This window comes from Anoxybacillus andreesenii (genome assembly GCF_030813005.1).
GTDB classification, from domain to species: Bacteria; Bacillota; Bacilli; order Bacillales; family Cytobacillaceae; genus Robertmurraya; species Robertmurraya andreesenii.
Map to the genome: position 1 here is coordinate 115343 of NZ_JAUSTU010000008.1, position 57671 is coordinate 173013.

The 57671-nt window shown below is 39.3% G+C and carries 60 protein-coding genes, 1 tRNA gene, 1 pseudogene and 1 riboswitch (2 of these 63 running past the window's edge); of the genes and pseudogenes, 13 read left to right on the forward strand and 49 right to left on the reverse strand.

Annotated elements, in window-relative coordinates; translation table 11 throughout:
* The 4 genes from J2S07_RS10160 to J2S07_RS10175 all read right to left on the reverse strand — a co-directional run.
* Positions 1-998: the 5' portion of an ABC transporter ATP-binding protein gene (locus tag J2S07_RS10160; protein ID WP_307150280.1), read on the reverse strand. Its footprint begins 739 nt before the window's first position; the window shows 998 of its 1737 coding nt (coding positions 1-998); it begins with the start codon at positions 996-998; its stop codon lies off the left edge, out of view.
* Entirely contained in the window at positions 995-2737 is a 1743-nt protein-coding gene (locus J2S07_RS10165; protein WP_307150281.1) for an ABC transporter ATP-binding protein, read from the reverse strand. Before J2S07_RS10165 ends, J2S07_RS10160 begins: the two co-directional genes overlap by 4 nt.
* A gap of 441 nt (positions 2738-3178) precedes the next feature.
* Complete coding sequence (locus tag J2S07_RS10170) at positions 3179-4300, reverse strand: DUF4179 domain-containing protein (protein WP_307150282.1); 1122 nt, start codon at positions 4298-4300, stop codon at positions 3179-3181.
* The gene (locus tag J2S07_RS10175; protein WP_307150283.1) at positions 4297-4815 is read right to left on the reverse strand and encodes a sigma-70 family RNA polymerase sigma factor; all 519 of its coding nucleotides are present in this window, start codon (positions 4813-4815) and stop codon (positions 4297-4299) included. Before J2S07_RS10175 ends, J2S07_RS10170 begins: the two co-directional genes overlap by 4 nt.
* Before the next feature lie 274 nt (positions 4816-5089).
* Here J2S07_RS10175 and pabB point away from each other — a divergent pair, with 274 nt between their 5' ends.
* Positions 5090-6841 (forward strand): aminodeoxychorismate synthase component I, encoded by a 1752-nt coding sequence (pabB, locus tag J2S07_RS10180; RefSeq protein WP_307150284.1) that lies wholly within the window; start codon positions 5090-5092, stop codon positions 6839-6841.
* Positions 6842-6927: 86 nt separating this feature from the next.
* Here the strand turns inward: pabB and J2S07_RS10185 are convergent, their stop codons facing one another.
* Genes J2S07_RS10185 through J2S07_RS10195 form a run of 3 tightly spaced genes read right to left on the reverse strand, consistent with a single transcriptional unit; the run spans position 6928 to position 7766 of the window.
* Positions 6928-7173, reverse strand: coding sequence for a hypothetical protein (locus tag J2S07_RS10185; RefSeq protein ID WP_307150285.1), 246 nt, complete (start codon positions 7171-7173; stop codon positions 6928-6930).
* A gap of 17 nt (positions 7174-7190) precedes the next feature.
* The gene (locus J2S07_RS10190; protein WP_307150286.1) at positions 7191-7418 is read right to left on the reverse strand and encodes a hypothetical protein; all 228 of its coding nucleotides are present in this window, start codon (positions 7416-7418) and stop codon (positions 7191-7193) included.
* A 21-nt stretch (positions 7419-7439) separates the two neighbouring features.
* Positions 7440-7766 (reverse strand): ArsR/SmtB family transcription factor, encoded by a 327-nt coding sequence (locus J2S07_RS10195; RefSeq protein ID WP_307150287.1) that lies wholly within the window; start codon positions 7764-7766, stop codon positions 7440-7442.
* 191 nt (positions 7767-7957) lie between these two features.
* Between J2S07_RS10195 and J2S07_RS10200 the strand changes: the two genes are divergently transcribed.
* On the forward strand, positions 7958-8287 hold the full coding sequence (locus tag J2S07_RS10200) for a PadR family transcriptional regulator (protein ID WP_307150288.1): 330 nt from the start codon (positions 7958-7960) through the stop codon (positions 8285-8287).
* A 1-nt stretch (position 8288) separates the two neighbouring features.
* Positions 8289-9263, forward strand: coding sequence for a permease prefix domain 1-containing protein (locus J2S07_RS10205; RefSeq protein WP_307150289.1), 975 nt, complete (start codon positions 8289-8291; stop codon positions 9261-9263).
* A gap of 250 nt (positions 9264-9513) precedes the next feature.
* Here the strand turns inward: J2S07_RS10205 and J2S07_RS10210 are convergent, their stop codons facing one another.
* The 6 genes from J2S07_RS10210 to J2S07_RS10235 form a co-directional block, all read right to left on the reverse strand.
* A complete protein-coding gene (locus J2S07_RS10210) occupies positions 9514-10275 on the reverse strand; it encodes a lipase-like domain-containing protein (RefSeq protein ID WP_307150290.1) in 762 nt (253 codons plus the stop codon).
* A 187-nt stretch (positions 10276-10462) separates the two neighbouring features.
* On the reverse strand, positions 10463-11065 hold the full coding sequence (locus tag J2S07_RS10215) for a nucleotidyltransferase family protein (protein WP_307150291.1): 603 nt from the start codon (positions 11063-11065) through the stop codon (positions 10463-10465).
* Positions 11062-12057 (reverse strand): XdhC family protein, encoded by a 996-nt coding sequence (locus J2S07_RS10220; RefSeq protein WP_307150292.1) that lies wholly within the window; start codon positions 12055-12057, stop codon positions 11062-11064. Before J2S07_RS10220 ends, J2S07_RS10215 begins: the two co-directional genes overlap by 4 nt.
* Before the next feature lie 18 nt (positions 12058-12075).
* Positions 12076-12552, reverse strand: a complete 477-nt coding sequence (locus tag J2S07_RS10225) for a (2Fe-2S)-binding protein (protein WP_307150293.1) — start codon at positions 12550-12552, stop codon at positions 12076-12078.
* 4 nt (positions 12553-12556) lie between these two features.
* Positions 12557-13093: an FAD binding domain-containing protein gene (locus tag J2S07_RS10230; protein ID WP_307150349.1), complete on the reverse strand. Its 537-nt coding sequence runs from the start codon at positions 13091-13093 to the stop codon at positions 12557-12559.
* Entirely contained in the window at positions 12985-15120 is a 2136-nt protein-coding gene (locus J2S07_RS10235) for a xanthine dehydrogenase family protein molybdopterin-binding subunit (protein ID WP_307150294.1), read from the reverse strand. The genes J2S07_RS10230 and J2S07_RS10235 overlap by 109 nt, the downstream gene beginning before the upstream one ends.
* Before the next feature lie 186 nt (positions 15121-15306).
* On the opposite strand from J2S07_RS10235, the gene J2S07_RS10240 reads away from it, so the two are divergent.
* Positions 15307-16734: a hypothetical protein gene (locus tag J2S07_RS10240; RefSeq protein ID WP_307150295.1), complete on the forward strand. Its 1428-nt coding sequence runs from the start codon at positions 15307-15309 to the stop codon at positions 16732-16734.
* Between the two features lie 102 nt (positions 16735-16836).
* On the opposite strand, the gene J2S07_RS10245 is transcribed toward J2S07_RS10240, so the two are convergent.
* The gene (locus J2S07_RS10245) at positions 16837-17298 is read right to left on the reverse strand and encodes a hypothetical protein (RefSeq protein ID WP_307150296.1); all 462 of its coding nucleotides are present in this window, start codon (positions 17296-17298) and stop codon (positions 16837-16839) included.
* Between the two features lie 250 nt (positions 17299-17548).
* Between J2S07_RS10245 and J2S07_RS10250 the strand changes: the two genes are divergently transcribed.
* On the forward strand, positions 17549-17764 hold the full coding sequence (locus J2S07_RS10250; RefSeq protein ID WP_307150297.1) for a hypothetical protein: 216 nt from the start codon (positions 17549-17551) through the stop codon (positions 17762-17764).
* Between the two features lie 357 nt (positions 17765-18121).
* Here the strand turns inward: J2S07_RS10250 and J2S07_RS10255 are convergent.
* Positions 18122-18195, reverse strand: a tRNA-Pro gene (locus J2S07_RS10255).
* Positions 18196-18509: 314 nt separating this feature from the next.
* Here J2S07_RS10255 and J2S07_RS10260 point away from each other — a divergent pair.
* Positions 18510-19184, forward strand: a complete 675-nt coding sequence (locus tag J2S07_RS10260; RefSeq protein WP_307150298.1) for a response regulator transcription factor — start codon at positions 18510-18512, stop codon at positions 19182-19184.
* Positions 19181-20185 carry a sensor histidine kinase gene (locus tag J2S07_RS10265; protein ID WP_307150299.1) on the forward strand — a complete coding sequence of 335 codons (1005 nt, stop codon included), beginning with the start codon at positions 19181-19183 and terminating at the stop codon, positions 20183-20185. Before J2S07_RS10260 ends, J2S07_RS10265 begins: the two co-directional genes overlap by 4 nt.
* A 20-nt stretch (positions 20186-20205) precedes the next feature.
* Here J2S07_RS10265 and J2S07_RS10270 read toward each other — a convergent pair whose 3' ends face one another.
* From J2S07_RS10270 to speG, 4 genes are all read right to left on the reverse strand, one after another.
* Positions 20206-22128: an ABC transporter permease gene (locus J2S07_RS10270; protein ID WP_307150300.1), complete on the reverse strand. Its 1923-nt coding sequence runs from the start codon at positions 22126-22128 to the stop codon at positions 20206-20208.
* Complete coding sequence (locus J2S07_RS10275; protein ID WP_307150302.1) at positions 22115-22891, reverse strand: ABC transporter ATP-binding protein; 777 nt, start codon at positions 22889-22891, stop codon at positions 22115-22117. Before J2S07_RS10275 ends, J2S07_RS10270 begins: the two co-directional genes overlap by 14 nt.
* Positions 22892-23051: 160 nt before the next feature.
* Positions 23052-23663 carry an NAD(P)H:quinone oxidoreductase gene (wrbA, locus tag J2S07_RS10280; protein ID WP_307150303.1) on the reverse strand — a complete coding sequence of 204 codons (612 nt, stop codon included), beginning with the start codon at positions 23661-23663 and terminating at the stop codon, positions 23052-23054.
* A gap of 98 nt (positions 23664-23761) precedes the next feature.
* Positions 23762-24286, reverse strand: a complete 525-nt coding sequence (gene speG, locus J2S07_RS10285) for a spermidine N1-acetyltransferase (RefSeq protein WP_307150304.1) — start codon at positions 24284-24286, stop codon at positions 23762-23764.
* A 259-nt stretch (positions 24287-24545) separates the two neighbouring features.
* Between speG and J2S07_RS10290 the strand changes: the two genes are divergently transcribed.
* Positions 24546-25511 carry a DMT family transporter gene (locus J2S07_RS10290; RefSeq protein WP_307150305.1) on the forward strand — a complete coding sequence of 322 codons (966 nt, stop codon included), beginning with the start codon at positions 24546-24548 and terminating at the stop codon, positions 25509-25511.
* A gap of 129 nt (positions 25512-25640) precedes the next feature.
* On the opposite strand, the gene J2S07_RS10295 is transcribed toward J2S07_RS10290, so the two are convergent.
* The 10 genes from J2S07_RS10295 to J2S07_RS10340 all read right to left on the reverse strand — a co-directional run bounded on the left by J2S07_RS10295 (position 25641) and on the right by J2S07_RS10340 (position 34007).
* The gene (locus tag J2S07_RS10295) at positions 25641-26300 is read right to left on the reverse strand and encodes a VTT domain-containing protein (RefSeq protein ID WP_307150306.1); all 660 of its coding nucleotides are present in this window, start codon (positions 26298-26300) and stop codon (positions 25641-25643) included.
* 126 nt (positions 26301-26426) lie between these two features.
* The gene (locus tag J2S07_RS10300; RefSeq protein WP_307150307.1) at positions 26427-26888 is read right to left on the reverse strand and encodes a CBO0543 family protein; all 462 of its coding nucleotides are present in this window, start codon (positions 26886-26888) and stop codon (positions 26427-26429) included.
* On the reverse strand, positions 26885-27382 hold the full coding sequence (locus tag J2S07_RS10305; RefSeq protein ID WP_307150308.1) for a CBO0543 family protein: 498 nt from the start codon (positions 27380-27382) through the stop codon (positions 26885-26887). The genes J2S07_RS10300 and J2S07_RS10305 overlap by 4 nt, the downstream gene beginning before the upstream one ends.
* A gap of 166 nt (positions 27383-27548) precedes the next feature.
* On the reverse strand, positions 27549-29018 hold the full coding sequence (locus J2S07_RS10310; protein WP_307150309.1) for an Msr family ABC-F type ribosomal protection protein: 1470 nt from the start codon (positions 29016-29018) through the stop codon (positions 27549-27551).
* Positions 29018-29911 carry a putative RNA methyltransferase gene (locus J2S07_RS10315; RefSeq protein WP_307150310.1) on the reverse strand — a complete coding sequence of 298 codons (894 nt, stop codon included), beginning with the start codon at positions 29909-29911 and terminating at the stop codon, positions 29018-29020. Before J2S07_RS10315 ends, J2S07_RS10310 begins: the two co-directional genes overlap by 1 nt.
* 564 nt (positions 29912-30475) lie before the next feature.
* Entirely contained in the window at positions 30476-31042 is a 567-nt protein-coding gene (locus tag J2S07_RS10320; RefSeq protein WP_307150311.1) for a DUF4256 domain-containing protein, read from the reverse strand.
* A gap of 54 nt (positions 31043-31096) precedes the next feature.
* Positions 31097-31555: a hypothetical protein gene (locus J2S07_RS10325; protein WP_307150312.1), complete on the reverse strand. Its 459-nt coding sequence runs from the start codon at positions 31553-31555 to the stop codon at positions 31097-31099.
* 5 nt (positions 31556-31560) lie between these two features.
* A complete protein-coding gene (locus J2S07_RS10330; RefSeq protein ID WP_307150313.1) occupies positions 31561-32349 on the reverse strand; it encodes a hypothetical protein in 789 nt (262 codons plus the stop codon).
* Between the two features lie 95 nt (positions 32350-32444).
* Positions 32445-33050, reverse strand: a complete 606-nt coding sequence (locus J2S07_RS10335; protein ID WP_307150314.1) for an alpha/beta hydrolase — start codon at positions 33048-33050, stop codon at positions 32445-32447.
* A gap of 18 nt (positions 33051-33068) precedes the next feature.
* The gene (locus J2S07_RS10340; RefSeq protein ID WP_307150315.1) at positions 33069-34007 is read right to left on the reverse strand and encodes a ring-cleaving dioxygenase; all 939 of its coding nucleotides are present in this window, start codon (positions 34005-34007) and stop codon (positions 33069-33071) included.
* 379 nt (positions 34008-34386) lie between these two features.
* Here J2S07_RS10340 and J2S07_RS10345 point away from each other — a divergent pair, with 379 nt between their 5' ends.
* Positions 34387-35361 (forward strand): NAD(P)H-dependent flavin oxidoreductase, encoded by a 975-nt coding sequence (locus J2S07_RS10345; protein ID WP_307150316.1) that lies wholly within the window; start codon positions 34387-34389, stop codon positions 35359-35361.
* A gap of 68 nt (positions 35362-35429) precedes the next feature.
* Here J2S07_RS10345 and J2S07_RS10350 read toward each other — a convergent pair whose 3' ends face one another.
* From J2S07_RS10350 to J2S07_RS10385, 8 genes are all read right to left on the reverse strand, one after another.
* Positions 35430-35690 (reverse strand): HPr family phosphocarrier protein, encoded by a 261-nt coding sequence (locus J2S07_RS10350; RefSeq protein WP_307150317.1) that lies wholly within the window; start codon positions 35688-35690, stop codon positions 35430-35432.
* 22 nt (positions 35691-35712) lie between these two features.
* Positions 35713-36102 carry a dihydroxyacetone kinase phosphoryl donor subunit DhaM gene (gene dhaM / locus J2S07_RS10355; RefSeq protein WP_307150319.1) on the reverse strand — a complete coding sequence of 130 codons (390 nt, stop codon included), beginning with the start codon at positions 36100-36102 and terminating at the stop codon, positions 35713-35715.
* The gene (gene dhaL / locus J2S07_RS10360) at positions 36099-36728 is read right to left on the reverse strand and encodes a dihydroxyacetone kinase subunit DhaL (RefSeq protein WP_307150320.1); all 630 of its coding nucleotides are present in this window, start codon (positions 36726-36728) and stop codon (positions 36099-36101) included. Before dhaL ends, dhaM begins: the two co-directional genes overlap by 4 nt.
* Positions 36729-36748: 20 nt before the next feature.
* Positions 36749-37744, reverse strand: coding sequence for a dihydroxyacetone kinase subunit DhaK (dhaK, locus tag J2S07_RS10365; RefSeq protein WP_307150321.1), 996 nt, complete (start codon positions 37742-37744; stop codon positions 36749-36751).
* Positions 37745-37866: 122 nt separating this feature from the next.
* On the reverse strand, positions 37867-39357 hold the full coding sequence (glpK, locus tag J2S07_RS10370) for a glycerol kinase GlpK (protein WP_307150322.1): 1491 nt from the start codon (positions 39355-39357) through the stop codon (positions 37867-37869).
* Between the two features lie 26 nt (positions 39358-39383).
* Positions 39384-40208 (reverse strand): MIP/aquaporin family protein, encoded by an 825-nt coding sequence (locus J2S07_RS10375; protein WP_307150324.1) that lies wholly within the window; start codon positions 40206-40208, stop codon positions 39384-39386.
* Between the two features lie 192 nt (positions 40209-40400).
* Positions 40401-42440 carry a sigma 54-interacting transcriptional regulator gene (locus J2S07_RS10380; RefSeq protein ID WP_307150325.1) on the reverse strand — a complete coding sequence of 680 codons (2040 nt, stop codon included), beginning with the start codon at positions 42438-42440 and terminating at the stop codon, positions 40401-40403.
* Positions 42441-42883: 443 nt separating this feature from the next.
* On the reverse strand, positions 42884-44185 hold the full coding sequence (locus tag J2S07_RS10385; protein ID WP_370872815.1) for an MFS transporter: 1302 nt from the start codon (positions 44183-44185) through the stop codon (positions 42884-42886).
* Positions 44186-44578: 393 nt separating this feature from the next.
* Between J2S07_RS10385 and J2S07_RS10390 the strand changes: the two genes are divergently transcribed.
* Together J2S07_RS10390 and J2S07_RS10395 are read left to right on the forward strand one after the other, a co-directional pair.
* Positions 44579-45091, forward strand: coding sequence for a GNAT family N-acetyltransferase (locus tag J2S07_RS10390; RefSeq protein ID WP_307150326.1), 513 nt, complete (start codon positions 44579-44581; stop codon positions 45089-45091).
* Between the two features lie 272 nt (positions 45092-45363).
* Positions 45364-45981, forward strand: coding sequence for a hypothetical protein (locus tag J2S07_RS10395; protein WP_307150327.1), 618 nt, complete (start codon positions 45364-45366; stop codon positions 45979-45981).
* Between the two features lie 64 nt (positions 45982-46045).
* Here the strand turns inward: J2S07_RS10395 and kimA are convergent, their stop codons facing one another.
* Positions 46046-47872 (reverse strand): potassium transporter KimA, encoded by a 1827-nt coding sequence (gene kimA / locus J2S07_RS10400; RefSeq protein ID WP_307150328.1) that lies wholly within the window; start codon positions 47870-47872, stop codon positions 46046-46048.
* Positions 47873-48021: 149 nt separating this feature from the next.
* Positions 48022-48167, reverse strand: a riboswitch (cyclic di-AMP (ydaO/yuaA leader).
* A 135-nt stretch (positions 48168-48302) separates the two neighbouring features.
* Here kimA and J2S07_RS10405 point away from each other — a divergent pair.
* Entirely contained in the window at positions 48303-48422 is a 120-nt protein-coding gene (locus J2S07_RS10405) for a bacitracin ABC transporter ATP-binding protein (protein WP_307150329.1), read from the forward strand.
* A 122-nt stretch (positions 48423-48544) separates the two neighbouring features.
* Here the strand turns inward: J2S07_RS10405 and J2S07_RS10410 are convergent, their stop codons facing one another.
* The 11 genes and pseudogenes from J2S07_RS10410 to J2S07_RS10460 all read right to left on the reverse strand — a co-directional run bounded on the left by J2S07_RS10410 (position 48545) and on the right by J2S07_RS10460 (position 55659).
* Positions 48545-48769 (reverse strand): hypothetical protein, encoded by a 225-nt coding sequence (locus tag J2S07_RS10410; protein ID WP_307150330.1) that lies wholly within the window; start codon positions 48767-48769, stop codon positions 48545-48547.
* 110 nt (positions 48770-48879) lie between these two features.
* Positions 48880-48972, reverse strand: a pseudogene (locus tag J2S07_RS10415) (VOC family protein); the annotation flags it as partial.
* A gap of 162 nt (positions 48973-49134) precedes the next feature.
* Positions 49135-49545, reverse strand: coding sequence for a GNAT family N-acetyltransferase (locus J2S07_RS10420; protein WP_307150331.1), 411 nt, complete (start codon positions 49543-49545; stop codon positions 49135-49137).
* A 150-nt stretch (positions 49546-49695) separates the two neighbouring features.
* Positions 49696-50382, reverse strand: a complete 687-nt coding sequence (locus J2S07_RS10425) for an LrgB family protein (RefSeq protein WP_307150332.1) — start codon at positions 50380-50382, stop codon at positions 49696-49698.
* Entirely contained in the window at positions 50357-50761 is a 405-nt protein-coding gene (locus tag J2S07_RS10430) for a CidA/LrgA family protein (RefSeq protein ID WP_307150333.1), read from the reverse strand. The genes J2S07_RS10425 and J2S07_RS10430 overlap by 26 nt, the downstream gene beginning before the upstream one ends.
* Before the next feature lie 188 nt (positions 50762-50949).
* The gene (locus J2S07_RS10435) at positions 50950-52119 is read right to left on the reverse strand and encodes an MFS transporter (protein ID WP_307150334.1); all 1170 of its coding nucleotides are present in this window, start codon (positions 52117-52119) and stop codon (positions 50950-50952) included.
* A 185-nt stretch (positions 52120-52304) separates the two neighbouring features.
* Entirely contained in the window at positions 52305-53756 is a 1452-nt protein-coding gene (locus tag J2S07_RS10440) for a glycoside hydrolase family 1 protein (protein ID WP_307150335.1), read from the reverse strand.
* Positions 53757-53761: 5 nt separating this feature from the next.
* Entirely contained in the window at positions 53762-54493 is a 732-nt protein-coding gene (locus J2S07_RS10445) for a PTS transporter subunit EIIC (RefSeq protein WP_307150351.1), read from the reverse strand.
* Complete coding sequence (locus tag J2S07_RS10450) at positions 54494-55006, reverse strand: hypothetical protein (protein ID WP_307150336.1); 513 nt, start codon at positions 55004-55006, stop codon at positions 54494-54496.
* 12 nt (positions 55007-55018) lie between these two features.
* Entirely contained in the window at positions 55019-55339 is a 321-nt protein-coding gene (locus J2S07_RS10455; RefSeq protein ID WP_307150337.1) for a PTS sugar transporter subunit IIA, read from the reverse strand.
* A complete protein-coding gene (locus J2S07_RS10460) occupies positions 55339-55659 on the reverse strand; it encodes a PTS sugar transporter subunit IIB (RefSeq protein WP_307150338.1) in 321 nt (106 codons plus the stop codon). Before J2S07_RS10460 ends, J2S07_RS10455 begins: the two co-directional genes overlap by 1 nt.
* A gap of 241 nt (positions 55660-55900) precedes the next feature.
* Between J2S07_RS10460 and J2S07_RS10465 the strand changes: the two genes are divergently transcribed.
* Positions 55901-57671, forward strand: partial view of a BglG family transcription antiterminator gene (locus tag J2S07_RS10465; RefSeq protein WP_307150339.1) — the 5' portion only. The gene runs 140 nt beyond the window's last position; the window shows 1771 of its 1911 coding nt (coding positions 1-1771); the start codon lies at positions 55901-55903; its stop codon lies off the right edge, out of view.

The window sequence follows — 57671 nt, forward strand, 5'->3', positions numbered from 1 at the left end:
TATCTAGGCATCGTTTCCTCTGAAACAGGTTCCCCTTTTGTATCTAACACTTCAAAAATCCGATCCCCTGCTATCAGCGAACGTTCAAGTTGTGAAAACTGATTGACGACGTTCGTGATCGGATTAAACAATCTTGTCAAATAATCAACAAAGGCATATAACGTTCCGGCACTCACAATCTCAGCTGCATTGATTTGGCGCGTTCCAAAATAAATGATGAAAATGGAGAACATGATAAGCCTCAATGTGTTAACAAGGTTAAAAGATGTCGCTGAGTCTAAGAACAGCAGCTTTCTTTCATAGGCATAATGCTCTTCATTCATCTCATCAAATTCCTTTGTCATTTGCTCTTCACGACGAAAGGCTTGAATGATGCTCATTCCTTGAATCGATTCATTGATCATAGCATTAATATCGGCTATTTTCGTCCGAATGACTTGATTATACCCGGCAGCGTATTTTCGATATAATATCATCCATAAATAAATGATTGGTATCATAATAAGGGCAAGCATCGCCATCTTCCAATTCAAAATAAAGAGTGCCACATACACACCCGCAATGGAAATAAAGCTTGTTGCGAAGTTGGCTAACACCGTCACATACAAATTTCGAACCGCTTCCGTATCATTTGTTACCCGCGCGACGATTTTTCCTGCTGGAAGATTGTCAAAATACTGAATCGGCAAGGTCTGAATATGACCGAATACATCCTGACGCAGCTTTTGAACAACACGGTTGGCCCCAATTTGCAAAAAGATGTACATAAAATACCGTAATATGGCGGTCGCAACAGCTAATATAAAATAGAGACCGAGCAGCCAAGCGATTGGCTCTACTTCAATTTTTCCAATGGTCATATGTTCATCAATAATATATTTGGCGATAAACGGACCGGCTAGCTCACTAAAAACCGCTAAGGATAAGAAAAATAATCCTAAGAATATCGGTTTCTTAAAATACATCGCATATTTCATCAATCTTTGACTCGTACTCATGCTCCGCCTCCTTCCAGCTGTTGACGGTCAAATTGCTCTTTGTACCAGCCATTTTGCCTTAGAAGCTCTTCATGTGTTCCCTGTTCAACGATTTCCCCTTCATCCAGGACAATAATTTGATCCGCATGCTGAACACTGGAGAGACGATGGGTTGTAATAATCGTCGTCTTTCCTCTCCGCTCATTCTGGATGTTTTGAATAATCTTCGTCTCTGTTTTCGCATCAACGGCTGAAAGTGAGTCATCGAGAATGAGAATTTCTGGTTCCTTGATCAAAGCACGAGCAATCGACACCCGCTGCTTTTGTCCACCAGACAAAGACACTCCCTTTTCACCAACAAGGGTTTCGAGTCCCATCGGAAGGTTCTCTAAATCCTTTTCAAAATAGGCAAGACGAATCGCCTCCTGAAGTTCCTCTTCTGTGGCATCCTCTTTTCCAAAAAGAATATTCTCACGAATCGTCCGGGAAAAAAGCACATGATCTTGTGGTACATACCCGATCCAGTCTAATATTTGCTCCTTCGTCTGAGCAGCAATATCGATTCCATTAATGTTCAATTGTCCTTGTTCAAGTGGGTACTCACGCAGTAATTGTCTAAGGAAGGTGGTTTTCCCTGCCCCTGTTTTCCCGACAATTCCAAGCGTTTCCCCTTTACTTAGCCTTAAGGAGATATTTTGCAGATTTTTTATCTGGCTAGTAGGATATTGGAAGGCTAAATCATCAAATCCAATAATCCCTGGGGTCTTAACCTCAATAGGCTTTGTTGTGTTTTGAACGTCAGCCTTATAATTAAGGGTTTCCTGCACACGATCAAGTGATGCATTCCCTTGCTGCATGACGTTTATTAATTCACCAATGGCAAAAATCGGCCAAACAGCTAACCCTAAATAAACGTTAAAGGTAACAAGCTGACCAACCGTCAACTCCCCATTTGATACGAGAAATGCTCCGTATCCAAGGGCAACGACATAGCTGATCCCTGTTCCAATTTTTGTAATAGGGTTAAATAGGGCATTGATCTTAGCTGTTTGCATATTTTTTTCGTATACATCTTCAGCCATTTCCGCAAACTTCACTTCATCCTTTTTCTCCTGAACATAGGCACGAATAACGCGGACACCTGCTACCGACTCTAGTACATTATCATTCAATTCACCGAAAGCATCCTGTGCTTTCATGTATCGCTCATGGACGATTTTTCCCAAGTATTGAATGAGAATCGCCATTATTGGTACGGGAAGCATCGAGAAAAGTGTTAATTTCCACGAAATCATAAAGCCCATCGCAAAAATAATCGCACCCATATATAAGGTAGAATCGATGAGAGTCATAATTCCGAACCCAGCTGTGATCGAAACAGCATTCAAGTCATTTGTCGCACGCGCCATCAAGTCACCCGTACGATTTTTTTCGTAAAAGGTCGGTGTCATTTTTAAGAATTGCAGCATAAGCTTTCGACGCATAATCTTCTGGAGATTAATAGCCCCTTCAAAGAGGCGATATTGCCAAACAAAATTTAGCAGGTAACCAATGACAATAATGGCGATAAAAATCAACACATAATTTGTCAATACTGCTTTTGTCATTTCACCCGCCGTAATTACATCGATAACGGACCCTAGCAAATAGGGCGGAATCACTTCCAAAACACTTGCCATAATTAGCAAAACGATGGCTAATGTATATTGAATCCAATATTGTTTAAAAAACCAGCTTAATTTTCCTAATACATCAAACATGTATCAAACCCCCTTCGTGCTGTTTTGGTTAGGTACTGGCTACCCACTGTGTAGCAAATCCTTTTTGAAAATTAACGTTCTCTTTTTCCTTTTCATCATAATCCTCTACTCCTTTCTTTTTCACACCAACAATTCAAAAAAAACAACAAAAAAGATGTATACCCTAAAAAGAGCATACATCTCTGCAAAGGTATAGAAGGTCATCCATACCTCTAAATGTTAGAATTCTGCCATTAAACAAATAAAGGTATGGACCATGTTATGAAGTTGACGGTTTTGAATTTTGAATCATGACGTCTCATCGCCCATTCCTCCTTTGTTAAAAATTGTTTAGTGTTTCTAAAGATTACCACCGATTTCGGATAATTGTCAACTATCAAACAGATATTTTTTTCCAGTTACAACCCCATACCTATTTGGATATGGGGTTGTAACTAGAACTTACTTGGTTAAAGAAATTTTAATATCCTCACCTATCTCGAGGATGCAATCACTACGGTCTGGAACTGGTTCAAAAACCATAATAAATTCATCCTCCCCTGATGGTACATCTCCTTTGCTAAAGATAGGATTAATTGTCTTGCCTGCGGACTTCAGGAACACACCTGGTTTTCCAGGAACTACCGTATAGCCGGTTCCTTTCTCAAATTTCCTTGCGTTAAGGAAATGATGCTCTAGCTGACTCATCACTTCATATTTCTCTCCATTTTCATCTGTTAAGAGCTTTGTGTCGTCACCCACAACTACCACTCTTGTTTCTGTATCTGAAAAATCGACTTCCTTAATGAAGTAATTCATTTCTTTAAACACAAATTCCTTTTTCACTTCACTCGTTTCCCTGTCCGAGATAGCTGATTCTTCTAGGATGAAGGTTAATGGCCAAGTGGATTCCAAAACCCCTGTTTCCTGATCATGATAATAGGTTAAATTTTGAAGCTCTAACACAATTTCCTGACCTTTATGCTCCTTAATCGAGTCGAAGGATAAGGCTTCCGCTACTAGATTCTCTTCGGCGTCATAGTGTCTACTTCCCCAGCCTACATGTTTAAGATTCGTTTTTTGTCCATCTTCCCCAATCAGATACACAGTGCTTTTTCCTTCAAAATTATCGAAGTAGTAATGTTCAAGATTCGTTTTTTCACTTTGAAAGGTCAATAAAAGTTTTGTTTCCTTATCATCAGTCCATACGTTCTGGAAACGAACAGTAATATCATTCTTTTCATCATAGTAGGTTTGATTTAATGGTTGTCCTCTTCCCTCTTCCAAGGCCATTTTTAGACCCGTATCATCGATGTGCTTACTGGCAAATATTTTATCATACATCTCCTGAATGGCGGCTCGAACAGGTGTCAGAGTTAGGGATGAAAGTGCTAGGAAACATACCGCCGCTGGAATAAGAAGTCTTTTGTATTTACGCCCTTTCTTTTTCTTATTCCTATTTACGTCCCCCTGCTTTTCATAGGAATTCTGCTCTAACTTTGCAGCTTTGACTCCAAGCTTTACCCGTTCATGCAAATGATCTGGAATTCTTATTTTTTCAAGCTCCTCTTTTAAATTACTCACGAAAAATCAACCCCCTTTAACTGTTTACGTAGCTTGCCTAGTGCACGATATAAGACCGATTTTGCTGAACCTAAGGGAATGTCAAATGATTCAGCTATTTCTTTGAAGGAATACCCTTCATAGTACTTTAGTAGAACCATGCTTTTTTCCTCTTCATTTAATTCATTTAATAATTCCTGTAAAGTGATTGAGAGTGGAACATCTTCCTCGTTAATGGGGATCATTTCATTGAATTCTGGCTTTAGCTGAATGACCTTTTTATTTTTTCTTATTAGGTCGATTGAGCAAGTAATGGTAATTTTTATTAGCCATGTTTTGAAATACTGTGGACTTTTCAATGTATGGATGTTTTTGAATGATCGATACGCAACCTCCTGTACGACATCCAAAGCATCATTTTCGTTCTTGACATAAACAAAAGACATTCGATAAATATCTTTTTCATATTGCTGGAAAAGCTGTAGAAAAGCTATATCATCACCTTCCTGCGCCTTCTTTACTAACGTGACGTCCATCCTGCACCTCTCCGTTCTTTCTCTTACATTCTAAGCTCATTTCCAAGCAGCCTACATTTATTAGACAAACGACATCCCCTTTTGGCTTAAAAAAATTTAACAGGAATAGGAGGACATCGTCAATTCGTATTAATAAAGGGGGACAAGTATTAACACCATGGGTCCATCAACCGATGCTACGCTTTCTCCCCAAAATCCTGTTATACTCACAACTAGAGAGATCTTCTTCTGTTTATTCAGCCGACCAGTTGAAAAAAGTTAAGGGGAAATGGATATGATTCAAGAGAGACAAACAATGCTTCATTTTGAGTTTATTAATAAGGACGGCGACATGAACCCACTCTCATTTGTCGCACCAGAAGAAATTATCATAGCAAGAACAGTTGAAGAAGTTGTTCCTTGCCTGCAAAGGATCCAAAAGGCAGTGGAATCCGGGCTATACGCAGCTGGTTATCTCACCTATGAAGCAGCTCCCGCGTTTGATCAGACCTTCACCGTGAATCCAAATAACAAGATGCCATTATTGTGGTTTGGATTATTTCGCCATCCTAGCGAGTTGTCCAAGGATGAACAGACCAATTTCTTTACCGTTTCTAAATGGGATGCTGATGTCAGTCAGGATGAATACTACCGGAACATAGACAATATCAAACAATACATAAAAAACGGGGATACTTATCAAGTGAACTATACGATCCGCCTCCACTCTTTGTTAAAAGGGGATGACTTTAGTTTTTACAAGCAGCTTGCCAAGGGACAATCAGCGAATTACTGCGCCTACATTTCTACTGATGAATACAGTATCCTATCAGCATCACCCGAACTGTTCTTTCATTTAAAGGATCAGCTAATTACTACAAAGCCAATGAAGGGGACGATCCAAAGAGGAAAAACTCATGTCGAGGATTTAGCCAATTTCCAGTGGCTATCCGATTCAGTGAAAAATCGTTCCGAAAATCTAATGATTGTCGACCTTATTCGAAACGATCTGGGTCAAATTGCTGAAACAGGCACTGTAAAAGTGCCGCATCTTTTTTCCATCGAGAAATATCCTACCGTCTTTCAAATGACATCCACTGTTACTGCACAGCTTTCACCTAAGACTTCCATTGCTGACATCTTTGTAGCCCTTTTTCCATGCGGTTCGATAACGGGTGCTCCGAAAATTAGCACTATGAGAATCATCAATGAATTAGAGGATAGCCCTCGAGAGGTTTATTGCGGAGCCATCGGTTATATTACACCGGAGATGGAAGCGATATTTAATGTACCGATTCGAACAGTGGTTGTCGATAAATCTTCGGGGCAAGCGGTCTATGGTGTTGGCGGTGGCATAACATGGGATTCAACCGCTGAAGAAGAGTACAAAGAAGTTTTGACGAAGGCTATGCTATTGGAACGACTAGAGCCAAATTTTCAGCTGTTGGAGAGTCTATATTTAAAAAACGGACAATATTTTTTATTGAACGAGCATATCGAACGTTTGAAACATTCTGCTGAGTATTTTGGTTTTTCAATTGACATCGCTAATATGGGGTTAAAGTTGCAAGACTATGCAGCAAAGCATCGTAATAATGAGGAAAAAGTGAGAGTGCTCCTTACCGAAGAAGGTCATATATCTATTGAAGGGCAGCCGCTCGTTCCTACACCTGCTGTGGTTGATGCTGTCCTTGCAGATGCCCCTATTTCGAAGGAAAATATTTTTCTTTACCATAAAACGACTAATCGAAGGATTTACTCTGATAGGAAGGATAGGTTTCCGAATGTTTATGATGTGCTTTTATGGAATGAGGAAGGGGAACTGACGGAATTTACAACAGGAAATGTAGTGGTGGAAATCGAGGGAGAATACCTCACCCCTTTTGTAGAAAGTGGACTGCTCGCAGGGACCTTTCGCAAGCATCTGCTCGAGCAAAAGCAAATCCGTGAGGAAAAATTAAAGCTGGAAGATTTAAAGGCTTGTTCGGCTATTTGGCTTATTAATAGTGTGAGACAGTGGGTTCGAGTGAACCTGTTGATGGAGTAGGACGAGGCTATAACCTCGTCCTTTTTGTGTTTCGCAAATATATCACGATTTACGCAAATAAGATTAATGATTGCCTTTCTGAACCCCTAATCAATCTCATTTAATGTCTTTTCTATTCTTGTTAAGCGTTCGTTTAAGCTTTCAATCAATTTTAGCTGCTGCTCCTGAAGCAAGGAAGACTCCTTATCAAGGTTTAGACGCTCATCAGCTCGTTTTTCTGCCCGTCTTATGTATTTAACTCCAAAATATATAATAAGTACAATCAACACTAACGGCAATAACATAACCGCCAGGCCGAATAATTGAAAAATCATATCACCAAAGTTGAGCACAAGATTCCCTCCGAAAATTAATTGACTTCATTCAAGGTTTGTTCCACTTTTGCAAGGCGTTCGTCCACCGAGGTCAAAAGCGAAATTTGTTTTTGCTGCATGGAAAAACTTTTCCGATCTAACTCCAATCTCTCATCTGCCCTTTTGTTCATCCTGCTAATAACCCGAAGTCCATACAGAACGAGGCAAAGAATGAGAATAAATGGAGATAAACTTAGCAAAAACATGAAAGACGCTGCACCCATTTCCACTCATCTCCTTCCTTTCTAGCTTTTCTTCTCCGGCATGGTCAATGTCTTATTAGCCCCCATAATCAAATCCGCAGTTAGAGGAACATGAAAAGGAATCACCTCATAATACTTCATTGCCTTACCGCTTTCTGAAACCTCGTGCTGCCCGACGATCAAATTTGCCTGCTCCAGCTTTTGGAGATGAAGATAGAGAAGCGGGCGGCTAATGCCAAGTTCCCGCGCAAGCTGGCTGACATATTGCCTTTCCTCCTTCAAAATAGCAACGATCCTCAGGCGATAAGGATTCGATAAAGCCTCCAGAATTTTAAGTAACTCATCACCAGAAAAAATTTCCTCTTTCATATGTAATAAATTTATTACACATGAAAGATTATGTCAATATGTTTTTGTTTAATCCTCCCTCACGCTTAGGTAATTGAATCATTTTCCACTTATTACTTTACCTGTCGTAGTAATTATGATACGATAAAATTACTACGACAGGTAAGGTACGACAGATGTAGTAAAGTAGCCAATCGGAAAGGAGCTTAACTTTGATTAGCAGTGATATTATTCGTGGATATAACGACACCATCATTCTCTACCTGCTACTAGATCAAGAATCCTACGGATATGAAATTTCGAAAAAAATTAAAGATTTATCCGATGAAAAATACATTATTAAAGAAACCACTTTGTATTCTGCTTTTAATCGACTGCTGAAAAATGGTTTTATTGAGGCTTTTTTTAAAGATGAAACCTTCGGTAAAAGACGGACCTACTACAGAATCACTGAAGCAGGTCGCCATTACTACCAAGAAAAATGTAAAGAGTGGGAATTGACAAAGGAAGTTATTAATCGATTTATTAAGGAGGAGCAGTAACGTGAAAACCATTATGGATTACTTAAATAACATGTTCGCGTCTTTGCCGAAAACAAAGCAATTACAGGCGCTCAAGGATGAGCTATTAGCGAACATGGAGGATAAATATAACGAACTGAAACAAGAAGGAAAATCAGAAAATGAAGCCATTGGAATTGTCATTTCGGAATTTGGAAATATCGATGAGCTTCTAAAGGAGCTTGAAATCCCATTTGTGGAAGAAGAGAAATCCGCCTATCCAGAGATGACGGAGGATGAGGTGCATGCTTTTTTGGCGGATCATCATCGGGCAAGTAAATTGATTGGACTAGGGGTATTTCTATGTATTCTAGCTCCGGCGATGCTGCTTCTTATGACACAATTAGCAGCTGACGGGTTATTATTTGGCATCGCTGAAGAATTAGGCACTATATTGGGGCTCATTCCTTTATTAGTACTAATCGCAATAGCTGTTGGCTTATTCATTAATAGTGACATGATCATGAAAAAATATAAAAAAATTGAAGAAACAGGAAAGTTTCATCTCACATCCAATGTCAAAAGGTCTCTAGAAGCCAAACATCTTGCGTTTCAGCCTACTTTTATGAAATCGATCATTTTGGGAGTCGCACTTTGCATCCTATCACCAATCTCCCTTTTCATCACAATAGCTATCAATGAAGATGGTGCTGTATACGGGGTGGTTCTATTACTGCTCATCATTTCAATCGCTGTTAACCTATTTATCTATTACGGTCGAATCAAAGAAGGATATAAGAAGCTGCTAAAAATGGAGGAATACTCGGATCGCTCTAGAAAGGAAAACAAAGTAGTTGGTGCAGTAGCCGCCATTGTCTTCCCACTCGCTGTTTGTATTTTCCTTATCAGCGGATTAATGTTTCACCAATGGCATATCAATTGGATTGTGTTTCCCATAACAGCCCTATTATTCGGCATGTTCAGTGGCGCCTATTCCATCCTTAAAGAAAAAAATTGATCGGGGATTCTGTTCTCCTCGATCAATTTTTTTCTATTTCTACCATTTCCCTACAAGATCTAACACAATTTCGGCCATCCTGTTTTGCTTTTCCATCCTGACCAAATCTAGATCCTTCACAGTAGGAAGCTGGGAAATCGAATTAATATCCGCCATCTTTTCCTCAGACCAGTTATTAATAAAGGTTTGCTGAGGGCTAATCATGTTTAAAGGACGAGAAGTATCCCGTCCTAATCGTCCATTCCTCCGATCATTTACTATCCTTCGGTAACCCAAGCAGCTGATCGGCAATCTTATGATAGTACCCATAGATATTGCTATACCCTGGCGTATTCGCACCAAGAATACCAATGTAATCGATGTGATCCCACCCCTCCATCGTTGGAAGGGTATTCCACACACCCTTTTCTACCTCGCCATTATAAGGCTGGTTAGCTTGTCCCATTGGGTATTTTGCAGATACGACATTAACTAGCCCATCATTGGGAAACCAGGTTTTATCTATAACAGGCTCTTTACTCTTTCTAGTGTAGGAGCCCATTAGTTTACTAGAACCCATCATCAATGGATTCATCGTGATCATCGGATAATAGTAGCCAGTCAAAATTCCTCGATATGTGGCATTGCCCACATGGGAAAAATAATATACATTCGGGCTTGTCTTAACCCAGCTATTTAGTTCCTGCGCTCCGTACGTGGTTAAATCATGAGCACTTATATCATTACTTGTCCACACCGGGCTGCTCATAACTCTATTCATATAATTATTAAAGGTTTCCCTAGGGTGACCATTGTTATTAAGATTCCCTTCAATATCACGAAGTCCGCCCCAATATTTATAGCCTAGCATCTCGTTTTTCCCCCACCCAGTTAGTCCATGTACAAGGACAATTGGGTAATCATTTCCACTCGATTGCGAAGGAGAATTAGATTCAGCCATTGCGGAAACAGGTACTGCTAACAAACATAGTACAAGCAAGAAACTAACAACCACCCTACTAACTCGATTCAACCTCAAGACCCCCTTTATAGGAATAATTTGAATATTTTGAATTTATATCATAAACAATACCCAAATATTGTTAACTTGTCAATCGCTTACCTCTAGTAAAATAGCAGTGTTTTTACAAAAGAAATAACCCCTTCCTAATGGGGCTAGCTCTTCAATAATAGAATCATTCAAAACAAGAAAGGAACTCTTAAAAAACTTCTTTAATCCTCTCGTATGCTTCCCTCGTATCCACATCCCAAAAGCATTTTGCCGCTTCTGTCTCCAATAGGCTACCTCTTTCTTTGTGTACTCCCCTTATGAGTCCCCTTGCCCCTACATCTCCTTGTAATTTCATAAATTCTGGAAAAAAAGCACTTGAAAATAAAATAGGAGGACGAATTCTATCATTCAAGCAATATCCGAAAAAATACTTAGAACCATCCTTTCGAAAGGCACTCACAAGATCGTTGAGCATCTGTACTGTTACAAAGGGTTGATCGGCTAATAGAATGATTGCTCCATCTGCCTTCATCCTTATTGCTTCACTTATGCCAGCTTTGATGGAATAGGACAGGCCTTTTGCGCTTTCTTGCGAAACAATATTCGACCAGTTGCCTGATGACAGATGAGGGTGCAGCCAACATAAGGAATCACCCTTTTTTGTGATAACCAGGACATGATCGATCAAAGATTCAAGAGCTGCCTTTAAGGCCACTGAGCCTAAATAAGAATTACCAAGCTTCAACATCAATTTATCGGTGCCCATTCTTCTGCTTTGTCCCGCAGCAAGATAAATCCCTACGATTTTCAAGAATGATGTCCCCTTTTAATCGAGATGAGTTCTGCTAGGATGCTGACCGCAATCTCCGTCGCTCCACGAGCGCCAATCGCTAACCCAATAGGAGCCGAGACCCAAGATGGAATTTGCCTTTGCCCCAACAAACGCTGTATTCTTTCCGTGGAACCCAATATCCCTAAGTAGGTCAGCTTCTGGTCCAGGAGGAAAGCTACGATCTCCTGATCCCGAAAAAGATTGTGAGTCATGACAATCACATAATCCTCTTGTCGGAAATGGATCCTTTGAAAAATATCATGGGGAAAGCCTAAAAGACACTGCTCCGCCTTCGGAAAATGCCTTTCGTTACAAAGGGATTCGCGCCAATCACAGACCATGACGGAAAAACCAATCTGGGCCGCCAATTCAACCAGCGGCCTCGCATCCTCTCCCGCTCCAAAGACAAACAATCGTTTTCTTGGTGTAAAAACATGGGAGTAAACGAAATCTGATAAATCAGTTCCCGATTGAGTACCCTTTTTTTGATATGCCAAAAGCCCACGGTCGTTATCGCCAAAATACTTACCAGCGTTCGCAAAATACCCCGAGGATTCTACTTGAAAATCCCCGTTTAATTTCTTTAGATGAAGGACCTCTCTGCCCATCGATAACTGCTCATGGACCTGCTGTAAATGTCCCTTTAAGCGTTTATTCACGGGCTCCAACAAAATATAAAGAGTTCCTCCACAGCCCATCTCTAATTCCCATGTTTCCTCATCCGTTATCTTTAAATCATACATAACCGTATGGCTCATTCCATTTTTCAATACCTCTTGGGCCCGATGGCTCAAATCCTCCTCAAGACAGCCAGGGCTAATAAGGCCCATTTTGCTGCCATCCTCAAAAAATAACATTGAGGTCCCTTCCTTTAAATAAGCCGTTCCCTCGACATGAATGATCGTGGCTAGCACACACGGCTTGATGTTCTTCATGGCCAACTCGATGATACCGAAATCATCCTGTACCATTCTCACGACCTCCCGCTTCTATGGCCCTTTAGGCAAGTGAATCACGGATTTCACTGCCTTTTCAATTTCCATATATCCTGTACAGCGACAAATATTCGATTCGAGCCAGGCCGTTATTTCTTCATCGGAAGGGTTCTTCTTCGTTTCTATCAAAGAATGAGCATTCATAATAAAACCAGATGTACAATAGCCACATTGAAAAGCAAACTGATCGACAAACGCCCCTTGGATTGGAGCATTTAATCCCTCTATTGTTAGAATTTCTTTTCCGATTGCTTCGACCGCCAACATAAGACAGGATTTCTGAGCTGCCCCATCTATATTGACCGTACACGCCCCACAATCACCATTGAGACAGCCCGGCTTTGCTCCCGTTAACCCTAATTGATACCGCAATACATCTAAAAGAACGTCGGCATTTCGAAAAGTCACAGCTCTTTTCTCCCCATTTATCAAGAGGGTGGTACTTACTCTGACTGAATCCGAACTCTTCATCTCCCTATCCTCCCAACTCATGCAACACATCATGAAGGGTATTCTTTAACACAAATAAGCGATATTGGGAAGATCCCTCCGTATCATTCAAAATTAGTACGTCTAAGCTATGAAGTGCAAGCTCGATTCTTTGTTCATCGGAAAGATCCCTTCTATTCAGTGCACCTTCAATTTGCTTCGCTCTAAAAGGAAAATCGGTAAGACCGCTGATTGCCACCCTTATTTCCTGACCAACCTTAAGAGCGGCAACGGTAATGAGTGGGTAACCGGTGTCCCATTGCCTTCTACGCTTGATGCTGACAAATGGTTGTTCAAGATAAGCCCGGTTTGTCACCATTTGCACAAGCAGCTCACCCGACTCCAGCAAAAGCTGTTCCTGAAAGATTTCGTTAATCGGAACAGAGCGAAGCCCCCTATGACCGGCCACTAATACTAAACTATCCGTAAGTAAAAATGGCAGGACAGCTTCACGGTAGAAAATCGTACCACATATATTTCCACCAACGGTAATCTTATTTCTTGCCGTTCTGCAAAGGCCAATCCCATGCTCATTGCCCCCATCACCTGACCAAGTGCCGCTTTATGATTCAAGACTACTCCAATATCCACTACGGTTGCAGCTCTCACCAACTTATAGGTAAAATCCCTTTTATCATATTCTACTTCAACACCATGAGCCGCCACGGTCCACTCTGGTCCAGGCTGACCAGCACCCGTTTCAGGATCTAGATAGGTCATTCTTCTAAGAATATAGTTTCCATAGCCCACAATTTGGCCACCAATTGAATTTCCATTTGGAAATTTATAGCCATACACAACATCCTTCAGCATTAATCCAACCTCTGGTTCATCCTTTAAGAACACTCTTCCAAAGGCGACCTCCAGATCCTCGGTTGAGGTTCTTAATACACAGGCGGCGACATCTTTAATCTGTCGAATGACATCCTCCGCTGCTTCTAGCACCGCTCGCCCCGCCATAAAGACGCCCCTGCTTGCGACTGTTTTCCAGTGCTCTGGTGTTGTTTGGGTATGGACATCCATTTTTACATGAATTTGATCGACGTCCATTTTCATTCTTTCCGCTAGAATTTGAGCGAGTATCGTCTTCGTACCCGTTCCGATTTCCACGACCCCCGACATTAAGTTCATGCTTCCATCTGAGTTAAAAGTAATAATCACACCTGAGCTTGCATCCGTATCAATCGTAGAGGTTTTCCAGCTGCAGGCGATCCCTTTTACTCGTATCCTTCTGTCATCTACCTCTGTTATTTCTCCCTGATCCCAATCCAACAAATCCTTCAAGCGATCGATGCAGGGCGGTAGATACCCAACCGTATTTTTGTTTAATACTACCTGTGTAGGTGTTGTGTCCCCTGGTAGGATTGAATTCCTTTTCCTGAATTCAAGTGGATCCATTCCAATCTTCTTTGCCAGCATATCCATCGTTCGTTCAAAGGCAAAGAGCACCTCAGAATGGCCAAATCCCCTAAATGGGGTGCCATAAGGATGATTCGTGTATACACATAGTGAATCACACCAAACATTGTCAATATTGTAAGGGCCTATACAATCCACTCCACCCGCGCGGCTAACATCGATTGCCTTATCGGAATAAGCACCCCCATCAAACCAATACACCATTTCTGCGGCAGTAATCATACCTTCCATTGTACAACCAATCTTGACCAATGCTTCTAATCCCACATGGCATGGAGCGGTTGTCAAATCCTCTTCTCTCGTATAAACAATTTTTACCCGTCTCCCGCCAACTGCCCGAGAGGCTAGATAGGCGAGAACTTCCCATTGAATTGGGGCCTTTCCTCCATATGCTCCTCCGACCAAAGGGGTCTCGACAATGATTTTTCCAATGTCTATCCCAAAATAGATGCCCATTAATCTTTTGACCATAAAGGGAGCCTGTGAGGAAGTCGTGATATGCACATAACCATCTGGCTTGATTTCCGCTGTAGCAGCTCTCGTTTCCATAGCCGAGTGACTAGAAGGAGAGAATCCATAGGTTGCTTCTACTGAAACCTCCGACTGGCTCCAGCCGTTTTCTATATTTCCTTTACGAATTTTGGTGACATTCGATATATTTGAATGGGCGATAGGATAGGCAGTTCCTAATTTTTCATAGGACATTAGGTTTGGATGGAGTATAGGAGCATCTTCTTTTAGGGCTTGCGTTGGAGAATTGATGACTGGAAGTAGTTCATACTTGACCTCAATTAGATCTGCGGCTTTCTTGGCAATTTCATATCGATCTGCCACAACAAGAGCAACCGGCTCCCCATAGTAACGAACTTTATCGACCGCAAGCGGAGGTCGATCCCTAATTTCCTCTCCTGTAAGAGGGAAATCATGGCTGCCTACAATGATTGCCCGCACCCCAGGTATTTCTCTAGCCAGTGAATCATCAATGGAAAGGATCCTTGCATGACCATACGGACTTGTTACAATTCTTGCATGGAGAGAGGGGCCAGAAAGCTCATCAGCTGTATACTTTGCCCTCCCTGTTACCTTGTCAAAGGCTTCTTTTCGAATCACACTTTTCCCAATAATATTCAAACGATCACCTCCATCTTCCCTCCTTATCAATATATAGATTGAATTAGCAAAGTCATTCCAATGAAATGAAAAAAGGATCTCTATTTAAAGAAATCCCTTCTATTACTTATAGTGTCTCACCAAAGCCCATACGAAAGCATATCTTATGTTACAAAGTTTTTATTTTGCTTGAAGGGAGTTCTTTACATGGAGCTTACTGCAGCACATTGGATGTATTTGGCTGGTACTGTCATCATTATTCTCACGATGCTTTTTCGCCAAAATGTAGTTGTTCCTTCGATTATCGTCTCATTCTTGGTCGGCTGGATATATACAGATTCCTTTACAGCTGGATTGCAAACGATCTTTAATGCAAGTTTGACTGCCGCTGGAGAATTATTTAATATCTTTCTCATCATCGCCATCATGACGGCCTTACTTCATTCACTCAAATCACTAGGGTCCGATCAACAAATGATCACACCTTTTCAAAAGGTCATGAAAAATGGACATATTTCCTTCTGGGTCATTATTTTTGTTACCTATGCCATCTCTTTGTTCTTCTGGCCAACCCCTGCTGTCCCATTAGTTGGTGCATTGCTAGTTCCTGTAGCAGTAAGAAATGGGCTGCCACCGATTGGTGCCGCAATTGCCATTTCTCTAGCTGGTCAAGGAATGGCTCTCTCCTCAGACTATGTCATTCAAATCGCCCCCACTTTAACCGCAACAGCCGCTGGGGCAGATGTTAGTTTGGTAGCTGACCGCGCTTTTGTCCTCTCCATTATCACAGGAATTGTCGCAATTGTAATAGCGTATATTTCTCTGAGAAAACATATTCTACAGCCTTCTAATCAGCATTTGATTACCTGGGAGCAGTCAGGGGAAAACAGCCAGGTTGATGAAGATTTAGATGAAAAGCTCACACAAAAAAGCAAATTCAGCTTACTCTTTGCTGTTCTTGTTCCTCTGACATTCCTGATCATCATCGGGTATATGGCCCTTGCAAAATTCTCTGATGTCCTCCCATCCATTGAAGGTGGTACAGGAGCAGCGCTGATTGGTGGAGCCTCTTGTATTCTCCTCATCATCGCCAGCATGTTCAAGAATTTGCGGACCTCTCTCAACAATGTTAGTGATCATATCGTCAAAGGGTTCCTCTTCGCCTTCAAAGCGATGGGACCCGTCATTCCTATAGCAGGTTTCTTCTTCATGGGTAGCAGCGAATTAGCAGCGAAAATACTAGGGACAAATGCAGATGAAATGCCCTCTTTCCTATTTGACTTAGTCGTTGCAGGCCAACAATATATACCGGAAAGCTCACTTCTGGCTAGCTTCGGCATCCTTTTAATTGGGATGATTACGGGGTTAGACGGATCAGGATTCTCCGGGTTACCATTAGTGGGTTCACTATCAGGAGCATTGGGTGACAGTGTCGGAGTGGATGTGGAGACATTAGGGGCCATTGGTCAGATGGGGGCCATATGGGTTGGAGGCGGAACGCTCGTTGCCTGGTCCTCATTGGTTGCTGTGGCAGGATTTGCGAAAGTTTCGGTAATGGAGCTCGTAAGAAAGAGCTTCCTGCCTGTTATCATTGGGTTGATTGCATCAACCATTATTGCAATCTGGATTTTCTAAAATACCAAAACCATATTCCTTTCGAAAATAGCCAATAAAAATAAGTGCCTAGTCTCATTTTGATGATTGACCAGGCACTTTTTCCCCAATTCATTAATTTCCTTAGGCTATTCTTGACCTTTCCGTAAGAAGTTTTTGTAGCACTAGACCAATGAATACGCCTGGTATCACACATAAAATTGGGAGCCAAACTGGACCCAATAACACACCAAACAAACGAACCTGGGAAGAATAAATACATCCAACCGTGACAAAATAAGCGGACATGACAAATGGAAGAAAGGAACAACGCTCTTTTCCCCCTCCTGCGTCCTTCCACGCATCCCACATAGCATAAAAATACAGGCAAGGATAAAACATTAACCACTGATAGTTGGCTTGTTCAATAGCATGTTCCGTTTCTCCAAGAAAGCTTAACCGAATAATTTCATTGAAATTTCCCTGAACGTTGATGACAAACTCCAATATTAAGAGAACGATTCCTTTGACGAGTCTCCCATTCAAAAATTGCCCAAATCCAGGCAGCGCAATACTCCATAACAAGGTTTCCTTCGGACTTGCCACATTTTTCTAGCCCCTCTCTAAGTTATTCCTAGATGGCATCGCTCTTATTGCCCCATTACCATCATCATAGGTTTAATATTTCCTACCACAGTAGGATATATAATTTTGGAATTCGAAATATCATGAGGTCTGATCCTGCCTTGATCAGTAGGGAATAACTCCTATCTTCCCCACATTCCATCCAGAAAGGACTATCCTTCAAAATAAGGGAACATAATAAACATAAAAACAAATTGGAGGAAACTTTCTAATGAACTTTCAGCAGCTTGAACAGTTAGGAGACAAATTAAGGGAGATTGGGCACAGAAGAAGACAATTAGTTGAAAAAATTTATCAAGAGGTGAAAGAAGGGGATGAACAATCATCCAAAGAGCTTTACAGAGAATTAAGCAGTGTCTCTGACCAAGCCATCAACATTATTGAACATCAGAAGCTGCTATTCGATCAGGAACTAAGCCAAATGTAAAAAAAGGGAGCTGTCAGAAAAGTCCCAAACACGCTTTTCCTAATACAGTTACCCCATTTTTTAGATAGCCTTTTATATTTGATATTACAAAAATACTGTGTAATAGAGATCGAGTATTTATGGGTAAGGAAATTCAAATAGCTACCCAATAAGGGCTATTGGGTACTGCCCGAGCGTAAAAAAGGTACAAGGTATACCCTATCTGGAGCTTAGATTATGGCATTGCCCACAACATCCTGAAAGTAGTAGGTTTCCTCCAGCTACTTTCAGAGGATCTCAAAAAAGCAAGTGGAGAAAACGAATGTTTTCCTCCACTTGCTTTTTGAGGGGTTTTTTCAGGCAGTCCCCTATAATAAGTCGGGAAGACAGGATTCGAACCTGCGACCCCTAGCACCCCATGCTAGTGCTCTACCAAGCTGAGCTACTTCCCGATGGTCTTACCCTTATTATATAGGAAATTTTGTTCCGGACAAGGGATTGTCAACCTAAACAGAAACATTACTAGAATTGAACATTTCTACCCCGTTACACAATCTGTTGAGAATAAAAATATTGTAGAGGAATATGATTGTGGGCGCGATCCACGACGCCCACATTGTCGACCTATACACAGAAGAAATAGATGGCTGTAACAGACACCACCCTTACTAAAATATTTTATTAACCTGTCTTTTTTTCTACCCTTCGGGGTATTTTTTTGGTCTAAATTTCCCCTTTTCTGTATACTAAAACGTAGGTGATGAACATGTACAAGGTGTTAATAATTGAAGATGATCATAAATTGAGAACCTTAATGGGGCAATACTTAACAAAATGGAATTTTCAACCCGTTTTGGTTGAAGACTTCGAGCATATCGATCACATAGCGGAAAAGGAAAGTCCACATATCATTCTTCTGGATATCAACCTCCCCGTTCAGGATGGTTTTTATTGGTGCAGTAAGCTCCGCCAGCTTTCAGATGTACCGATTATCTTCATTTCATCGCGTTCGCAAAGTATGGACATTGTCATTGCGATGAATATGGGGGGAGATGACTATATCCAAAAGCCGTTTTCACTAGAAGTGTTGGTGGCAAAAATGAATGCCGTCTTAAGAAGATCCAGCTCTATTCAAAATTTAGACAAGGAGCTACTTACGGCTGGGGAGCTTACCCTGAACCTGCAGAATTCCTTTGTCGAATGCCAGAGTAAAAAAGCATCTCTTACCAAAAATGAGTTTCAAATCCTTTATCTCTTGATGAAAAAGTCCGGTCAAATTATTTCTAGGGATGAAATCATGCGGTCATTATGGGAGGATGAACAATTTATCGATGACAATACCCTTACTGTAAACGTCAATCGACTGCGAAAAAAGCTGGAGGAAATCGGGGCTGGAGACGCCATTACAACGAAGAAAAGACAAGGATATTTATTGCAATGAAATGGAAAAACTACCTTCGCGATAGTCGCCTGCTTTTGCTCACTTTTTTCTTGGCACTATCCATTACAACCATCATTATATGGCTCGATCCAAACGTCCATATTCATATAAGCAACCTGTTGTATTTATTGCTCATACTGGCCATCCTTTTTTCATCTTATCTTGTCTTTGATTACCGGAGAAAAAAAGGATTCCTTCGTGAAATAAAAGAAAAGGTGGAAACTGGAACTATTTTAGAGCCTTCCCAAGTTCACTCATTCGAAGAGAAATCCTATATCGTACTATTAAACATTCACAAAAGACAATACGAGCAAAGGCTTGAACAAATACAGAATGAGCAAAAAGAATGGCATGAATACATAACCTCCTGGGTTCATGAGATAAAAACGCCAATCTCCGTAAGCAAAATGATGATTGAAACGGACCAGAAAATTGGCAGTCTGGAAGAAGAAATAGAGAAAATTGAGCATTTAGTTGAACAAGCCCTTTATTTCAATCGAACGAGTGATTTTAGTAAAGATTATTTTATTCAAGAAATGGATGTCGAACAGATCATCAAGGAGGTCATTAAGAAGAACCGGAGATTGTTTTTTTCAAAAAAAATAAGACTGCAATTATCCTTTTCCTCTTTAGAGGTCTTGTCGGATAAAAAGGGACTTATTTTTATCCTCGATCAGTTCTTGTCGAACTCCTTAAAATACACACCAGTTGGTGGGGAAATAGTCATTCACATCGATCAAAATGAAAAAAGAATAACCATTCGTGATAACGGAATCGGTATTCCTGCGGAAGATGTGCCAAGGGTATTTCAGAAGGGCTTTACAGGTAAAAACGGCAGACAGGTGGCCTCATCAACGGGAATGGGATTATACTTAGCCAATAAAATAGCCGACAAATTAGGGCACCAGCTTTCCCTTCAATCGCAGGAAGGAAGCTATACCGAAGCTTCCATCTGTTTCTCAAAAACCGTTCAAATGTTACGGGAAGAATTCACCCGATAAAAAAAGGACGTGGCACCACGTCACGTCCTTTCCACGATGGAATAATATTTTCTTAGTGTAATAAAATAGTAAATCAAATAAATAGCCAAATACAGGATGATGATACTTATAAATGGAAGTAGCATATTCATTTCTGTAAACCTAGCAAGTGCCACAATTAAGAATGAGCTATTAGGAATGGCAATCACCATAGGCAGTAAAAAGACAGGCAATAATTGTTTGGCAATGGTAGCTTGAATTTGCTTTCGGTTCATGCCAATTTTTCGAAGGACATCATATCGCCCTTGATCCATAGTCGCTTCGGTCAGTTGCTTGTAATGCAGCATACTACCGGTGGCGAGTAAAAAGACAATCCCTAAAAAACCACCTATAAAAATAAGAAGGCCATACGTTTCGACACCTTTTTGATATTCCTGAAAAAAGGAAGAGAATATCATGGAGCTTCTATCTACGTTACTATCTTGAAAAACTATTTCTTCAATCTCCTTCATCACAGATTCCATTGATTTTTCATTTTTCACTTTATAGACTTGCATTTCTTTCGCGATGGTTTGCTCTTTCAGCTGCGCATAGTCTTCATTATTGATGACCATTGGAAAACTATAATAGCCTTGATTTAGTACTGGTTTATCTACATATTTGCTAATCGTGAACCTATGATCCTCAATCGTCACCATTTTTCCAGTATAAGGGTCATTATGCTGATTCAAATTTCCATCACTAAAGACGATGGCTTGATTTTTTTCAACACCTACATGGTCATTACCCAGCTTTTCAGCTAATTGCTGATAATCCTTCTCTGATAATAGGATCACTGGGAATTGATCGGGCCATCTTCCTGTTTCCGAGAGGTCCCCTTCAACCTGCAAATACTCAATGCGATCCGAAAAAATAATTTCATGTTGTTTGCTATCGTGAATGAACCTTGCAATTTTTTCATCGATCTCTTTATTTTCCGATGTATACATAAGACTTAACGGATAATTGTCCTCCGCCACGGCCGTGATGTTTTGCTGGACAGCCCAAATGGCTCCCAAAACAAAAAGTGTCACCGTGCTTAATAAGGCAATCATCGACAGAATAAGCATGTTCCCCTTCATTCGAAAGCGCAAATGGGAAACACTAATTAAATTCGTGCCCTTCAAATAAAGCCCTTTGACTTTCATGATCCTTTCCAAAAATACAGCGAATACCGAACGAATAAAAAGAAAAGTCCCAATTAGAATCATGAGCAAGGAAAATAAGACGGCTTTGAAGCCAAATTCCTTGTATATAGCAGAATCACTTGGTTGAAGCAAAATAGAATATCCAACGAGAAGAGCTATTAATGCTGTAATTGCAGCTATCTTCGAAACCTTTAGCTGTTTTTCTCCCTGCTTTTCAGCTTTAAGCAGATCCAATAATGAATAACGGTAAATCATCCGATAATTATGGATGGAGGTCACGATAATAATTACGATGAAAACGACCAATGTTTGAACGATCGCAATGGCAGATACTTCAAAATTTGCAATAACGGAGAAACCCATCAGCTTAATGAGCAGCATCGTAAATAGCTTAGAAAGAAAGATGCCAATTCCCATGCCTATCCCGAGCGCAACGATTCCCATGATAAAATTCTCATAGAATAAAAGCTGAGCGACTTGCTTTTTCCGCATTCCAAATAAAGAATATAGGGCAACCTCTTTTTTCCGTTTTCTTATAAAGAAATCATTGGAATACCATATAAAAATTGCTGAAAACAGCAGCAATACTACAGATGCTGCTAGAAATGCTGGCTCCACCTTTCCAAGGGCCGTTGCAGACTCGTTAATTTGCTTATTATACTGAAGTGAAACAAATGTGAAGTAAATGACCATGCTGAAAACCATTGGATAAAAATATAATAGATAATGCTTCGTATTTAATTTAATATTCTTTTTTGCAAGGCTAAATAACGTCATGATGCCCACCTCCCCCGAGGGTTGCGAGGATATCAATGATTTGCCCGAAGAATTGCTTGCGGCTGTTGTCACCCTTCCTTATTTCAGTAAAAATGGATCCATCCTTAATAAATAGGACACGGCTGCTAAAGCTTGCTGCATAGGCATCATGGGTGACCATTAAGATCGTAGCTCTCTCTTGTTTGTTTAACTCAGCAAGAATACCAAGCAGCATGTAGGCAGATTTGGAATCCAGTGCCCCTGTAGGCTCATCGGCAAATATTAAGCTTGGATTTGTAATAATCGCTCGTGCCGTTGCCGTTCTTTGCTTCTGCCCTCCCGAAATGTTAGAAGGATAGGATGGTAAAATATTTTCAATCCCAAGGGATTTCGCTACTCTCTCTACCCTTTTCTCGATTTCATAAGGCGGCACATTCGCTAAGGAAAGTGGAAGAATGATATTTTCCTTCACAGTTAATGTGTCAATTAAGTTGTAATCTTGAAAAATAAACCCTAGTTGGTCTCTACGAAAATCCGCTAAATCTTCTTCCTTTAATGTAAGAATGTTTTGTCCATCTATGGTAATCTTACCTGATGTAGGTGCATCAATCGTTGATAACACATTTAATAGAGTCGATTTCCCTGCTCCTGATGGCCCCATGATGCCTACGAATTCTCCCTTAAACACCTCTAGCTCAATGCCATCCAATGCTGTATAAAGATTACCCTTCGCTCCAAACACCTTTTTGATATTAGCAGCTTCTAAAACAACCTGATTTTCCATTTCATCCATCCTTCGTTTATCTTATAAGCCTACTATAAAAGAAACGAAAGGCGGCAACCATAACCTTTCCTTACAATTTTTTCTTCCATTCTTACAGTTTTGTAACCTTTATTAACAATAAAAGCCAATCGAATGTTTTTTCGATTGGCTCTGTCTGAATTTATGCGTTGCCTTTCTTCACCCATTCTGCGACTGTAACGGTACGTTTCGCTTGATGTTTGACCGCACTCTCAACATTTTCAATCATCTTCCCGTCCTGTCCAACGGTTACACTCGTCCCATAGGGATTTCCCCCGGCTCCAAAAATGACAGGATCTGTATAACCAGGTGTCGCAATGATGGCACCCCAATGCATCATCGAAGTATATAAAGACAATAATGTCGCTTCTTGGCCACCATGTGGATTTTGTGCAGAAGTCATCGCACTTACAACCTTGTTCACGGTCTTACCTGTGGCCCATAGCCCTCCTTGAATATCAAGGAACTGTTTCATCTGGGATGGCATATTTCCGAAACGGGTCGGGACACTGAAGATAATCGCATCTGCCCATTCTAGATCATCGGAGGCGGCAACAGGTACGTCTTTCGTTGCCTCAACCGTTGCTTTCCATGCTTCATTTCCTTGGATCACCGACTCTGGTGCTAATTCCTGCACCTTTAACACTCTAACCTCAGCACCTGCCTCTTTGGCCCCTTCTTCCGCCCATTTGGCTAATTGAAAATTGGTCCCACCCATACTATAGAAAATGACTGCTAGTTTAACATTTGACAACTTATCCAACTCCTTTGATTTCCCAAGACTGTATTAAAAACACTTAATTTACCCCTCATATCGTTCCCTGATATTTATCTTCTATACAATTTTTTTCTTCACTCATTTGAAGAATTACCTATGTATTGATGCTGAAAAAGGCACATTCTGATTGCATTATGGTATTCACCATCTACAAAAAACTCGTCAATCAATTCTCCTTCAAATTGGAACCCAAGCTTTTTATAAATATGAATGGCCTTTTCATTATTTTTATCAACAATTAAATACAGTTTATATAGGTTTAATACGGAAAATGCATAATTCATGGCAAGCTTGGTCGCAGCCTTGGCATAGCCGTGGCCTTGATGCTTTGGATCAATGATAATTTGGAATTCGGCCCTCCGGTGGATATAGTCAATTTCAACGAGCTCAACAAGCCCAACCATTTCACCGGCGCTTTCCACAATAAATCGTCGTTCTCCCTGATCATGAATATGCTTGTCATACAGATCCTGCAGTTCAACAAAAGCCTCGTAAGGCTCTTCAAACCAGTAGGACATAATGTTGGCATTGATGTTTAGTTTATGGACAAATCCTAAATCAACTCTTTCTAATGGTCTTAACTTCACTCCATCACTCATGATCTCCATCCTCCGAGTTCATCAACTAGCGTTATCCATATTATAACGAACTTCCAGCTTCTCCTCAAAAATATATGAAATAGGACTAATACTATATTCAATAATCGTTCGTTCATCCCTTATTTTCCCGAATACTTATTTCTAGGTTTTTGTGAAAAAGTGATTCATAATAATCATATCCGTCTAGTAGCTGAACCATTAATTTATACCGGATACATGTGGCAAAAAATATGACATCATTATAGGGAGTTAGATTTTTTTGAAAAGTATTTTTGAAAATAAATGGGGCGTAATGGGGCTTGCGACTCTTTGTACATTGCTTTGGGGAAGTGCCTTTCCTGTATTAAAAATAGGTTTTTCGGAGCTTCAGATTGCAGCGGGAGATACAAGTGCTCAAATTGTTTTTGCGGGAATTCGATTTTTGCTGGCTGGTCTTATCATTCTTGGATTTCTTCTCATGAAGAATCCCCAGCAAGTAAAAGTAAAGAAAGAACAAATCCCGATCTTAGTCGTATTCGGGATTAGCCAAACAGCTGTCCAGTATTACTTCTTCTATGTCGGGTTATCAAAAGTCAGTGGCATGCAAGGATCTATCCTTAATTCGAGCGGTATCTTTCTAGCGATTATTCTAGCTCACTTTTTCTATCAAAATGACAAGCTCAATTGGCAAAAATCGATTGGAATCTTAGTTGGGTTTGCTGGAATTATTGTGGCGAACTGGGGGCAAGAGCTTCAATTTCAATTCCATATAACGGGAGAAGGATTTATGATTTTGGCAGGAGTGACAACGGCCATTACGACGATCATGACAAAACAGCTTGCGATCGGTATCCATCCAATTACTCTAACTGGATGGCAGTTAACGATTGGTGCGATTGTATTGCTAATCATCGGAGTCCCACAGCTCAGCCAAGGCGCAATCGTTTTTACACCCTTCGGTTGGGGACTTATCCTTTACGCTGCCTTGTTATCGGCAGTAGCGTTCACCTTATGGACAGCGATTTTGAAATATAACAAGGCTGGAGAAATCAGCATCTATAATTTCCTCACTCCGCTCTTTGGTGCAACCCTATCTGCCTTCTTCATTCCAGGCGAGAAATTTAACCTATTCATTCTAGCTGCACTGGCATTAGTGACTTTTGGAATCATTATTGTGAATTATAGAGGGAAGAGGGAGGCCGTTTTTACCAAAGAGACAGCTGTTCATCATGGGGTTGGGAAATAACTTAGGTACCTCCCCTCGCAAGTTCTATGAAATTAGAAAAATCGAAGAGCTGAGCCTCCCTTCATCTACGAGTAGAGCTTAGCCCTTCGATCCGTATGCCTTCATAGAATAAATATTCGGGTAAAATCCTCAGCGTTTCCCACTTGCTCTATTATCCAGCTTCGATTTAAGATAACCAATGATCGCTGGAAGAACGGAAACGAAAATAATAAGCAAAATAACCGTCGAGAAGTTTTCTTTAATAATGGGAATATTACCGAATAGATAGCCTGCCGTTGTACAAATGCCCACCCACAATGCTGCACCAACTACATTGTAAACAAGGAAATAGCGATAATTCATGCGGCTTGCTCCCGCAACGAATGGAATAAACGTTCGAATAAAAGGCATAAAGCGAGCAATCACAATCGTCTTTCCACCATGTTTATTAAAAAACGCTTCCGCTTTTTCCATCTTTTCCCGATTAATCATCTTACCAAGCCAACTATCGGGAGGGATCGATGTTCCAATCTTTTTTCCGATATGGTAATTCACGGTATCACCAGCAACTGCGGCTGCAAAAAATACTACTATCAATAATAAGAAGTGAAAGGATCCTAATGCAGCAAAGGCACCACTTGCAAATAATAATGAATCCCCAGGTAAAAACGGGAAGATCACTACTCCTGTCTCTACAAAAACAATTAAAAATAAAATAATGTATGACCATCCACCAAAGATATCAATAATTTCTACAAGATGTTCATCAATATGAAGAATAAAACTGATCAGTCCCCGAATTAAATCCATATATGTACCTCTCTTTTTTCGACTTTCAAAACTAATTATTGCCTTTTTGGATAGAAACCGCAAGCCACAGCTATATTATTTAGAAAGGTAACACATACACTTAAGTATCTATATGGAATTTTATTATTATTCTTTTGCAAAGAACCACTTACAAAATTGATGTACTACAAATAACGCAATACCTATTGTCACCCAAGTAATATACCATTCCCAGTGTATGTACTCGATGAGATCCGTATATTTTTCGATAATAACTTCAATAGCCGTTAATATAGAGACAAAACCAACATAATATCCCAATTGAATGGTCTTGCCCTGATTATGGGGATACCATACGTTAAAGGCCGCACATACGACTGGAAAAGCATAATACTCGTACGTGAAGCTAGTCCGATTCACAGATGCAAATAACCGAACAGGATAGGCAAGCAGCCCCAATTCTACGACGACTAAGCCGATTAGAAAAGTAATAACCTGCGTAGCCAAAAAAGCCACAACAGCAAGCCGCATTTTATTTTTCGGGATGAAAACAAGGATACTTGTCGCGATCGCAAACACGGATATGAGGATCCACCATTCCATTCTCATTCGGTCGCCCACCGCTCTGCTTGAGGAGAGGATTTATCTTTAAAAAATCTATTACAGCAGACCTGACTTACATAAAAGAGGAAGCTAATGTATCCCCACATCCCATACCAAGTCAGAAAACCATACTCCAATAAATCTGTGTATCTCTCAATCACCATATCAAACAACGTGACAGCAGAAACCCAAACAAAAAAGTACAGAAATTTAGACCATAGACTTCCCTTCACCCGTCTATGAATGTAATATATGGAAAATAATACGGGATAAAAAATATAATTAATGGTAAGTGCGAGATTTGTTGCTTTTGGTAAGAGTCGTACAGGAGCACTTAACAAATCATATTTAAATGAGGGCATATCACAAAGCCAAATGATTGCTTGAAAAACCATAAATGCGATAATACCCACTCGGTGATCTTTTCGTGGAATCAACAGTAGAAAGCCAATAATACCAACCAACCACATGGCTAAAAGGATCCAATGCTCCAGCAGCATGTATCATAAACAGCCCCTATACGATAAGATAGTTATTGCTTTTTGGTAGTAAGAGTTTTTCCATTTTCTCTGAACATATACAAACTTTGCAGGGATCCCTGTCTTCTACAAAAAAGGCTGGATCACATTGGATCCAGCCAAAATTAAAACAGCCGCAATCCCTCATTTAGGGATTGTTCATTGCATGCAATTTTTTATCTTCAATAACATAGACACAATCAGCCACTCGATCAATAAAAGTACGATCATGGGAGACAAGGAGAATCGTTCCCTCATACGCTTTTATGAATCGTTCCAGCGCTTCAATACAGTAAACATCTAAGAAGTTTGTCGGTTCATCCAAAACGAGCACATTATATCTTCCTAAGAACAACTGACACAAAACTAGTCGAATGGCCTCCCCACCACTTAAATGGCGGACATTCTTTTTCACATCATTGCCTGTAAAACCCATAGAATGCAGGACGGAACGAATTTTCCTTTCATCATAATCGCTCCTTTCTTTCATATAGCCGAGGACCGATTCATCCATTGTAAATTGATAATCCATCTGTTCATATGCCCCAATAACCACTTTTGGAGACAAAGTCACCCCATCACCCCGATTCAGGATGTGGCGAAGCAATGTTGTTTTCCCAGAACCATTCTTTCCAGTAATGGCAATGGTTTGGCCTAACGGGAACTGGAAGCTAGCTTCTTCAAGGAGGATCTTCTCCCCCGCTTTTAGAGTTAGGCGATCTGCCATAATCGGGAATTTATTGTGTAATTGAAGAGCATTCGATTGATGAAAATGAATCATTTGCTCCTCTTTCGGAGCCTCCACCGCTTCAAGCTGTTCCACTCTCTGCTCTATCGCTTTTGCCGCTCGTTGAACCGCCTTTTGGCTCGTATCCTTTGACTTGGTCATAAACATCTTATTCGCCTTTGCTTTTGTTTCCTTTTTGGACATGCGTCCATTCGCCTGTGTAATTTTCTCAGCCTTCTTCATTTTTTCTTCTGCAGCTTTGATCAGACGGGTTTTCTCTTTTAGATATTTTTCATGCTGATCCTGTTGCTGCCTTTTCTGCAGTTCCTTTTGTACAACATAGTCCGAATAATTCCCTGTATATTCGGTGACTATTCCATCTTCCACTTCCCAAATTTTTGTTACCAATTTGTCTAATACAAATCGGTCATGACTCACAAGCACAAGAGCACCGTAATAATAAGTCAATTCCTCAATAAAAAATTGGATCCCTTCTGTATCAAGATGGGTGGTTGGCTCATCAATGAGCAACCCTTCATGGTAATTAGAAAAAAGCTGTGCTAGCTTCAGCCTTGTCAACTCTCCTCCGCTAAAGCTCTCCACTTCCGTTTCGGGAATAGACAATTTCCCTTTTAGCTCGTATTCTACCTCTGTTTTTTCAGGAATGGTTAATTGATCAAAATAAGCAAAATCGATAAAGCGTTTCACTTGCCCGTTCTCTGGCTTCATTTGACCATTCATCAGTTTCAAGAGGGTGCTCTTACCAGCTCCGTTTTTTCCGACAATGCCAATCCGGTCAAACTGATGGACAGCAAGTCGTGGAATGCTTAATACTACTCTATCTAAAAATGATACTTCAATATTCTCCAATTCAATACATACCTTTTCCATTACGCTCCATCTCCTTTCGTCTGCTTTTTTACTCCGACCAAAATATCTAAATCTACGGTAATATCGGAAAAAGCTTGATTTATAAATTGATGCAATTGCTCCTTTTTCGAATTCCAGGCGATTGGAGACATTTGAACTAAATACAATAATTCTAATTGCGATAGCCTCGTCGTATAACTAACATGAATCATGTCCACTAGATGAAAATGCTCTTTAAAAAGGGAAACGGTTTTATCATTTTTATAGACCAGTTTGTCAGTATCATCGAAACATGCATCCCGAAGTTCCTTGAGATAATGAGGACCGGGAACAATCTTAACAATGAGGCCATCAGAAACTAGAATTCTTTTGAAATCTGTATAATTGGCAGGTGATAGGATATTCATTATGACCTGACAAGATTGATTGGCTAAGGGTGAATTGGCTAAATCACCAACAAGCCAAATGGATTGCCGGTAATGTCTTGCCGCCATTCTAATGCCTTCCTTTGAAATATCTAAACCAATCCCCGTCATTGCTTCATTCTTACATTCATCTAAAATCCTTTTTAAATGCGAACCTTCTCCACACCCCGCATCAAAGATCCGAATCTCATCATTAGACGGAGGTATCCTTTTATTGATAACCTCTGCAATCTTCTGATGCAGCAATGCATACAAGTTACTTTCCATAATGATTTTTTGCCTTGCTGCAAATAACTTTTTGTCGTAATGACTATTTGTAGAACGAATCATCATGTTCACATAGCCTTGTTTGGCAAAATCAAACGAATGATTGTTTGAACATATGAGGCTTTTAAAATCTACTACCTTCATGGGACTGTTACAAAGGGAACACCTAATAGCTCGTATATTTTTTCGAACCATTTCGGCACTTTTTTCTTTCTGAGTCATGATTTCTTCCTCCTTTTGAAAACAAAAAAATCACAAGCATCTGCCTGTGATCTGCGAGTAAAGGGAAAGAGACCCATCCTTATTTGATTTGGAAGCTGTGAGAAGCCTTCAGCAAATAACCCACCTCGAGAAATGAAGGGGGAATTAAACAAAAATAAAGAAAGGCAGAACAAGCCACCTTTCTACACATTACATATTTTGATCCCCCATAATGGTAACAGTAAAAATCCCTACAACAATAATAAGTAGGAGAAGCTACAAATATGAGGAGAACGATCCTTCAATATGAAATGAAGATTATTAAAAAAGGACAGACTAATCCCGTTTACTCTGTATCAACAAACAGAGCCTTTGAACGTATTCAATTACTAGTTCAAAGTTGGGAATCGAAGTCTCATCGCGTGGGTCATTTTTTAATAATCCTCCTTAGCTTCTAAAATTCACTATTATTGTAAACTGGATTTCGGGATAAGTCAAAGGGAAATAGCGATTAACACCATTCAAGCATAAAAAAATCCCCACCTGTTAATCCAGATGAGGAGTTATTTCTGAAGCCTGAAAAATTCACACCCTTAGCGAACCACGGAACCCTCTGGCAGCATAGTAGGAATCAGCACCGTTGTGATACAAGAAGACTTGCCCATAGCGACGATCGCAGAAAAGGGCACCGCCGAGTTCTCTAATATCAGATGGTGTTTGTACCCAGCTCGATGTTTTCATATCGAAATTTCCAAGCTTCTGCAATTCTCGATATTGTTCTTCTGATAAAAGTTCAATACCCATGGAAGTTGCCATATCTATAGCACTGTTTTCTGGTTTATGTTTTTTCCTAGACTCCAGGGCTTCACGGTCGTAGCAAACACTTCTGCGACCTTTAGGACTTTCCGCAGAACAATCATAAAATATGTATTCGTCCTTTTTTTCATCATAACCTACAACATCTGGCTCCCCGCCAGTTTGCTCCATTTCATTAAGAGACCATAGTTTGTCTGGATTCGCTTCCAGCTTTGCTTGGATTTTGGCCCATTCAAGACCTTCATGGCGATTCATGTTTTTTTCAAAACGGACTTTCAACACGCTGAGTAAATCTTCTTGTTGTTCAGGTGACAATACCCTTTTGTTATTTGTCATATTCGTCTCCTCCTCGAAAAGCTCCCTCATCACTCTCATGATCGTCTGTTTCGATTATTTTACTTTTGCTATTCCTAATGCAAAATGGCTCCAAAGTATCTCTTCTACTAGCTCCGCTTGTGATTCTGCACAATCAATAATTAAGATGACTTCAGAGTGTTTTCCTTTTAGTAATCTCTTCTTTTTCATTATAACTAATTCTAAAAAAAGTCGAATAACAAAGCCAAGAACAAAGCCAGCAAATGCACCGATCAATCCCCAATAAATCGGTCCCCAGGCCAATTTAAAACCGATACTTCCTCCAATTACTGCAAAAGCAGTGGCAAGCCCCATTCCAATATCAATTAGGCTAGTTCCGTCTGAGCGATGCAGGGTATCAAACAATTTACGATCTTCCTGTTTATTATCCAAAGGGACAGCAAATATGTCTTCTTTCGGAATCCCTCTTTTTTCTAAAGTTGAAATGGCCATTTCTAAATAGCTTGTTGTTTCAAATGTTGAAAATAGCTGCATATCGATCACTTCACTTTTTGCCCTTTTAGTATTTGGAAACCTTCCGACTGATAATTCTCAGCTAAGTGTTTTCTTAACTCTTTTTCAAAAAGTTTGTTATTTTCAATTGTATTAACATAAGAATCATATGTAGCAAATCCGTAGAGTGACGGCATAAAAAGGAGCCATTCTGGTTTTAAAACAGAGGTAGCTTCTTTTACATTACCGATTATTAAAAGGAAAATACTCTCAGCTAAATGGGAGTAATAATGAAATACAACTAACCAAACGATGACAAATATAGCTGTCATAATTCTATGAATATAGAGCTGACCTAAACCAGGGATAAACAACGACCACATCACGGCAAGAAGAGGATTTCGTTTATCGAGATAATTGATCTCTAATGCTCCAATTGCATATGAATTAAAATGGTGGTCCTCCCTTTCTGACAAGAGATAAACTCTATTCATATCAACGGTTGTCCGATAACTATCCCAAATCCCAAAAATGTACACAGGAATATACATGAGAAGCCATCTTGTATCCAATACCTCTTTTGCCATGTCGATATTTCCTTGAAAGGAATAGACCATAGAAGAATTAAGATGGGAATTAACATTAACGATGACTTCCCAAATAAATAAAGCATATCCTCTAAGATATTTAGATAAAAGCATATGTCCAAATCCAGGAAACGCTGCAGACCACCAAGCGATAATATAAGGATTTCTTAAATGGAGTTGAGTGGTTCCAAAAATACTCACATGAGCTTTATATCTTCTGGCGGTGTTTTCATTTGTGTAGTTGTTCAATTTTTCTTCACCTTTGGAAAATGCTTTTTGCTATCATTTCTTGCCTATTGAACCTTGTTTTAAACAAGGAGTGCCCTTCCTCTACATCATTATCATCATTTTAATGATGAATACCAAAGACTTGCCGCATGAACCTCACCCTCTGTTAATTGATGACCTCTATTTTCCCAATGGAGTGTCACATCAGCATTTGCCTTTTCTAATAACAATCGCAATTCTTCTGATTCTGACGGGGAACAAATCGGATCATTTGTGCCAGCTGCAATAAATACTGACGTCCCCTTTAAATCAGGTAACTCCACGCCTCGCCTTGGCACCATGGGGTGGTGAAGTATCGCACCCTTCAAAGCGGTTTGATAGTGAAACAATAAGCTTGCCGCGATATTGGCTCCATTTGAATATCCAATGGCCATGATGTTATCTCGAGAGAAACTATATTTTTCAGCAGCTTCATCCAAAAATTCATTTAATTCTTTTGTTCGGAAAATAAGATCCTCTTCATCAAATACTCCCTCAGCAAGTCTTCTGAAGAAGCGAGGCATGCCATTTTCTAATACATTCCCACGAACACTTAATACATTGGCTTCGTCATCAACCATTCCAGCCAGTGGCAGCAAATCTAGTTCATTTCCACCTGTCCCATGAAGTAATAAGAGCGTAGGTTTCGTTGGATCTTGTCCCTTTTGGAATATATGTCTCATTTCATAGTACCCCCTGCATTAATCTAATTCTCTTACGTGAATCGGTACTAAACTACTCTCAAGCTGCTCTCTATATTGCTCATACTGCTCAGGTAACATTAATTGCTCTCCCATTGTCTCTTGTGATTCATCATGAGCGAATCCAGGAGGATCAGTTGCAATTTCAAATAGAATTTCTCCATGTTCCCTAAAATAAATTGCGTTAAAATAATTTCTGTCCCGAACCGGTGTTACCCCATAACCATTTGCTGCAATATATTTCTGCCATTCTAACTGATCCTGGTCATCTATCGCTCTCCATGCGATGTGATGAACGGTTCCAACACCCATTCGACCTCTTCCAACTGGAGTCGCTTTTAGATCAATAATATTTCCGATATTGGCTGAGGAACGAAAACGAATGAAATCCCCTTCTTTCCCAACGAGCTCTAGTCCCATTACCTGCTCTAATAATTCTGCTGTCTTGTTTGGCTGGGCGGAAAATAGAACGGATCCTCCAAAGCCTTTAATGGCCACATCTGGAGTTACCCCTCCAAAGGTCCACTGATTAATATCCCCTTCTTCACGTTCGACCAATTCCAAGTGAAGACCATGAGGATCATCAAACATTAAATATTGCTCACCAAAGCGCTCTTCTTTGCTAAAGGATATATTAAATTTTTCAAGCCTGTTTTCCCAGAACGGGATAGCTCTCTTTGGAACAGCATAAGATGTCACCCCAACTTGACCATCCCCAATCCTTCCTTGATACGCATTCGCCCAAGGGAAAAATGTAATGATCGTTCCCGGTTGACCTCCTTCATTGCCGAAATATAAATGGTAAGTACCTGGATCATCGAAATTTACTGTTTGTTTTACTAGACGTAAGCCTAAAACACCCGCATAAAAATCCACATTCTCCTGTGGATGACCTACGATTGCTGTGATATGGTGAATTCCACTTGTCTTTTTAGTCATTTCATTTCACTCCAATCAAACTATTATCTCGAAATCGAGGTATTTATTTAAAAAAAATGCGCTTCACTCAACACTTTGATCAATTCTTTGTATGGGTTGATCATCTTACTATCATTTCTCGCAATTATCTTGAATTCGAGATAATTATATTATTTATCCCTTTCCTATGTCAACAAATAATTTCTAGAAAGGGGAAATCAGAGGAAAGTAAAATTATAAAAAAGGAAATTCAACCGGTTTGGTCGAATGTCTTATATATCATAAAAAGGTAGTCTTGTTGCTCATTCTACAAGCATATGTATGATCTTAAAAGGAAGTTCTGATGGAAAGCGGATCAGATCTTAAAGATTATACCTACTATTTAAATGGAGGTACAAAAATGTCAAGAATTCCAGCAATATTTCAAAATTTGCGTATTCCTGTAATTGGTGCACCCTTATTTATTATTAGTAATCCTAAGCTCGTCATCGAGCAATGTAAGGCAGGGATCGTTGGGTCAATGCCTGCACTGAATGCTAGACCTGCATCCTTACTCGATGAATGGTTGGCAGAAATCACAGAAGAGCTCGCAGCTTATAACGCAAAAAATCCTGAGCGTCCTGCTGCGCCATTTGCTATTAATCAAATTGTTCACAAATCCAATGAACGGTTAGAGCAAGACATGGAATTATGTGTGAAGTACAAGGTCCCCATTATCATTTCTTCCTTAGGTGCCCGTGAAGAGATATTTGAAGCAGCACATAGCTATGGAGGGTTTGTTCTGCACGATATCATCAACAACACTTTCGCCCATAAGGCCATTGACAAGGGGGCAGATGGCTTAATTGCCGTTGCAGCTGGTGCCGGCGGTCATGCTGGAATGAAGAGTCCCTTTGCTTTGGTTCAAGAAATCCGAGAGTGGTTCGATGGTCCGCTTGCATTGTCTGGATCCATTGCTACAGGAAGTTCCATTCTGGCTGCCCAAGCAATGGGTGCTGACTTTGCCTATATCGGCTCACCATTCATTGCAACGCATGAAGCCCGTGCTGCTGAAGCCTATAAGCAAGCGATTGTTGACTGTACATCTGATGATATTGTTTATAGCAATCTTTTCACTGGTGTACATGGAAATTATCTGAAACCATCAATTCGATCAGCAGGATTAGATCCCGACAATCTTCCAGAAAGCGATCCATCTAAAATGAATTTTGGGGAAAAGACTGCGAAACCATGGAAGGATATTTGGGGAAGTGGTCAAGGCATTGGTGCCGTTAAAGAAATTACGGGTGCAGCAGAATTTGTAGACAAACTTCACAAAGAATATATAGAAGCAAGAGAAAGTCTAATCAACCGTAGTATAGTTAGAACTATATGAATCTAAGAAACCAAAGGACTACTAGGCTGTAACCTAGTAGTCCTTTATAGCTAATTATTTCTTTAGCCTCATAAGGTTTTACCTGCAAAAAAGTCATTTAGCCATGCCATGGTCTCTTCCTCATCGGATCCAGTCACAACCACCCTGATCGTCTCACCTTCTTTAATTGTTCCTGACATCAAGCTAATAATACTTTTGGGATTATACTCTTTTTGCCCTGAATAGAGCTGTACGGCACTCGAAACTGTACCTAATTTCTTTACAAGATCGGCAGCTGGTCTTGCATGTAATCCATCCTTTATGGTGACTGTAATCTCTTGCTCCATCATGTCTTCACCCGCCTTGAAACCTTCATAGTTTATTGAGAGCCTTCGCACCCTCTGCCGCTTTAATAACCTCTTCTATTGAACTTCCACATCCTGATTGAATAATGGCAGCATATGCTCCTTCCACAAGAGGAGCATCCGCTAATCGAATATCCTTATTATTTCCAAGCATCTCGATTGCCAACTCTGCATTGATAAGAGCACTTCCCAAATCGAATAAAATCGCAACTCCCTTTGGATTCATAACAGATTCAATGGCCTTCTTAATTTGGAAGACATCTGTGCCAATCTCCCCACTCTCGGTCCCACCTGCCACTGAAAGAGGAACATCAGGTTGAATTTGTTTTAACAATGCTTCTAAACCTTTTACTAGATCATAACTGTGTGAAAGTAATACAACCCCTACATAACTCATTCCTTGATGACTCCTTTAAGTACGTCTGCTAATTCTACAAAAAAATAGTTTGACGATGCTGCACCTGGATCAATGTGACCAATTGAACGCTTTCCTAAATAGGCAGCGCGACCTTTTCTCGCTTCTAATTCCTTTGTTGCTTCCATTTTTTCATTTGACAAACGAATGACTTCGTCCCAGTCAATAGATTCACGATTTTCTTTCATATAAAGAATGACTGGTTCCCATACATCAATCATCGTTTTATCTAGAAGGTTAGCTTTACCTCTTGCCTTAATCCCCTCCAAAGCAGCTTCTAGTGCTTCGGATAAATCAGTTAAAGTAACTGACGATTTGTCTCCTATGGAGGTAGCGGCTTTTAAAAATGCAGTCCCATATAAAGGACCTGAAGCACCTCCCACCTTTGTTAAAAGAGTCATCCCAGTATCTTTTAATAATGCCCCAATCGTCTCATAATCCGTATTTTCAATTTTGATGGAAACCTCTTTAAATCCTCTGGCCATATTGAGGCCATGGTCACCATCTCCGATTGCTTGATCTAAGTCAGTTAAATGCTCCTTCTCTTGTTGTAGCTTCCTATTTAATTTTTGCAGCCATAATTTTACTTCGACTATGCCTACTTCCATGAGATTCTCTCCTTCTAGTACTATTTTCGGAAAGCTGGTGTATTCGCTTCAGCATCTAATAACTCGATTAATTCATCATCCAATTTCAATACAGAAATCGAGCAACCCGCCATCTCAATCGAGGTCATAAATTCTCCAACAAAGGTTTGATAAATTTCAATATTTTGACCTTTTAACATTTGAGACACTTTATTGTTCATAATATACAATTCCATTAATGGAGTTGAACCAAGCCCATTAACCATCACAGCTACTTTGCTGCTTTCTTCAAGCTTGAGGTCTTCTAACACCTTGGAAAGTAGAATTTCTGCTACCTCATTAGCAGTAAGAATTTCAGTTCGTTCGATTCCAGGCTCTCCGTGAATACCCATACCAATTTCCATTTCGTTCTCTCCGATTGAAAATCCCGGTTTACCGGCGGAGGGAACCGTACAAGGTGTAAGAGCCATACCCATTGAACGGACATTCTGGATCACTTTATTTGCGACCTGCTCTACCTCTTCAAGTGATGCTCCTTTTTCAGCCATGGCTCCAGCAATTTTATGGACAAGTACGGTACCTGCAATACCACGTCTGCCAGTTGTATAGGTCGAATCCTCTACAGCTACATCATCATTCACAATGACTTTTGCTACCTTGATTCCCTCGCTTTCAGCTAATTCTGCAGCCATTTCAAAATTCATGACATCCCCTGTATAATTCTTGATGATCAGTAAAACACCTTTTCCACTATCAACAGCCTTAATCGCTTCAAATACTTGATCAGGAGTCGGCGATGTAAAAACTTCGCCTGCAACAGCACCATCTAACATTCCTTTTCCGACAAAGCCTCCATGAGATGGTTCATGGCCACTTCCACCACCGCTTACTAACCCGACTTTCCCTTGAACCGGTGCATCCACTCTAACGATGACTGATGTATTTTGCACTTGTCTCACATATTGAGGATGAGCTGCCACAAACCCAGATAACATTTCTTGAACCACTTGTTCAGGATCATTAATTAATTTCTTCATTTTCTTACCCCCAAAAATTGGTTTTCTATTTATAAGACCATAACATCTACAATGTGCTGATCCATTGCTTTGCCATGGTCTCTCACTTTTCTTTCAACTTAATAGTAACTTAGACTAAGTGATTATTTAAAAGCCATCGTAGCTTGTATAGCTTTTTTCCAACCATTATAGAGATTTTCTCTTTTCTCTTCTTCCATATTTGGTGTAAAAGCTTTATCCATATTCCATTGAGTAGCAATCTCTTCTTGGCTCTCCCAATAGCCTACTGCTAGACCTGCTAAATAAGCTGCTCCTAATGCCGTTGTTTCTTTAATTTCTGGTCGTTCAACTGGAACATTTAATACATCACTTTGGAACTGCATGAGGAAGTCATTAGCAACAGCTCCACCATCCACACGCAGCGATTTAAGCGAAATTCCTGAATCTGCTTCCATTGATGTCAATACATCCTTCGTTTGGTAAGCAAGAGATTCTAAAGTTGCACGGACAAAATGTTCCTTTGTGGTTCCGCGAGTTAAGCCAAAGACAGAACCGCGTACATCACTATCCCAATAAGGTGTTCCAAGCCCAACAAATGCCGGAACGACATATACACCTTCTGTTGACTCTACACTAGTCGCATATTTCTCAGAATCTGCAGCATTACTAAACATACGTAATCCGTCACGGAGCCATTGAATAGCCGACCCAGCAACAAAAATACTACCTTCTAATGCATATTCCACTTTTCCATTAATCCCCCAAGCAATGGTTGTTAACAAGCCATGCTCAGAGTTGACTGCTTGTTCACCAGTATTCATTAACATGAAGCAACCGGTTCCATAAGTATTTTTGGCCATTCCTTTTTCATAGCATGCCTGACCAAATAGCGCCGCTTGTTGGTCACCTGCTACTCCAGCAATTGGGACATTATATCCAAAGAAATGATAGTCAACAGTTTCCCCATAAATTTCCGATGATGGGCGAACTTCTGGAAGCATCGAAGCAGGAATTGTTAGAATCTCTAATAACTCTTCATCCCATTTCAGATCATGAATATTGTACATCAATGTTCTAGACGCATTGGAGTAATCTGTTACATGGGCTTTTCCCCCAGAAAGCTTCCAAATTAACCAAGTATCAATCGTTCCAAATAACAATTCTCCACGTTCTGCCTTTTCTCTTGCACCTTCTACATGATCAAGAATCCACTTTACCTTTGTTCCAGAGAAATAGGCATCAATTAATAACCCTGTTTTAGCTTTAAAAATTTGATTGTAGCCTTTTTGTTTTAATTCTTCACAAATTTCTGCTGTTTGACGGGATTGCCAAACAATTGCATTATAGACTGGTACTCCTGTCTCCTTATCCCAAACAACTGCTGTTTCCCGCTGGTTTGTAATCCCGATTCCTGCTACTTGCTCTGGTTTTACATCAGCCTCTGCTAGACATGAAGCTATTACCGCTAGAATCGAACCCCAAATTTCATTTGCATTATGCTCAACCCAACCCGGATTCGGAAAAATTTGTGTGAATTCACGCTGAGCTATTTGAACTATTTCACCTTTTCTATTAAAAAGAATAGCACGTGAACTTGTTGTCCCTTGGTCTAATGATAAAATATACTTTTCCATTAAAAAACGCTCCCTTCATAATTAAGCTATGCACTAACATTATCTGTACTTACACTATATTGAGGCTTCTTACCAAGAAAATATGCTCCTGCAAGAACGATAACGGAAGCACCTATTACATACCAAAGACTTGCTGTTGGTTCACCTAGGAATGCCGCTTTATAAAACAATCCTCCAATGCTTCCTCCCAGAATGGGTCCAATAACTGGAATCCAAGCATAACCCCAGTTAGAACCACCTTTTCCTGGTATCGGAAGAAGAGCATGAGCGATTCTCGGACCTAAGTCACGAGCAGGGTTAATCGCATATCCTGTCGTTCCACCAAAGCTCAATCCGATAGCAAAAATGAGGAATCCTACAATAAGCGGATTTAATCCGTCTGTAAATTTATTTGCACCAATGGCTAAGATACCAAGAACAAGAATAAATGTACCAACCATTTCACTGATTAAATTAGCAAATGTATATGGAACAGCAGGCCCTGTTGCAAATGTTCCTAATTTTGCGCCTGGGTCGTCAGTTAATCTCCAATGAGGTAGATAATGGAAATAGATAATAACAGCACCTATCATGGCTCCAATCATTTGAGCAATGATATAGGTTGGTACTTGGTTCCAAGGAAGATCACCCGTAAATGCAAAAGCGATTGTTAACGCTGGGTTTAAATGTGCACCGCTGAATTGACCTACGGAATAAGCAGCAATTGCCACTGCAAATCCCCAACCAAAGGTAATCACAATCCAACCACTGGCATTCGAAAGCGTTTTCTTTAGATTTACACCCGCGCAAACTCCTGCACCAAACATGATTAGAATTGCTGTTCCTATTAATTCACCCCAAAAAGCTGTCATAAAAGAACCTCCTAATTTTTATGAATCTAAAACTTAAACACAGCTGATTTCCCACCTACACTAGTGTAGAACGTGATTTAGTTTCTCGATTTGCATACCCCCCATTAAATATTTCAGTAATATCTTTGCAATAAACATGCCAACTTGAAAACGCCCTCATTTGAGGGCGTTTTCAAGCTTTTTCTTTTATTGTTAGGAAAATTCCCCAACCTGTTGATATTTTTTCCCTAACTCATCTTCAATTCCATACTTTCTCAACTTTGCGGCAACAGTCTTATGAGTAAGTCCAAGAGCTTTTGCCAATTGATTATAACTAGGATAGTATTTCGCTGCATGTTCATAAATTTGTTTTTCGTATTCTTCAAACAACAGAATATCCCCTGAGATCTTTAAAGGAATAGTGGGGTCTTGCTGATTCAATATATACTGGGGCAAGTCACTTAAGCTAAGTACTGTACCATCTGTTAATGTCATAACCCTCTCCATTATATTTTCAAGCTCTCGAATATTACCAGGCCAGTGATAACATCCCAGCGCCTCCAAAAACCCTGACTCATATTCATTGATATTTTTCTCCAATTTTTCATTAAATTGCTTCCGGAAATGATCCACTAATAACGGAATATCATCTTTCCGATTTCTAAGAGGTGGAAGAAGAATAGGTATTACATGTAGTCTGTAGTATAAATCCTCACGAAATTTACCTTCCTCAATCATTTGTATAAGATCACGATGAGTTGCGGCAATGATACGCACATTAAGACGGATTGTCTTCGTTCCCCCTACACGTTCAATTTCTCTTTCCTGTAGAACCCTCAACAATTTGACCTGAATATCAAGGGGCAGATCACCAATCTCATCAAGGAAAATGGTGCCGTTATTAGCTAGTTCAAATTTCCCCTGATGATCTTTATATGCTCCAGTAAAAGCTCCCTTCTCGTGGCCAAAGAGCTCGCTTTCGATCAAGTTGGGAGGGATCGCAGCACAATTGACTCTAATAAAAGGAGCCTCTTTCCTTTTACCAGATAAATGTATTGCCCTTGCTACTAATTCTTTTCCTGTACCACTTTCTCCAGTTATGAGGACCGTTGCATCTGTTTTTGAAACCTTATTGGCCATTGAGAGGGTGTCTAATAAAATCTCACTGTTGCCGATAATCGTTTGAAATGCCTCATCAAGCTTCATATGCTTGGACAATTCTTGCTCCAAATATTTGGTTCGTTGCTCCATCACTTCAAGCTTTTTCAACAGTTCTTTTATTTCGTTATATGGGCTAAGCGAAACAACTACTCCTCTAAATTCCTCATCTAACAGGAGAGGTTTTATTTTCAATATATACGATTCTTTATTCGAGAACCTCATTACTTTAACAAGGGATTGTTGCTTAACTTTTATCTCTTCCCATTCAGCTTTACTTACCATCTCTTGAATAAAACATCGTAATTCAAGATGGGAAAGTAATTGTTCCATTTGAACATTCATATAGGTAAAGTTTCCATTATCATCTGTTAAAGCGATCAAATCTGTTACCGACTCTAACACTAGATTTAGCCGTTCTTGTAACTCTCTTTCCTTCTTTAATTCAAAATGGAGTTTCTCTATATCTGATATATCTTGAATAATAGACACGGCCCCAATGATTTTGTCATTATAAAAAATAGGTGCCCTATTTGCCAAAATTGTATAATTTTTAAGTTTTTGTTTTTCTGCAAATTGAGTTTCCCCTAAATCTATTACTTCTTTTAATTTTGAATGTGGGATGACTTCATCGGCCCTTCTACTTAAAAGTTCTTCTTGGCTCATTTCAAATAGTTTTGTAGCAGCTTCATTAACGTATATAATGATATTTTCACTATTTACTACAACCATTCCATTTGGCAGGTTTGCGATCGCCTCCTGAAATATCACCGAATTCTCCATCAGGAGGCGATCCGTTTCAGCTTCTTTATTATCTTCATACTCTACTGTTTCAAGGTAATCCTTTATCTCCTGTAGAACGGAAGCAGGAACGTCCTGCTGAAAAACGAGGGTAAATTCCTCGCCTTGTCGAATACGCAATGAAACAAGGGCCAGCATATTGGTTACCTGAACACATCTATTTTTGTATTCCACGTGAATACTAGTCAAAATTTCCTGATCCTTAACTAACTCTTGCAATCTAACAATTAGCCCAGCAGCCATTCTTACATGTAAGCCATTTTTTTTGTAGACTGTAATATTTATTTTCCTCAATTGAAATTGCTCCCTTCAAATATGGAGAAGTTTGAGAAAACAAAAAGCGAATAGAGAGCCCTTTTTTAGTTCGAGCTTATTGCAATTCTATTTGTTCACCACCTAATTATCGTTTATCGATTTACTATTCACCTTATTCCTTACTGAAGATTCCATTTTTTCTTGACAATAAAAGCGATAAGAATATCGTTCTTCATACCTTGAAGTTTTCGGTTTAATTCTTTAATATGTTCATCCTTGTCCAGATATAACTTACTTCGTTTCTTCCTATAATAATTTAAACGGCTTGAAACTATACAAAAAAGCCATAAAAACTCACAGGAATCACAAAATCATTCCCATTTGTTTTTATGGCTTTCTCCTAAATCTCCAGCCTTCTATTATGTTTTCTAATTAAAGCGTATCATAAATTTTTCCTTAAGGATAAAAGGACTGTGTCAAAATCATGATTTTTCCCCAAATCTCCCCTTTGAGGATTGTTGATTATTACCCTTACGAGACCAGGTTACAACCGGAATGAGGATTAAGGATAAAATTCCTCCAGCAAGTGATAATGTTTCAAAACTGGATCCAGCCACAACCATTCCTGATAAAGCTCCCCCAGAAGCCCCCGATAACGCAATTAATATATCCACCGTGCCTTGAGTTTTAGCACGTGTTGAGATTTTTGTGGAATCCACGATTAGAGCAGTCCCACTAATTAAACCAAAATTCCATCCTAATCCAAGTAAAGAAAGAGCAATGACTAAGAGAATGATTGAATCGCCTGGTGCGATTGCTGCAATAATGCCCGCTAGAAGCAACGTAGCTCCGGAAGCCATTGCCATAGCCGTTCTACCAAACCTATCAACTAGAACTCCAGTAACCAATGAAGGGAGATACATCGCCCCTATATGAAATCCAATAACAAGACCGATTGCACCCATCCCATGTCCATGATGGCTCATATGTACTGGTGTCATAGTCATAATGGCAACCATTACGATTTGAGTAAGTACCATAATTGTAGCACCAACGATAATACCTGTTTTATTTTCCACTTGATCCGTATGTGCTGAAGGTCCACTGACATTCTTTTCTTGGTTAGAAACTGTTATTGTTCTTGCTATAACCAACGGATCCGGACGAAGTAGTATAAAAAGGATAAGCCCCGCTAAGATATATGCAACCGCTGATAAAATAAATGGACCTGCAAGCGATGGAACTCCAATGGAAAGAGCAAGATCCCCCATCACATTCACTAAGTTGGGACCTGCAACTGCCCCAAACGTTGTTGATACCATTGCGATACTAATAGCTGTGGCTCGTTGTTTATTATTTGCTAAGTCCGTTCCAGCATAGCGGGCTTGCAAGTTTGTTGCAGTACCTGCACCATATATGAGTAAGGAAGGAAATAATAAAAACACACTATTGAAGATAGCTGCCAACACAACACCTATTGCTCCAAGTCCGCCTGTCATAAAGCCTACCGAAAGACCCATGCGTCTTCCAAAACGGTTAGACAGTCTTCCTACAGCGAACGCTGCCCCCGCCGATCCTAATGTAAATAAGGTAGCTGGAAGACCCGCGAATGCGTTGGTCCCAAGCATTTGTTCTGCAAGCAAGGCTCCGACTGTTATTCCAGCAGCTAATCCTGCCCCACCGAACATTTGAGAAAATACGACTATGATTAATGTGCGTTTATATAGTTTTTTCTGTTTCTCTGGATGGTCTATATAGCTTTGGGCCAAATCAACACTAGACATATTAAACACCTTCTTCCATCCGGTTTTTAAGCTCTGAAAGCGAAAACCCATCCATACCAAAAAAATTGACATTTAAGCTTTTGGGCTTTGCAAATCTGGAATTAGCAAGCGTTCTGTTGAATAGTTGGATTATAATCGTGCTGCTCACCATTTGTCAAAGTTTTCCCACTCTTCAAAAATCAAAACTAATGTTCATGAGGTTAAAAAGGGTTAGAGCAGAATAAGTTGAAGAAGGAAAAGCAATGTTTTTTATCGAAATACCACTAAAAAGATACGAGCCCCCTTTTATTAAATGACAAGAGTGAGATAAGCGAAGAAGACTTTAATTTTACGTTTTCTATGAAGAGTTCTAAAATAAAAGGGAAGACAGCTTTTGATGAGAGGAAGAAAAGTATGATTAGGGAAGCCACCCCAGAAGATTTAGAGGAAATTCTAAATATCTATAATGATGCGATTATTAACACGACTGCTGTTTACTCATACAAACCCCAAACCCTTGAAGACAGACAAGCTTGGTTTGAACAAAAGAAGGATGAAGGGTACCCCATATTAGTATTTGAACGAGATAATAAAGTGGCTGGCTTTGCGACATTCGGTCCTTTTAGAGCATGGCCAGCTTATAAATATTCCATTGAACATTCTGTTTATGTCAATAAGGAATACCGAAAAAAAGGAATTGGGACTGCTTTAATAAAAGAATTAATCTCTATTGCTACGGAAAAAGAATATAAAACCTTTATTGCTGGAATTGATGCAGCCAATGACAAAAGTATTGCCCTGCATAAAAGCTTAGGCTTTGTTCATTCGGGCACAATCAAAAAGGCGGGTTACAAATTCAATAGATGGCTAGACCTAGCTTTTTTTCAATTAGAACTTGACGGACCTAACAATCCTACAGAAGAATAATGATATTTGTTAGCAAAAAGGTTTTGGATAACGAAACATAAGAGCAGTGGAGAAAAAATAATCCACTGCTCTTATCGTAACTAAAATCTTATGTAAAATACTCAGCCCCTCTCCTTTCCGTTAGAATCTTGTCCAATTAAGAAATACATCCCCGGTCTTAGATGAAACTAAAACTCACGATTGTTCAAAGGTTAGCGGAAATATAGGATTATAGATTGAGAATGGAAATGAGGTCTTAATCATTAAACTTATAATCGGACGGGGGAACAAAGGTGGAAGTATATATCATTCTTACTGATACCGGGACATTATTTACAAAATTAATAAAGAAGTTTACAAAACAGCCATTAAATCATGCTTCTATTTCCTTTACAAAGGAATTGGACACAACATATAGCTTTGGAAGAAAACGAGCAAATAATCCCTTTAACGGTGGCTTTGTTAAGGAAGACATGAATGGAAAGTTATTTCAAAGGGCAACTTGTGCGATATACAGTTGTTCTGTTTCAGAGATTGAATATAGACAGATGAAAATGGTGGTCGAACAGTTTGAAAGGCACAAGCATTCCTATAAGTATAACTTTATTGGACTTTTCGGTGTCCTGCTAAATAAGAAAATACCAAGAAAAAGAGCCTTCTTTTGCTCTGAATTTGTCGCAACCATTTTAAGTAACGGCGGAATCGATATAAAAGGCAAACACCCCAGTGTAATTAAACCTAATGATTTGGGAGATTGTGAAGATTTTAGATTACTATACAAGGGGCAACTCCAACCTTATCTTTCTCAATATTGTTATCATTCAGCTCAAGAGATAACTCATAACACGAAGGAAAAAAGACAAATATGCAGTCTAAATTCCATTTTTCTAAAACAAACAAAGACTATTTAAAGGGGAAGGGATGCTAAGGGCATCCCTTTTGTTATAGGTTCAGCTTTTTCAGTAAGGTGACCCATTATTTTTTCAAATGGTAAGGCACCGTTGTAATGATGACATCTCTTCGGAATAGCAAGAAAGCACGAATAAGTATACTCGATTGGTTGTGAAGAATATGTTGCCATCCCTTCTTCGGTAAAAATTGAGGGATGATCACTGTTACCCCATAGTTTGCTTCACTTGCTTTATGTTGGACGATATCCACAAATTTTGTGAGTGGCTGGATGATACTTCGATACTGCGAGTGTAAAGTCACAAGCCTAACATCAGGTTGCCATTTATTCCACTTTTCCTCGAACTTTTTCTCATCTTCTCTTTCAAATGCGACATAAACAGCAATAATTTGATTCGCTGAAAGTGATTTTGCGTAATTCAAAGAGTTTTCAACCACCCGTGTGATGCCAGCGACTGGAACAATAATGACATTCCCTTCAATTGCTACTGCTGGATGATCTTCAGTAATTCTTAACTGGCTCCCAACGGCTTCATAATGATTCTTAATTCGGTGAAAGATGAACATTATTGCAGGGATGAATACCAAGACCGGCCATACTTGCGTAAATTTTGTAATAAAAAACATCCAGGTGACGATAAAGCAAATTAGAGCTCCAAGGGCATTAATAGATAGCTTTCTAACCCAATCCTTAGGCTTTTCGCGCACCCATTTTACAACCATTCCCGTTTGGGACAAAGTGAATGGGATGAATACACCAACTGCGTATAGCGGAATGAGATGCTCGGTTTTCCCTTCAAACACAATGATTAGTAGGATGGAGCTAATCGCGAGAAAGATAATGCCATTGGAATACCCCAGTCTGTCCCCACGTATTGTAAACATCCTTGGAATAAACTTATCTTTCGCTAAATTAACCGCCAGCAACGGAAACGCTGTATACCCAGTGTTAGCAGCCAATATTAAGATTAAGGCCGTTGTGCCTTGAATGATGAAATACATGAAATTTCGTCCAAATGTTTCTTCAGCAATTTGGGAAACAACTGTAACCTTCTCACTTGGTGCAATTCCATAGTAGTAAGATAAAAATATAATCCCCGAAAATAATACTGCTAATAGCCCTCCCATAAATGTAAGAGTTTTGGCTGCATTTTTCGGAGCTGGTTCCTTAAAGTTTGGAATTGCGTTAGAAATTGCCTCAACCCCTGTTAATGCGGAACTCCCTGATGCGAATGCTTTTAAAAGCAAGAATAGACTAATTCCTGCCACCGGAGTCCCTATCGGGGTATGCAAATTAGATGGAACCACACCAGTGGCAATGTTAAATAGCCCCACACCAATTAAGATTAGCAGTGTCAATACAAATAAATAAACAGGATATGCTAATACAGAAGCAGATTCCGTTACTCCTCTTAAATTTAAAATCGTTAGAAGGATAACAAATATTATCGCGATTAGTACATTATGTGTATGGAGTGCAGGAAATGCTGAAGTGATCGCATCTGTACCCGCCGATACACTTACTGCCACTGTTAAAATATAGTCAACTAACAATGAGCCACCAGCAATAAGCCCTGAATTAACCCCTAAGTTATTTTTTGACACCACATAAGCGCCGCCACCATGAGGATAGGCAAAAATAATTTGTCGATACGATAAAATTAATGCTGTTAATAGTACCAATACTCCTATAGCGATAGGAATTGAGTACCAAAAGGCTGCGGCACTTATTGTTATTAAGACTATTAAGATTTGTTCTGGGCCGTAAGCAACAGAAGATAATGCATCTGAAGAAAGAATTGCTAATGCTTTTGTCTTACTAAGCTTTTGTTCCCCAAGTTCTGTTGACTTTAATGGTCGACCGATTAACAGTCTTTTTACTGGATACATCATGTCTCACACCACCGCAAGTTTTATAAACGTATTTTGCCCTGAAATTAAAGAATAATCTCAAAGCGAATTTTTTGAACAAATAAAAAATGCCCACAAGCCATCACGAAATAGACTTGTAGACATTATATTTTTTGTCCCACAAGTTCCACCTTCCTTCTCATCTAACGCTTACGAGGTTAGCTGTCGGATTCGGACCATTGAGTAGCCCTACCTAAAAAGGATTCACCCCTTGGATTTACTAAGAAATCCACGAAAATGGTTCCCCCGCACCTATCGGTTTCAGCGGTTTAGAAATTTGAAACTGATGTAATAATACGCCTGTGAATGGAAAAAGTAAATAATAATTTTGTATAAAAATTACGCCTTAAAAAAGGGGACTATCGGTAATGGATTTTTTACGATTGGATGATATTCATAAGGAGGATTGGATTTGTTGAAAGAAAATGACCCGCTATTATCTGACGACTTTTTAGACGAATTGGCGAAGGAAATTAACCAGCAATATGGGTGGGAAAAGCCTGACCAACCAGAAGAGGATATGAAAGAATGACCCCTTTCAATTTTGTTTACCTTTAAAGCTATATTTAAAAAAACAAACTGGACACTAATCAAAAGAGATTTATATACATAAAAGACTCCCATGATGGGAGTCTAATTCAAGTTGTATTAAAATTAAGTAAAAGGCTTCTCCTTTTCCTTCCGATTAGAGGCACTGTCCACTGCTTCATCGGCACCTTCACCTGCTTTGTTGCCCATTGCACCTCCAGCAATGGCTCCCGCAACCGTGCCAATGGGACCTAATACTGAACCCACTGCACCGCCAGCAACTGCACCAGCACCTGTTCCTAGTGCCTCCCCTGTATCAAGATCGTCTTGATTACGCTTTTTCTCAACCATTTATTTCACCTCCTCGTTTGGGAAGTGTTTTTTCTAACACATCCCTTAAGAATAACATACCCTTTCTCCTAAATTCCATAATCGATTTAGCTTTTTATTTTACATATAATCTAGCCCTCAATCTCCCATGCTGGGTTCCAGACTACTTCCCACAAATGGCCATCGGGATCCTGGAAGTGACCAGAATATCCACCCCAAAAAGTGATAGGTTAAAGCAAAAAAAAGCATGAGTCCGGTTCAATACCGAGTTCATGCTCAAGTAGCTCCCTGAATCCCTTGTCTAACTTCTTGGGTTCCGTTCAAGAACGGTCTTCAGATATACCAATACACTTAATTGTTTCAAGTAGATTCTTTGAACAAACCCTCTAGCTTAACTTAGCAAATGCCACTAAAGAACCCTTGTCGCAAGATTGAAAGCCATTTTTTTCATAAAAATGCCTCACATCCGGTGCTTCTTCGGTCAATAGAACTTTTTGACGAACATGGCTATAATTATCTAGAATTTTCTGCATCAGCTGGGTAGCAATCCCTTGATTCTGATAAGCATTTAATACAAGGATATCTTGAATATAAATAATTGTTAATCCATCACCAACAACACGAATGAGACCAACTAATTCCTCTCCATCCCAAGCGGATATAACGTCTAATGACTGTGATATCGCTTGTTTCAGAACGAGCAAATCCTTTGTATAAGCATTCCATTGTACATCATTATATAACTTTTCCAACTGTTCTATTTTTATATTTTTACTATTATTAAAATCTATTTTCACTTATTTATCCTCCTCAAAAATATTATTTTGAAGAGTGATTCCATAACTTATCCACTGTCTTATATCTCCTCTCAAACGCAAAAAAACAAATAACATCTTCTCTATGATAAACATTATTGATTTGTCGGTCAATTAAGATAATTTATCAAATCATAAAAAGAACGGGACAATAATGGGAGCAATGAGTGATGTAACAATAGCCGCGAGTCCCATTGCTACCCCTGCAATTGCTCCTTGAAGTTCCCCTTCTACCGCCGCCTGAGCCGTACCTTGACCGTGAGAGATCGTCCCAAGTGCTAGTCCCCTTGAAAGCGGGTGAGAAATCTTTGTTACATTCATGAGCCAAGGACCAAGCGCTGTACCAAGAATACCCGTCGCAACGACAAATGCCGCTGTTAAGGCGGGATCACCTCCAATAATCGAGGAAACTTCTACAGCTACAGGAACGGTTACCGATTTTACACTAACGGAAGCAATGATTTCATTAGAAAGTTTCAAAACCTTTGCCAAAATAACTGCAGAAGTAATCGTTGAAAGCGTTCCGAAAACTAAGCCAGATAATGCTGGAACACTATTTTTTTTGATAATATCCCGATTCTTATATAATGGGACGGCTAAAGCAACTGTTGCCGGCCCTAATAAAAAAGTCATAATGTCTTTAGCCATTGTGTAGTCATCATAGTTGATGTTAAATAAAAGCAAGAGGATGATGATTAAGGTTGTACTAAAAAATACAGGTGTTGTGAACGGGGAAGGAAACCGCCTTCCAGCGATATTTGATAGCAAATAGGTTCCCACTGTGATTGCAATACTAAGCAGTGTGACGAGTACGGCCATCTTTAACATCCCCCCCTTTTTTTACCAAGCTTTGCGAAACAAACCCTGTTACATAGAGTCCGATCACGATACTGCCGAGTAAGACAATGAAGAGGGAAATTCCACTTTTTAAAAATAGAGGGCCAAAATTCATTAACCCAACTGCAATCGGGATAAAGAAAAAGGCTAAGTGTTTGATTAGTAGTCCCGAGGCGGCCTCAATCCAACTTAACTTAATAACACCTGTTATTAACAGGATGAATAACATAACCATTCCAATGACACTTCCCGGTACGGGTAAATGAAAGGTTTGAGCTAATAAATACCCTAACTCATTAATGAGCCAAAGAAAGAATAATTGGATAGCTATCAAAATTGTTTTTTTAACATGTAAACTCATAAGATGTCCCCTTTTGATATTATCTTAGAATAACAGTAGTATAACATAAAAAATTTCAAGGCCTTGTCAGGTGGATATTGGTGTTGTTGTTAAAAAAAGTGTGCAGAGTGAAGAAAAGAGTATTAGCAAAATCGCTAATACTCTTATTGTGATTGGAATTCCAATCACTACAATTTTGATAAATCTCTCTATCCTTCTTTTGTTAATGGAGTCTCTGATATCGAAGGTCTTGTGATTGAAAATAAAGCACATAAAAAAGCAACTAAGACAAATATGCCTCCTACCAATGCATTATATGAAACCGAATGATTTCCAATTACAATCCCTCCAATAGCTGAACCTAATGCAATGCCAATTTGCAAGGCCGATGTATTGAAACTCTGTTGAATCGCAGCCGATTCAGGAGCCGTTTGAATCAAATAACTTTGTTGAGCAGGGGAAATAGCCCAACTTAACATCCCCCAAATAATCAAGGCTACTGGGAAAACAAAGCGAAAATGGGTTGTCAACGGCAGAAGAAATAGTATTAGGGAAAATGTTGCCATGAGGATTAAAATGCTCTTCTTCACTCCCCATCGATCGGTAAACCATCCACCTACTCCCCCACCAACTACAGCAGATACTCCAAAAAGAAAATATGCACAGCTTATCCAAAATGGATTCAGATTTAACATCGTTTGCAAAAACGGAGTAAAGTATGCATAGAGGATGTAATGCCCCGCCAACATCAGTACAGTCACTAGATGAGCACTGACAATCTTTTGACTTTTTAAGGATGCGAGTTGTTGGCTTAAAGGAATCATATTTTCAGGGGGAAGCTCGTCTAGAAAACGATAAACGATAACCATAGAAATTAACGATAAACACGCAATGAATAGAAAAAGAATACGCCATCCTAAAGCATTGCCAATCAACACTCCCAAAGGAACCCCTAAGACTAAAGAACCGCTCATTCCCATATAGATGATGCCTATCGCTCTGGATTGGTACCGTTTTTCGACAACTTTGGGTGCAATAGTAAGCGACAAAACAATAATTAAGGCAGCACTCATTGCGGTAAAAATCCGAGATAACATTAACATTTCATAGTTTACACTCATAAAAACTAAGATGTTCCCGATAAAAAAGGCAAATAATGACCAAAGATACAGCCTTTTACGAGCCACTTTGGCGGTTAGTGCGATCAAAGTAGGACCGGAAATAGCCAACATCATAGCAAAGACTGTAATAAGCTGACCAGCAGCACTAACGGAGATTTGTAAATCTTCAACAATTAATGGCAATATCCCACCAATAATTAATTCGACCATCCCAACAACAAAAGCCGTCATAGCCAAGATGTACACTCTAAAGTTCATTTAAAAACCCCCGAAATGGCATGTGAATATTTGTTTCAATCACAGTTCTCATATATAACATTGTTCTACATTACTAAAAAAGGCAAGTAAGAATCCCATCAAAAAGTGAACGGCCTTCCCCGAACTGAATAAGGAAAAGGCCGGCCCACATAAATACAATGGTAAATTAAATTATGTTTTCTTGGTTACAACTCTTTACCATTGGATTGAATAACCTTCTTATACCAATAAAAACTATCTTTCTTCATTCGCTTCCCTGATCCTTTACCTTCATCGTCTAAATCAACATATATGAAACCATACCGTTTTGACATTTGTTGGGAAGAACAGCTAACAATGTCAATGGGTCCCCAAGCGCAATAGGCAATGACATCAGCACCGTCTTGGATTGCACGTCCCACCTGTTCGATATGATCACTTAAATAGGAAATGCGGTAATCATCATGAATCTGGCCGTCTTCCAGTTCGTCATACATTCCGAACCCATTTTCTGCGATAATAATCGGTTTTTGATAACGATCCCAATATTGGGAAAGAGTATTATATAACCCTTGCGGATCCACATTCCAGCCCCATGGGTTAGCCTCTAGATTAGGGTTTACCGAAGTTGAATCAGCTTTGTTTACATTCTTTGTTGCATCTACCATTTGTGAGAAATAATAGGAGATTGCTAGATAATCCATCGTATTTTCTCTCAAAAGCTTCAATTCTTCCTCAGTAATTTCAAGCGTAATATTGTTTCCCTTGAAGTAGTTTAGAGCATATTTGGGATACTCGCCACGAAATTGAACATCTGTAAAGAAATATTGCATACGATTATGCTGCATCGCTAACACAACGTCATCTGGCTTGCATGAATATGGATATACTGTCATGTCAGCAACCATTGTACCAATTTCTAGGTCATAATTTAATGTTTTGGCGTACTTTTGAATTTTAGCACAAGCTACCATTTGATTGTGTACTGCTTGATATTCTGCTTCTTCAATATTTTCATATTGATCTTTACAAAAACCTAAGGACAAGAATGGTTCAATCTGTATCATGTTAATTTGGTTTATCACAATCCAATACTTCACTCGGTTCCCGAATCGATCTAACAACACCTTACCATAACGTTCAAACATATCAATGACTTCTTTATTTTTCCAGCCGCCATATTCCAAGGTGATGTTAATAGGTGTTTCATAATGCAGCATGGTAATAATCGGTTCAATTCCAAGCGACTTCATCTTATCAATCATCTTGTCATAATGCTTTAGCGCTGCTTCGTTCGGTTCCATTTCATCCCCATTAGGGAATACCCTTGACCAATCAATAGAAGTTCTAAAAGTTTTGAAGCCCATCTCAGCTAATAATTCTAAATCGCTTTCAAAAGTATGATAGAAGTCAATCCCATGGCGTTTCGGATAGTAGTGGGTTGTATCAGTAAGATTCCTTTTGACTTCTTCCAACGTCATGCCTTGCTGCTCCAGCCTTTGAATTTCTTCATTTGACATTCCTTTTAGATATGGTTGAACATCGGATGAATTAGGTAGTTTCCCATCTTCATTATAAGCACCATCAGCCTGACTTGCAGCAATTGCGCCGCCCCACAAGAAATCTTTTGGAAAAGCTGCGTATTTATTCTGTCTCATTCGTGTCACTCCTCTTCCGCTAGTTCTGCATCCTGAATAACCGCTTGTTTATCGTAAACTTTGAAAAATGGATAATATATTAACCAAGAAATAGCAAATAATACAACGAATAAAATCAATCCCCGGAAGGATTCAGTAATAATCCAGCTTTGGATTGGTGCTGGTAAATACCAAAGTTGAAATGGTTGGTGTGGAATGGGTACGAAACCGATTTTCATGACAACCCATGTTAAAATCGGCCCTACTAAACCATTAATCCACATAGGGATCATCAATATCGGGTTAAAGGCAATTGGCGCACCAAATACAATTGGTTCGTTAATATTAAATATGGAAGGAACAAGTGATGCTTTCCCTATCATTTTTAATCTTTGTGATTTAGCCATAAATGCCAACATGATACATAATGATAACGTAGCACCGCCACCACCGATTAGGAATAAATTCACTGCCTCGTTCGTAAAGATACTGGTTACTTCTTTACCTGCCTCAAAGTTTGCCTGGTTTTGTGCAATAGCCGGTAAAGCAATCGCACTTATAACTGGGTATAAGACCCAGCTTGAAATACCAAAGGTATACAAGAATGCGAAACCTAGGAAGTTAATCAAGACAAATCCCCAGAAACCTTGTCCAAGATTGATTAACGGAGAAAAGATTGAATTAACTACATTATATAAATTGATTTGTAATTCGAATGTGAAAATCCAACCAATTAGTAGTATTACGATAATTGGAATTTACGTGTTAAACCAAACAGCTACAAAGTCCGGGATGGCGGAATCTTCATCAATGAATTTCCATTTGGAGAAAAGATTCATGATAATGCCAACAAACAACCCAGCAAGCAATGCAGCAATCATACCACCGGTACCGAATGAATTCAGATCAAATACGATTTGACCTTCTGCCGTTAAGGTTGGGTATACCAATATTAGAAAAAATGCCAGCCCGGCAAGACCGGCTTGTTTGGAAACTTCCTTATGTCCTTTATTGTTCATTACTGCTTCCGGTATTAAATAGGCCAAGAATAACGAAAATAGCCCGAATGAGAATGTACTGAGCAATGAAAAGTCAGGAAAGCCCTTCCAATAATCCTTAACAATAGACAGGATTGTAGCAAACGAACCGATGAAAACCATCGGCATTGCCGTCAAGATTGCGCTTTGGACTGATGCAACCCATGGATTTTTCGCCATCTTATTTACCTTCGGAGCAAAACTATCTGTCATCCAAGACATCAATTTGTCCATCTTTTTCACCCCTTATAGTCTTTTGTATAATTTGATAATCTCCCGCATTACGTTCATTTCTGCTTTAACAGTCATTAATGTATCTTGAGCATGGCCAAATAATGGCGAAAACGGGAAATCAAATCCTTCAGCCTCTTTTTGTAGCGTCTCTGTTTGAGCTTTATGAGCTGTGATGATTTCTTCATTTGCTTGATTCATTAATTCATCCGCCTGATCAAAATCTCCATTTGAAGCTTTGTCCACCGCTTGATAAACAAAATCGCGTGCATTGCCGGCATGCAGGATTACATTCATGGAAATCAGTGCAAGTTCTTCTTTACTTACTTGTTCCATTATTGTTCACCGCCTTCTAAAATTTCTGTAGCAACCTTAACTAAGCCTTGACCGTCTAATGAGCCATACACTCTTTGTGGAATGATGCCATATTTAACGCCCGCTGCTTCACATGGGCCTTTTACATCGTCAATCATGTATTTCAAATGTGGTGCAACCAACAGTAAATCAATGCTATTTAAATGTTCGCCAAGTTCCGACTCACATTTTGCCTTAAATTCTATATCTGCACCTAATTTTTTGACAGCCTTTCGAGCCGCTGCCGCCATAAAACCAGATGATGCTCCTGCTCCACAAACTAATAAAACTTTTTTTGTCATGATATTTCTCCTCCTTTTGTTTACACGTTCAGTATGTCACGGTTAGGAAAGCGGTACCAACCGGAAACTTTCCTAACCCCTGGAAAGTTGAGTACGCTTTCAAGGTGTAACAAGGGTTTTTATAATTAACGCCTTATTAAACAAAAAATTTTCCTATCCTTAGGAAAATTTTAAATGACTTATTATTTTTTGCCTGTACTATACTAATCATATTAGTTGAGATAAGGCGGGGTGAGTGATGATGGGAAATCAAAAATTAAGAGCTTTTCTCAATTATCTAGAGGCTCAAAATGATTGGGTTACAGCAAGTGCTCTGGCAAATCATTTTAAGGTTTCAACCAGAACGATCCGTAATTATGTAAGTGCTATCAATAAAGATAACCCCATTATATCTGCTTCTCAAAATGGATATAAATTGATGACGACCGAAAGTCAAGAAGGTGCATCCTCTTCTCAAACTCAAGACACACCTTCGAAACGAATAAATATGATTTTAAAGGAATTAATCATAAACACTGAAGGATTAGATATTTTTGATTTAAGTGAAAAGATATTTGTCAGTACATCCACGATAGAAAATGATATTGTTATTGCTAATGGTCAGGTTGCCCCATTTCATTTAAAAGTGAAACGAAGACATGACATGCTCATCTTGGTAGGGGAAGAAACGTCAAAGCGGAAACTAATGAGTCATATCATTTCACAGGAGGCTTCACCACATTTTTTAAGCACGATTAAAGTGCAGAGACTATTTAAAGATTACAATATCACTCAATTAAAAGAAAATGTCATAAGTATTTTAGAAAAAAATAACCTACTTATTAATGAATATTCAATCAACAGTATTATTTTACATTTAGTCATTACTATGGATCGCATTAAAAATAATAAATCAATTAAGCAAAATTTGCAGACAAAAATGTTAAAAGGTAATTCAGAAATTACTGCTGCAAAAGACATTGCTGATACGATTGAAAATAAATATGGAATCACATTTAACGAAGCTGAAAGATATTATTTAGTACTTTTGCTTTCGAGTAAGACGACGCTTTTAAATTATCAAACATTAACACTTGACTCTTTAACAGGTTTTGTGGATAAACATTATATTGAACTCACTCAGAAACTCTTGGAAAAAGTGCATGAATCTTATTTCATTGACCTTTCTGATAACGAATTTATTGTTAAGTTTACATTGCATATTCGGAATCTAGTATTTAGAGCAAAAAATAAACAATGGTCTAGAAATCCTTTAACCTATAGATTGAAGGACACATACCCATTAATATACGAAATTTCAGTTTTTATCTCCAATGAGCTGCAAAAAATGGAAAGCATCGTAATTAAGGAAGATGAAATCGCATATATTGCTTTTCATATTGGGGCATTTTTTGAACGAAAAAAAGAGTTGGAAACAAAAATTTTATGTGCTGTTGTTTGCCCTAATTATTATGATATGCAAATAAATTTAGTTCAAAAAATTGAAGCAAAATTCAAGGATTCAATCGAAATTATTCAAGTAACCCCGGAAATAGATGATTTACTGAATACCGATAAAATCGAATTTATCATTACGACACTTCCGGTTAAATCATTACAAATTCCGACTGTTTTCGTTCATCCCTATATAACCAAAGAGGATTACGAACATATTCAAAATCTTCTTGTAAAACTAAGTGAACGAAAAAATATCTTAAAAGTAAAAAATTACCTTGAGATGTTTTTCAACGAAGAATTATTTATGAAAAACATTTATTTAGATAATGCCGAGGAATATATAAAATACATGTCCGAAAAACTTTATGAAAAGAAATATGTTAAAAAGGATTATTGTGGATCTGTTTTAGAACGAGAAAAAATGTCATCAACTGCTTTTAACAATAATGTAGCTGTCCCCCATTCCATGAAAATGGATGCAAATAGAACAGGAATATGCATTATTATTAATGACAAACCTGTAAAATGGGGAGAAGAGCAGATCCAAATTATCACAATGATTGCTATTAATCAAA

Bases quoted from the DNA above. Each gene is read 5' to 3' on its own strand.
- J2S07_RS10165 (WP_307150281.1), bottom strand. From the start codon at position 2,737: ATGTTTGATGTATTAGGAAAATTAAGCTGGTTTTTTAAACAATATTGG.
- J2S07_RS10175 (WP_307150283.1), bottom strand. From the start codon at position 4,815: ATGGACGTCACGTTAGTAAAGAAGGCGCAGGAAGGTGATGATATAGCT.
- pabB (WP_307150284.1), top strand. From the start codon at position 5,090: ATGATTCAAGAGAGACAAACAATGCTTCATTTTGAGTTTATTAATAAG.
- J2S07_RS10190 (WP_307150286.1), bottom strand. From the start codon at position 7,418: ATGGGTGCAGCGTCTTTCATGTTTTTGCTAAGTTTATCTCCATTTATT.
- J2S07_RS10195 (WP_307150287.1), bottom strand. From the start codon at position 7,766: ATGAAAGAGGAAATTTTTTCTGGTGATGAGTTACTTAAAATTCTGGAG.
- J2S07_RS10220 (WP_307150292.1), bottom strand. From the start codon at position 12,057: ATGGTACAGGATGATTTCGGTATCATCGAGTTGGCCATGAAGAACATC.
- J2S07_RS10225 (WP_307150293.1), bottom strand. From the start codon at position 12,552: ATGAAGAGTTCGGATTCAGTCAGAGTAAGTACCACCCTCTTGATAAAT.
- J2S07_RS10240 (WP_307150295.1), top strand. From the start codon at position 15,307: ATGGAGCTTACTGCAGCACATTGGATGTATTTGGCTGGTACTGTCATC.
- J2S07_RS10250 (WP_307150297.1), top strand. From the start codon at position 17,549: ATGAACTTTCAGCAGCTTGAACAGTTAGGAGACAAATTAAGGGAGATT.
- J2S07_RS10260 (WP_307150298.1), top strand. From the start codon at position 18,510: ATGTACAAGGTGTTAATAATTGAAGATGATCATAAATTGAGAACCTTA.
- J2S07_RS10265 (WP_307150299.1), top strand. From the start codon at position 19,181: ATGAAATGGAAAAACTACCTTCGCGATAGTCGCCTGCTTTTGCTCACT.
- J2S07_RS10270 (WP_307150300.1), bottom strand. From the start codon at position 22,128: ATGACGTTATTTAGCCTTGCAAAAAAGAATATTAAATTAAATACGAAG.
- J2S07_RS10275 (WP_307150302.1), bottom strand. From the start codon at position 22,891: ATGGAAAATCAGGTTGTTTTAGAAGCTGCTAATATCAAAAAGGTGTTT.
- speG (WP_307150304.1), bottom strand. From the start codon at position 24,286: ATGAGTGATGGAGTGAAGTTAAGACCATTAGAAAGAGTTGATTTAGGA.
- J2S07_RS10295 (WP_307150306.1), bottom strand. From the start codon at position 26,300: ATGGATTTAATTCGGGGACTGATCAGTTTTATTCTTCATATTGATGAA.
- J2S07_RS10300 (WP_307150307.1), bottom strand. From the start codon at position 26,888: ATGAGAATGGAATGGTGGATCCTCATATCCGTGTTTGCGATCGCGACA.
- J2S07_RS10305 (WP_307150308.1), bottom strand. From the start codon at position 27,382: ATGCTGCTGGAGCATTGGATCCTTTTAGCCATGTGGTTGGTTGGTATT.
- J2S07_RS10310 (WP_307150309.1), bottom strand. From the start codon at position 29,018: ATGGAAAAGGTATGTATTGAATTGGAGAATATTGAAGTATCATTTTTA.
- J2S07_RS10315 (WP_307150310.1), bottom strand. From the start codon at position 29,911: ATGACTCAGAAAGAAAAAAGTGCCGAAATGGTTCGAAAAAATATACGA.
- J2S07_RS10320 (WP_307150311.1), bottom strand. From the start codon at position 31,042: ATGACAAATAACAAAAGGGTATTGTCACCTGAACAACAAGAAGATTTA.
- J2S07_RS10325 (WP_307150312.1), bottom strand. From the start codon at position 31,555: ATGCAGCTATTTTCAACATTTGAAACAACAAGCTATTTAGAAATGGCC.
- J2S07_RS10335 (WP_307150314.1), bottom strand. From the start codon at position 33,050: ATGAGACATATATTCCAAAAGGGACAAGATCCAACGAAACCTACGCTC.
- J2S07_RS10340 (WP_307150315.1), bottom strand. From the start codon at position 34,007: ATGACTAAAAAGACAAGTGGAATTCACCATATCACAGCAATCGTAGGT.
- J2S07_RS10345 (WP_307150316.1), top strand. From the start codon at position 34,387: ATGTCAAGAATTCCAGCAATATTTCAAAATTTGCGTATTCCTGTAATT.
- J2S07_RS10350 (WP_307150317.1), bottom strand. From the start codon at position 35,690: ATGATGGAGCAAGAGATTACAGTCACCATAAAGGATGGATTACATGCA.
- dhaM (WP_307150319.1), bottom strand. From the start codon at position 36,102: ATGAGTTATGTAGGGGTTGTATTACTTTCACACAGTTATGATCTAGTA.
- dhaL (WP_307150320.1), bottom strand. From the start codon at position 36,728: ATGGAAGTAGGCATAGTCGAAGTAAAATTATGGCTGCAAAAATTAAAT.
- dhaK (WP_307150321.1), bottom strand. From the start codon at position 37,744: ATGAAGAAATTAATTAATGATCCTGAACAAGTGGTTCAAGAAATGTTA.
- glpK (WP_307150322.1), bottom strand. From the start codon at position 39,357: ATGGAAAAGTATATTTTATCATTAGACCAAGGGACAACAAGTTCACGT.
- J2S07_RS10375 (WP_307150324.1), bottom strand. From the start codon at position 40,208: ATGACAGCTTTTTGGGGTGAATTAATAGGAACAGCAATTCTAATCATG.
- J2S07_RS10385 (WP_370872815.1), bottom strand. From the start codon at position 44,185: ATGTCTAGTGTTGATTTGGCCCAAAGCTATATAGACCATCCAGAGAAA.
- J2S07_RS10390 (WP_307150326.1), top strand. From the start codon at position 44,579: ATGATTAGGGAAGCCACCCCAGAAGATTTAGAGGAAATTCTAAATATC.
- kimA (WP_307150328.1), bottom strand. From the start codon at position 47,872: ATGATGTATCCAGTAAAAAGACTGTTAATCGGTCGACCATTAAAGTCA.
- J2S07_RS10410 (WP_307150330.1), bottom strand. From the start codon at position 48,769: ATGGTTGAGAAAAAGCGTAATCAAGACGATCTTGATACAGGGGAGGCA.
- J2S07_RS10425 (WP_307150332.1), bottom strand. From the start codon at position 50,382: ATGGCCGTACTCGTCACACTGCTTAGTATTGCAATCACAGTGGGAACC.
- J2S07_RS10430 (WP_307150333.1), bottom strand. From the start codon at position 50,761: ATGAGTTTACATGTTAAAAAAACAATTTTGATAGCTATCCAATTATTC.
- J2S07_RS10435 (WP_307150334.1), bottom strand. From the start codon at position 52,119: ATGAACTTTAGAGTGTACATCTTGGCTATGACGGCTTTTGTTGTTGGG.
- J2S07_RS10440 (WP_307150335.1), bottom strand. From the start codon at position 53,756: ATGAGACAGAATAAATACGCAGCTTTTCCAAAAGATTTCTTGTGGGGC.
- J2S07_RS10450 (WP_307150336.1), bottom strand. From the start codon at position 55,006: ATGGACAAATTGATGTCTTGGATGACAGATAGTTTTGCTCCGAAGGTA.
- J2S07_RS10455 (WP_307150337.1), bottom strand. From the start codon at position 55,339: ATGGAACAAGTAAGTAAAGAAGAACTTGCACTGATTTCCATGAATGTA.
- J2S07_RS10460 (WP_307150338.1), bottom strand. From the start codon at position 55,659: ATGACAAAAAAAGTTTTATTAGTTTGTGGAGCAGGAGCATCATCTGGT.